The organism is Psychroflexus aestuariivivens (assembly GCF_004010055.1).
Classification (GTDB): Bacteria; Bacteroidota; Bacteroidia; order Flavobacteriales; family Flavobacteriaceae; genus Psychroflexus; species Psychroflexus aestuariivivens.
In genome coordinates, this window is the sequence record NZ_RQVT01000025.1 from 1 (window position 1) to 57671 (window position 57671).

Consider the following 57671-nt stretch of genomic DNA (forward strand, 5'->3'; position numbering starts at 1 on the left):
TATGTCCAAATTTAAAAATTATATTATACTTTTGAACAGTTCGGTTTTAGGGGAAGCTTACAAGAGCCTTCAGGTTATTTTGCTGAAAAAGTTCTAAAATCAGTTAGTGTAAATGTCTGTTTTCCTAAAAACTGAAAGTACTTTTTTCCAAATAGAATTTTGAATTTTGCTATAAAATGGAATGTTTAGGCTTTCAATTCTTTGAGTTTTTCAAATATATCAAAGTGAAGTTTTTCTGTTCTCAATTCGATTTTAAGATTATCATTAGAGTTTTCAATTTTATAAATTTCTCCAGAAAGGAAAAGCGGTTTCAATATTTTCAGCATTTGCTTTATAAATTTATTATTCTGTTCACCATTTATAATTAGATATTTGTCTGAAAAATCTAAAATTGAAAGCGATTCATCCAATTGAAGATTAAAAAAATCAATAAACGATTTTTTTCTAATCTTAAAATTCGAACCAAATCTATTAGTGGTTTTCCATTCAGCCATTGTCAGTAGATTCTGATATTTACTCGAAAGAAATAAATTTCCAGAGGTGAAAGTTGCTTTTTTATATCTTAAAATCCAGGTATTCGGTTTAGTTATTTTTCCAATTATTGAAAACGACCACGCATTAAAATTCCCTTTTACATTTCCATTTTTTTCTAGAATAAAACTTTCAAATTCTTTGCAGAATTTTTTATTTCTGACAAAATAGGGCGAATCAACTTCACTTTTAGAGCTATTGGATTTAATCTTCATTTTGCTTTCTATTTTGTATTTAGGTCAAAAAAAACTGTTTTATTAAAACTTCAATACAGTTAAATTTAGCAATTAATTTTATGACTTGAATAGTTTGTTTTTGAAAAGTGCCATTTATTTTAAAAATAGCAGAAAGCACTTTGAGCAAGAGATTATATTTTGCACAATTTGATTTGAATTATTTCTAAAATTTCAAAAAAGGAGAATTAATTTCTTTGAAATAAATCTAAGAATTTTATTAAATCTAAAAGTCGCAATAATTCAACTAAGCTAAGAAAATGATAAAAAAATGGAAATAATTTTAATCTAGTATTTATGGTTTTCTTCTAACACCTTCAATTAATTCTGAATTCATTTGAATTTCACTATTAGACCTATGTAAAACTGAAATATCTCCAGTTGATTCTAATATAACAGCTTCCACTTGATTGAAATCTAAGACATTTGCTTCTCTCAATTTTGCAATTAATTGCGCTTTTTCAATTCTGGCATGTTTCAAATTTTCGAATAAAATCTTATTTTTATCCATCAATAATAACGGCTTGTTTGAAATTAAAGAATTAACGAATGGTATTCTTCTTTGAAGAAATGAAAATATATAGGTGAGAAACAATAAACTAGCAATAGCTATTGAGCCATGAATGATGCTTGTCTTTGATGTCAGAGTCGAAGAAATTATACTACCAATAGCTATAGTAAAAGCAAAATCGAAAGCTGTGAATTTGGCGAAAGACCTTAACCCAACTATTCTAGTTAGCAATATAACAACAATAAATATCAGAATACTTCCTGCTACTGTTTCCCAAAGCGGGTCCTTTAAGTCATAAATCCATTCCATAATTTATTTTTTAAAACAATTAAGATATAAAAGTAGGCTATTCAAATTTGCAAACTTGTAAGCTAAAATTGATTTAGTTATAAATATTGATTATTAAATTATCTTTCAAAAGCTTTATACCTTTTACTGCGATCAGTTATTTTTTCTCTTTTCTTATGATAAATGTCGTTCAAATCTTTAGTAAATTTTTCTAATTCATTTGCTACTTCTTGAATATTCTCTGAGTACTCATGAATATTAATTTTGTTGAGATCTTCTTCATTAGTTATCAATGAGGTTAGACCTAAAAGGCTTGTTACTGGTCTTCGTAAAACATGCGAGATGTCAAATGCAATTTGCTCCATTGTTTTTTCATACTCTATATGACTTGTTATATCTTGAAAACTGCCGTACCAAACCACACTTCCATCTTTTAGCTTTTCAGGTGTAGCTTTAACCATATGCCATTCATCATCTTCGGAATTTAACCTGTACTCATTATACCATTCGGTAAGATTCTTATATGATTGTTTAAGACTTTCAAAAAATTGTGGAAGATCTTCTGGATGAATTAGTTGAAATCCAATTGCAGGATCTTTTTTCCATTCTGCCAAATCTACATTTGGATGAAGTTGTTTTATGCCTTCACTAAGAAAATCAAATTTCAATTCTCCGTCAAGGTTCATCCTTACCTGAAAAATCCCTCCTGGAATATTGTCAGTCAGTTTTCTAAGATTTTCTGTATTCGAATCAATTTTATTTTTTTGGTTCAGAACTATTTTACGGGTATTTAGGTAATCCATTGCCTTTTTGGATAAAATTTGCAATACCTTTTCTTGATTTTTAGAAATTGTGTGGGGTTTGTGGTCTATTACGCACAAAGTTCCCAAAACATTTCCATCAGGTGTTTCCAATGGAACTCCAGCATAAAATCTAATATTGGGCTGGTTTATGACTAATGGATTATCCTTAAAACGATCATCTTTTAGGGAATCATTTATCACAAAAACCTCCTTTGGTTTATTCAGAGTATGCTGGCAAAACGAATGTGAACGGGAAGTCTCTGGTATATCTAAGCCTATTTTGGCTTTAAACCATTGACGATCTTTATCGATAAAGGTAATCAAGGAAATCGGAGCATTACAGGTTAAGGAGGCTATTTCAGCTAATTCATTTAGTTCATCTTCTGGATTGGTGTCCAGTATTTTGTATGATTTTAAATCTTCTAATCTATTATTTTCCGATTTCATTCTTTCTTTATCTTTTTGCAGGGAGCGTGGTTGAGTTTTTATTTCGTTTTTGACTCCATTTATGTTTAAAAATTGGCACTTTTTATAAAAAAAATTAAACTCATCTTTATTTGGACCTTAGTGACAATCTGATGATAATTTCTAAAATTAGCTTCATAGTTTTTTCAATTATTTGCCAGAGTTAAAAATATTAATTATTAGTGATGATGGCTTTTTTTTATGAATAATTACTTTGAAATTTTAAGAAATTCTTGCTTAAAATATTTTATTCTAAATTATTAATTTTAAAAAAATTGATATAAAGTTTTCCGACTGTGCATGTTGAAAAAAACATTAAAAAGTAAATCATCACATACTTTTTTTGGAAGAAACTATCGGTAAATAAATCAGTTGCACTTAAAACTAACAACCCATTTCCTATAAACCAAAAAAATATAATTAATCTTATGACTTTTTTCGATGGTTTCATAAGAAATTTATTTTTGAAGTTTTCATTCATTAAAGATTATTATTCGATTTGTTAATCCGAAATTCAATACTGTGATAAAAATTTTAAATCTCCTAATAATCATGAAATCAGCAATGAATTCAATTCTTGAAGTCATCTGTATTTAGATTATGAACAATTGCTGAAAAAAGATGACCATTTGGACCATCATTTTCTATCAAAGCAGGAGCAAGTGCGCCAGGCAAGACTTCTTCTACAGCGTGATCAGCACTTGAACCTCCTAAATCAGTACGTAGCCAACCTGGATCAAGCATATTTATTCTAACATTGGTTTTCTCTAATTTTATAGCGATATCATCAGTAAGCTTATTAACCGCCCATTTTGATGCTGCATACGGAGCAAGTTCAGGTTCGTGTCTTATTCCAGAAGTAAGATTAACCACACGTCCGAAACCATTCTCTATCATTGCGGGGATAAATGCAGCACTCAATTTATACATTGCATAAACATTTACTTTGAAACTGCTCATCCAATCTTCGTAACTATGGCTCCAAAAATCGGGACGATAGGGGGACATAATTGCCGCATTGTTATATAAAATATCAACACTAATTTTTAAATCCTTTACTTGGTTTATTAAATGATCCATTTGTGACTCATCAGATAATTCTCCAAACACACAATACGTATTCACTTCAAATTTTTCTAACATATCGAGAGTTTTAGTACAACTTTCACGAGTTCTTCCATGCACAATAATATTGCATCCTAAATTTGCCAAACCTTGTGCAACCTGTTGACCAACTCCGCGACTTGACCCTGTTATTAAGGCATTTTTGCCTTTTAAATCTATCATAATATATTTTTTAATGACTATCTAAAAAACCGCCTCATTCAGTTTCTCAGTCGTAAATTTAGAAAATTATTATTGAATTTTAATTGAAACTCCAAACCTCTAAATTTATTAAGTAGTAGCGAAGGCTATTGCTAAATTCATAATGAATTGATTGCATTACTTTTAAATAGCCTAAAAAAGTAAAAAATCTTAATTTAGAATTTTGTAAAAGGATTCTTTGCAGAAAAATGAAGACATAAAAAAACGAATTGCGAGAACACAATTCGTTGATTTAATTAGCTTCTAATTTAGTAGCGGGGACTGGACTCGAACCAGTGACCTTCGGGTTATGAGCCCGACGAGCTACCTGCTGCTCTACCCCGCGATATATGTTGTAAATAATTTTATCAATATCGGACTGCAAATATAAGACTAATTTAGAATTCTGCAAAATAATTTTCAATTAATTATTGTTGAATATCTTCTGCTCTAAATTCCTGAAGTTCGTCTGCTTCAAAACGCACCGTAATCTGAATTGGATTGCAGCAAACTTCGCAATCTTCAATATAGCTTTGTTGTCTCACAGAACGGTCTAATAGCATGCTGATTTCTTCCCAACAATATGGACATTGAAAAAAATATTCTAACATTTTTAAAAATTTATGTTCAATAATTGCCCAGTGAGTTGCAATAATTGTAATTCAGCGATTTTAGCGTCATATTTAGCCAAATTTTTACTGGTTTGGGCGTTTATCAAATTGATTTGTGCTTGCCTAAATTCAATGGAGGTGATTTGACCAATGTTGAATTGCTCTCTGGATCTTTCAAAATTATTTTTATTGGTAATCACATTTTTCTCCTGAAGTTGATAAATGTACAATCGATTTTTATAATTATTGAATGCATTTGAAATATCTCGCTTGACTTGAAGCTGAATTTGTTTCTTCTGCAATTCTTGATTGGCATAATCTATTTTTGCATTCTGAATCCTAACAGCTGTTTGGCCACCGTCAAACAAATTCCATGATAAGCTTACGCCAGCAGCATATCCAGAAGTGGTTTGTGTTGATGCGGGAAAAAATGGAGACTCGGGGCTTATATTTCGATTCCAGCCATAGGATCCGAATAAGTCAACTGTTGGAAAATAACCAGATCGACCGATTTTGATGTCAAATTCGCTAATAGTTAAGTTCTTTTCAGTTTGAAGAATAGAGACATTGTTTTGCTCAGCATCATCAATATATTGTTCAATTTGAAGTTCTGGTGTAAAAGTGATTAATGTGTCAACTTTGAAATCATCTTCCATTTCAGCATTCAGGATAAGCATCAAATCGCGTTTGGTGTTGTCCAAATTCTGTCTGGCGTCAATCAAATTTATACTATCATTAGCAGCATCTACTTCTGCATTTAATGAAACTAATTTAGAATTTTGACCAAATTCAAATTGATATTTTGCGCGTTTTACCCTCTTGTTTGAAATTTCTAAAGTTTGTTCCAAAATCTCAACATTTTCATAAAGTCGAGCAACTTCATAATAGACTGTAAACATTTGAATCAATGTGTTTTCAATAGTTTCTCTGGCCTGAAGTTGGCTCAAATTATATTGTTCTTTCAAACTTCTATAATTGTAAAGGCGACCTAAACCATCAAAAATAGTATAATTCAAATTGAGATCTGCCGCATAAGCTCGAGTTTCCAAATCATTTTGATCTCGTGGTTCCTGACCTTCAACTTCCGCTAGCCGATCGTCCATACTATAATCAAAACCCAGGTTTGTGGACAAGGTTGGCAAATATCCTGAATTCAAAATGCTTTGGTTGTTATCCGCAATATTCACATTGTTTTCTGAAATCTGAATTTCAAAATTATTTTCTAAAACTAAAGCTGCTGCTTCATCTTTGAATAATATTCCATCTACTTCTTCATTTTGAGCAAAAAACTTTGCTGAAAATACAAAAGTAAAAACCAATAGAAATGTGATTTTATTCAGCCTCATCATAATCTTTTTCTTCTTGTTGTTCTTTGTAGGCACGTTCTAAGGTGGTTCTGTCTGCTATTTGTCCTTTAGGAATCCATTTCACTCCGAGTTTGATATAATTGCTAATAGACAAAAATATAGGCAACAAAATTAAAGTCAAAACCGTAGCAATCCCGATTCCATAAGCTATGGAAATTGCCATAGGCTTCAAGAATTGCGCTTGACGGCTTTTCTCAAAAATTAATGGTGCTAAACCAGCAATAGTAGTCAAAGATGTTAAGAAAATAGCTCTAAATCTAGACTTTCCAGCTTCAAATAATGCGTTATCAAAATCCAAGCCTTCCCGAATATTATTGTTGAATTTTCCAATCAGCACTAAACCGTCATTTACCATAATACCGATGAGTGCAATTATTCCTAAAGCTGACAGTACATTGATTGGGAAATCATGAAAGTAGTGTCCCCAGGCCACCCCAATAATACTGAATGGCACCAATAACATCAAAATTAAGGGTTGGCTATAACTTCTGAAAGTAAAAGCAATAGTTGCATAAATCAAAAATAAAATAATTGGCAGAACAGCATTTGCAGAGTCGGTTAGCTTTTTTGCTTCACGATTTTGCCCTTCGTAAGACACTGAAAGTGAAGTATATTTTGACAATAAATCTGGCATCACATTTTCACGAATATTATCTAGAATTTCGGTAGAACTTCCATTTGGATCTTCCATATCTGCACTGACCTGAATTTCTCTCAGGCCATTCAAATGACTTATTGATTCAGTGCCGCGGACAATTTTGTAAGTCGCAATTTCTGAAAAGGGTACGCGATTTCCCGACGGCGTGATAAGACGCATATCTTCTAGGTTTGTTATGGATGATCGATTTTCCAAATTATACCTCACCCAAACCCGAATTTCATCTTGCCCACGTTGAAAACGCTGTGCTTCAGTTCCAAAAAAACCGTTTCTAATTTGTTGCATCACATCAGATAAACCAAGACCGAGCGCATAAGCATTATCTTTCAGCGTAATATCAATTTCTTTGATGCCTTCAGGGTCGCTATCAGTGACATCTTTCAGCAACGGATTGTCTTCCATAATGGTTTTTAACTCCTCTTTGGCAGCTTCCAATTCATCAAAATTATTGCCTAATAGTGACACAGAAACTGGTAATCCGCCAAAATTCCCACCAGAACCAAAAGTCAGTTGTTCCACACCCAAGACTGGACCGGTTTCCTCACGAATGGCGTTTGTGATTTCTGGAGAGGAAAAATCACGTTCTTCACCTGGAAGTAAATTCACCTGTAAAGAGGCTTTGTTGTTTCCTGGTCCAACTCGCTTTATGATATTTTCAATTACAGGTTTATCTCCAGTTTGTCTTTTAGTAAAATCCTCATTGACTCGCCAGGCAGCAGATTCTACTAATGAAATTATTGAATCTGTGCGCTCAGGGTTTACGCCTTCTGCCATCAATAAATTTATACTGACACGATCACTGGCTATACTTGGAAATAATGTGATTCTAACTATATTTCCACCAATGGCTCCAATTGTTATAATCAATAAAGCCACAATTATAGACAGTGAAAAAAATTGATTTTTCAATGAAAATTTGAGTATCGGCGCATAAGTCCGATCTCTGAGAAAACGCATAATTTTATCACCTGTTTTATTGATAATTCGCATTTTTTTAAAAAGTCTAGAGAAAAAATTAGATTTCTTTTCATTTAAATCTTCCTCTCTTACCAAAGCTTTAGAATGGGCAATGTGAGCAGGTAAAATGATGAAAGCTTCAATAAGTGAAATCACCAAAGTAAGGATAACAACGGTTGAAACTTCACTGAAAAATTCTCCTAAACGACTATCCAAAAACAAAAAAGTTGTGAATGCCAAAACTGTGGTAATGATAGCAGAAATAACTGGTGGAACGACTTCCATCGTACCGTCGATAGCAGCACGAATAGGTTTTTTACCACGTTCGTAATGTTGATAAATATTTTCTGAAATTACAATGCCATCATCAACTAAAATCCCAATAACTATAATCATCCCAAAGAGCGATAACACGTTGATCGTAACATCGAATAAACCTGCAAATACAAACATGCCTAAAAAGGCGACCGGCAAGCCAAATGACACCCAAAATGCAAGTCTTGTATTCAAAAATAAGGATAGAAAAATAAGAACTAATGCAATTCCCATAGCTCCATTTTCCAGAAGAAGTTGGGTACGCTGCTTTAGGGTTATCGAACTATCACTAATTACATTCAGTTGAACGTTATTATTTTTAGCATTAAAGTCTTCAACATATTCATTGATTTTGTCTGCTGTAGGAATCAAATCTTCTGAATTGGTGTTGCTTATAGCGATATTTACAGATACATTTCCATTGAAAAAAGACACATTTGAAGCTTCCTCGAATTGATCTTTCACCAGTGCAATATCTGAAAGCTTTACGACATTGCCTGTGGGTTGCGCTTTTACTACAATATTGTTGAGCGCATCGGCGTAATAATTTCTTTTATTGGCACGAATTAGATAATCTTCAGCTTTGGTTTTGATGGTTCCTCCTGTGGTCAATATATTATTTGCTGCCACAACGCCAGCGACATCTTGAAAAGTTAAATCGTAAGCGAGTAATTTATCTTCACTGACAGCGATTTCTATTTCTTCATTTGGAAATCCAGTAATTTCTATTTGCGAAACACCGTCCATTCGGCGTAAATCGGATTCAATTTGATAGCTAATATCTTTTAGAGTCTTCAATGGAATACCTTCTCCAGAAATAGCAAAATCTATAGTTTGCCTAATGTTTTCTTGTTTAGCCACAACTAAAGGTTCCATGCCAGTCGGAAAAGTGGGGACGCGATCTACAGCATTTTTCACTTCTGTAAGCATGATATCGATATCCTCGTCTTGCTCAATTTCGACAGTGATGGAGCCGCCACTTTCCCTAGCTGTTGAAGTTACCCGATCTATACCTTCTAAGCCTTTCAGGTTATCTTCAATTTTGAGAATAATTCCTTCCTCAATTTCTTCAGGTGCAGAACCAGGATAGGAAATATTGATATTAATCAGCTTAGATTCTACAAGCGGGAAGAATGAGGATTTCAAACTTAGAGCACCAGCAATTCCAAAAAGCACAAAAGCCAAAATAACAATATTAACTGCCACTTGGTATTTTATAAAATAACTGATCAGATTTCTCAATGCTTTGAAATTTATGGTTTTTGTTCGCCTTCAATAGTGACTTTCATTCCCACATATGCACCAGGAACGACATTGGCTAGTAGTTTGGTTCCATCGGGAACGCCGGTGATTATTACATCTTGGTCGCTGAAATGTTTAGGCTGGACTTCTATTTGTTTGATGCGGTTATTTTCTATTATGTAAACCTTGCTCCGTCTAATCAGTAATTCTCTTGGAATCCGAATGGCATTTTCTATAGTATTAGCTTTTATAATGGCTTCCAGATACATGCCTTCTTTGGCAAGTTTATTTTCAATTCTGATAAAAACTTGTACAGTTTGGGTGTTAGGATCTATTTGGGCATTAATTCTAACAATTTTGCCTTTAAAAGTTAGATTATCGTCCAAGGTTTTCATTTCTACTGAATTACCAACTTCTATGTATTTAATGTATTCCTTTTTGATCGAAATCTCTAATTCATAAACAGAAGGATCAATAAATTCACCTAATTTTTGTCCCTGACGAACCAATGTTCCTTCATTTACAGAAGCTTCTGTAAGTACACCATCGAATGGCGCGATAAGTTTGAATTTCAGCAAACGCTCTTCAAGGTTTTTAAGATTATAGTAATCTGTAAGAATCTGCCTACCTGTAATGAAGTAACGCTCTTTATTATTTTCGAATTCAGGTAATTCGGGAGTTGGTTTATCCATTTCGAAATTGTCCAAATAGGTTTTCCATTTTGGATAAACTTCTGGGTAATCCAAACGTAAATCTGGCATGATGGAAGCAATGGAATTGTACAATTGACTTTTTACCGACTGAACATTAGCAGCGAATTCTCTTTCATTGAGATCTATAAGAATCTCACCACGCTTGTAGGCTTGTCCTGGCCTGAACGGATGACTGCTACTGCGAAAAACACCCTCAACTTCAGCAAAAATTTCAAATTTATTGACTGCTTCTACACTTCCATTTGTAGATAAATTGACGGGAATGCTGGTGTTTTGAACATTGTAAATAAATACGGGTTTCTCTATCGTTTTGGGTTCTGGTTTTTCTTTAATATTGTTGTCTATAATCCATTTTGCAATAAAAATAGAACCAACAATTAAAATTAAACCCAGTATAAAAAGTATAGCCTTTCTCATTAGAAAAAAATTGTTTGTAAATCTATCTTTATGGATTTCAAAATTGGGTTAAAGATTTCACAATTTATAGACTATCAAGTTTAATCTGAAACTGTTCCCAGTCTTTCATCAAAGTTTCTAGTTTTTGTTTTTTTGCGTTGTATTTTTCAAAAAAGTCAGGTTGTTGAACCGTTTCTTCATAATTGGTTTCTAACTTATGGTCGATCTCTGCAATGTTTTTTTCAATCTTGGAGATTTCAGCTTCAATATTGCTTAATTTATTTTGTAAAGATTTTTCTTTCTTCTGCTTTTCGTAATCGTTTTTTGTTGATTTATTGGCTTGCTTTTCTTTTTTGACTTTATCCTTTTTCTCAACTTCTCGCATTGATTCCATTTCGCGATATTTCAAATAATCATTGATGTCGCCAAGGAATTCTTTAACGTGGTTATTTCTGAATTCATAAACAGAATCTGCCAAACCTTGCAGAAAATCTCTATCGTGAGATACTAAAATCAAAGTACCTTCAAAATTATTCAAAGCCGCTTTAAGTACATTTTTGGATTGAATATCGAGGTGGTTCGTTGGCTCATCCATAATCAGTACGTTGAACGGTGATAAGGATATTTTTGCCAACGCCAAACGGTTTCTTTCGCCTCCAGAAAGAACTTTTACATATTTCCCTACATCGTCGCCACGAAATAAGAAAGATCCTAAAATATCTCTTACTTTGCTTCGGTTAGTTTCATTGGCAGCATCGATCATGGTATCTAGAACGGTTTTGTTTCCATCCAAATATTCGGCTTGATTTTGAGCAAAATAGCCGATTTCTACATTGTGTCCAAGTTTCAATTCGCCTTTATGTTCTAGTTCTCCGACAATAATTTTAGCCAAGGTAGATTTCCCTTGTCCATTTTGACCTACAAAAGCAATTTTGGAGTTTCGTTCAATTAAAAAATCAACATTTTTAAAAACCAAATCATCGCCAAATGATTTGGCTAAATTTTCAGCTTCAATGACTACTTTTCCAGGGTTTTTAGAAATATTAAAGCTCACATTCATCACCTGATTGTCTTCCTCGTCAACTTCAATGATTTCAGTTTTTTCCAGTTTTTTTATTAGTGATTGTGCCATAGAAGCTTTGTTCGCTTTAGCACGGAATTTGCTAATTAACTTTTCGGTTTGCTCAATTTCTTTATCTTGATTCTTCTTTGCCGCCAGTTGTTGTTCGCGAAGTTCTTCTCTAAGAACTTTAAATTTGGAATAGGGTTTATTGTAATCGTAAATCTGGCCTAGAGATAATTCAATAGTTCGGTTGGTGACATTGTCTAAAAACATTTTGTCGTGAGAAACTATGACAACACAACCGCTGAAGTTTGTTAAAAAACCTTCTAACCAAATTATACTTTCAATATCTAAATGGTTTGTTGGCTCATCTAAAAGCAAGATATCATTGTTTTGAAGTAAAAGTTTCGCCAATTCTATACGCATTCGCCAACCACCAGAAAATGTGTTGGTTTGCTGAGAAAAATCTTCGGTAGTAAAACCTAAACCTTTTAAAACCTTTTCGGTATCGCCCTGATAATTATAACCGCCAAGAATTTCATATTGTTGCTGAAAGTCGTTCAAATCAATCATTAATTGATTGTAAGCGTCGCTTTCGTAATCTGTACGCTCAACTAATTGCTGATTGATATGTTCTAGTTTAGCTTCAATAGTTTTAATTTGTTCGAAAGCTTGGTAAGCTTCTTCTAAAACAGTTCGACCTTCTTCAAAATCTATGTCTTGTTTAAGGAAGCCAATACTGATTTCTTTGTCTTTAGCTATTTGACCAGTGTCAATAGACATTTCTCCGGCAATAATTTTGAGCATAGTCGACTTTCCAGCGCCGTTTTTACCAATAAGACCGACGCGATTGCCTGGACTGAGTTTGAAACTGATGTCTTTAAACAAATATTCTCCTCCGAAAGACACGGACAAGTTATGGATATGTAGCATATGTTACTTAGAATTTGTGCAAATATTGGTATTTTTGACTTGCAAAGCTAAACATTAATTGAAAATGCTAAAAGGTTCGAAATTATACAGCATCCTAACGGGGACTTGCCCAGTATGTCATGAGGGCAAAATGTACAAAGAGTCCAATCCTTATAAATTAGGTAAGATTTATGATATGCACGAAAGATGTAGTGTTTGTAACACAAAATATAAAATTGAACCGTCGTTTTTTTATGGTGCTATGTACGTAAGCTATGGACTTGGCGTTGCATTCTCTGTGGCAACTTTTATAATTTCTTATTTTTTTATTGGTCTCGATGTTATCACTTCTTTTATAGCTATAATCATTGTTCTATTAGCTTTGATGCCTATTATAATGCGATTATCTAGGAATATTTGGATCAATATGTTTATAAATTATGACAAGAATGCTAAAGGTAAAACTTCAAAAAGCGACTAATATCCACATCCTTATCAAGCGTTTGATTCTTGGTAATGTGCAATAATAAATCTTTAGACAAACTTGGTGCAGAAATAATACCTCGACTACCAAAACCATTGAAAACATACATGTTTTGATATTTTGGATGCTTGCCCAAGATAGGTTTTCGATCTGAAACAGTTGGTCGTACTCCAGCAATTTGATCTACAATTTCAAAATTACAATTTAAGAGAGCAGATAAGTTTTCTTTTAATTGACTTCTAGCTTTCGGTGTTGGTATATCATTTAGATTATCTCGACTGTAAGTTGCACCAAATTTATAACAGTCATTTCCTACTGGAATTATAAAATATTTAGATTTTAAAATTGTGTGGTTAGAATTTAAATCTGGTGCGTGAAAAATGATATATTCACCTTTATTACCATAAATTGGAAGCCAGTTAAAATAAGGATTTTGGACAACACCAAATCCTTCACAAAAAACAATATATCGATAAGTATTATTTTGGTAGGTTATTTTATTATTTTGAATGTCAATCTTTTCATAATCAAAACTAGCTTTAATGAAACAAGAATTTTTCAGAAATTCACTTTCTTTACGTTCCAGGATATTTTTTAAATCTAGTAAAAAGGTATGTTTGACAATCCCAGATTTATAGTTTTTTGAAATTTCAGGATTGTTAATCACTAATTCATCATTTAAAAAACTGGATAATTGAAAATTGTCTGAAGCTAGCATCCAATCATTTTGGTCTTGTATGGAAGAAAAGATTTTATGGATAGGTACAGGTTCAAAATCAGATGTCGAAGGATAAGTTATTGATTTATAAAAGGAAATGGCTTCACGAAGAAAGGAATCTGCATTCCAGGCAAGTTTATAACGTTTTAAAGCGACTGGATTTAAAACACCGCCAGCAACTCTTGAAGATTTTTGACTACTATCTGATATAACATCAAAAGAGAGGTTGTTTTGCTGAAGTCTATTTGAAAAAGTAAGTCCAGCGATACCAAAACCAACGATAAGAAAATCTTTCATAAATAAAAACGCCTTTACAAATAATTGTAAAGGCGAATTTATTAATTTTAATATTAGGAATTTAGTAATTCCACATATCTAGTTCAAAATTTCTAATTTCTTCTTTAATTCTGTCAGATTCTAGTAATTGCATTAATGCATTATCTTGAATGTATTCATCTACTTCTCTGTCTTCATAGACATTTTCAGTTTTATAAATAACTGCATCAAAACGTCTAGAGTTTAACAGATGATCAAAACTAAATGGCATAGAACTGTTGTCTTTATTTAGGACTTTAGCTTCGTGCAATGCTTGACGAGCATCAGGAAACCAAACCCAGAAATAAGGAATAACTTGAGGTTCTCCAGTAAAACTAGGATTCTGCGTTTGAATGTCATAACCTGCAGGTGCAATACCAAGCAATCTGTATCTCATTTCACCTTGAACTTTATCAAAATACCACATTCCTTTAATATGATATTCTAAAATATTATTACCAGTAATTTCTGTAGGAATAATATAAGGCTCCATCTGATCGATTAAAGCAGAAGGATAAAGTTCAGGATAGTTTTCAAGATTACCACTGATAGAACGAGTAATAAACTGCTGAACAGCTTCTGTTCCAGTTACACCATATTGCCCTAAAATATCAAGAGCAACATCGGGTAAGAAAATAGCTTTCAATGCATCTTGAACATCTTCGAAAGAACGCTTTTTATTGAAGTAACTAGTCGCATAAACTTCAGTAACAGGCGCTTGAGATGTAGTATCTCCAGTTGCGCCAGCTTCAATAGCATCTAAAAGTACTTGAAATAAAGAACGTCTGTCTTTGCTTACAGAATTATCGTTTGTGGGATAAAGCAGTGGAAAATTAACTTTTTGGTTAAGGTCTATTTTTTCCCAAACGACTTTAGACCACAAAACGTCTCTGTCTCCTACGTAACCATACTCTAATGGTTCATCATCGTCATATTTTTCTTGGTCTTCTGTCAAAACACCAACATCCTCAGGTTTTTCTGCATTCAATATATTAGATTGAGCTGATGCAGAAAAAGCGGCTGCTAGGAAAAACAGACTTGCCAAAAAATTCAAATTAAATCGCTTCATCTTTATAAATTTTCTTTTAATTCTAGTTTGTAAGCTGTACTAATATTGCTGGCATATTTTTAACGTTTACACCAGGAACGTCAGCTTTAATATCAAATATTTGTACAATATCACCAGTTTTAGCTAAATCAAGTAAGCCTTTTGCTTTTTGATCTAAACGGTCACCGTTAACTACAACTGAAGGTTGTCCAGGAATACTAATAGTGAATCTCTTAACTTGTGGTGTAATGTCGAAATCAAAGTTTTCAAAAGTAGCACCAATCGGAGAAACAGCTAAAGCATTTCTAGGCATTTTGATCGCAGCTCCTTCTTGAATTTGTCCACGAACGGTTGGAGTTGGTCTTGGTAAACTCTTAATTCTAAAAGTAACAGGTGGGGAACTAATTCTATCACCATCAATCTCACCAGTAACATTTATTTTTAACTCTGTACCAGTGGTTGGAACAACTTCGTAGCTCGTTCCGCTAATTTGTTTAAGATTTGCTGGAGTAGCACTCGCACTAATTTTATTACTAGGCACACCAGGCATAGAAACTGTTATCGGGTTTTTAATACCTCTATAAACAACATTCATCTTATCTGCTGAAACAATAGCTTGATTAGGCTTAGGAATTACAGAATATGATTTATCGACAGGAACTTCAATTTCTTTACCTTCTTGTAAGAATGTCAAAGTACCTTTAATTTTATGATCACCTGCACTTCCAGCGTTGACATTAAGCTTTACTTGACCACCTTCAACTTTAAAATCCTGACCCTTAGTTAATTTTCTTCCGTCTAAAGTCAGCTCAACTTCGTTTGGAACAGTGTTTTCATCTGTTCGGCCTAAAACTATAGATCCATCAAAAACATTTCCTTGGTAATAAGCGCTACGATCCTGTTGTAATAATGTCGTATAATTTTCCATCGATGCCATTTGTGTCAATTGTCCAGAAAGCATAGATGATAAAATTTCATTCTCAAGAACTTTTAAATCATGTTGTAAGTTGGTGATTTTAGTAATTGATGAAATTAAAGGATAGCCAACAAAATGGTGTCTTATATAGTTGACTTTAGCACCTTTTACACCAGAATCAGGACTAACATCGTCAGCACTAAATCTTTCGTTTATAGTAGCTAAAAATCCTTCATATTTCGACTTACCACCTAGGATTTCATTCATCTTATCCTTATAAGATCTCATATTCGCTAAAAATTGTTCTCCTTCAGGCTTAAGTTTTTCACCTTTTACAAACAATTCATTAACATAAGATGATTTATCCATTGTTTCGTAATCTTTAGGATCATCTACAGAATTGTACATTCCATCCTTTATTTCTGCAAAATAGTTAAAAAGCTCTGAAGTTGCAGCTGAAACATTCTCTGCCATTACCTTTACTTCTTCAAACTGCTCTGGTGATTCTTCGGCTTTAATTTTAAGTCCTTGAAGCGCCTGGTCATTTTTGGACTCAAAGTTTTCATTAGATTCTTCTAACGATTCATTGATCGTTCCAAAGGCGGACAAAACTTCCTTTGACATATTAAGTGCTAGCATTGCTATAAACACAAGATACATCAAATTAATCATCCGTTGTCTTGGGGTTTCTTTTCCTCCTGCCATATTATATTATAGGTTTATTTTTATTCTAAGGGTTATAGGTTAATGTTACGCTTTTGGACGCATAGCAGTTAACATATTTCCATAAACACTATTTAATGAGTTCAGGTTATTTGTTAACGACTCCATTTGATCTTTCAATTTGGAAGCATTGTCAGCAACTGCCTGATTAACTTCAGCTTGTTTTGATGCAGACTCAACCTGTACTTTATAAAGACTATTCAAAGATTCCATTTGCGAAGCAGCAGTACTCAATTCCTCACTGTATTTTTTCTGAGAACTCATTGCTTGAGCAGTAGGTGCAATGCCTTTAGCAGCATCTTCAAAATTTCTCATGCTTTGGCCAAGACCTTCCATCAATTTGGAATCGATTTTAGCTTCTTTCAGCATTTCGTCTAACTTCTTAGACAACATACCTTGCTCGTCTTTTGGAGCTTCTTCTTTTTTGCCAGCTTTTTTGGCTGCTGGTTCTTCCTGAGCTAATTCAGGATAAACTTTTGACCAATCTAGGTCTGTATCAATTGGTTCAAATGCAGAAACTGTAAATACTAATGCTTCTGTAACAAGACCAATAGTTAACATAAGACCACCAGTTAATGGTCCAATTTCGATGTGTTGAATTTTAAATAATGCTCCAATAATTACAATAGCCGCTCCAAGGCCATATACCATATTCATTATTTTTTTTCCTGATTTTGACTTTGCCATAATAAAATTTAATTTTTAAATTTAAGTTATTAATTTAGGTTTGGGTTTAATTTTTATCTATCTCTATTTAAATCTAAGGCATTACCTAAGAAATCTTGTACAATTCGGAATCCTATGTAACTTCTAGCTGAATCCGCATATTCATAATCTCTTGTACTCACTTGTAAGAAATAGCTTACATCTTTCCAAGATCCACCACGAATCACTTTTCTTAAATTATCCTTATTATTTACGTTCGGGCTCATTGGCGACATATATTCGTATGATGCTGGATCATAAGAAGTATTAACCCATTCAGCCACATTTCCTGACATATTATAAAGCCCATAATCATTTGGCCTATAAGAGTCAGCCTCTGCTGTATACAACACTTCATCAGCAGCATAATCACCTCTCATTGGTTTGAAATTTGCTAAGAAACAGGCACGATCGTCTTTAGTATAAGGACCACCCCACGGATAGGTCGCGGACTCAATTCCACCTCGAGCAGCATATTCCCATTCAGCTTCAGATGGTAATCTAAACATATTTGACCTTGACTCCCCGATTTCTCTTCTGAAATCGTTCAAATGCTTGGTTCTCCAATTTGCAAAAGCTTTAGCTTGCTTCCAAGTCACACCGACAACAGGATAATTATCAAAAGCAGTATGCGCAAAGTAGTCATTATGCATTGGCTCATTATAAGAATAATTGAAATCTCTTACCCAAACTGTTGTGTCTGGATAAACTTCAACCTCTTCTTCAGTTACATTACTAGATCTGTCCTCGCTTTCTCTTGCAGCAGCTTCAGTATCCATAGTTTTGTAACTGTACTTGAATTTCGTAACATCCAACATTCTTTCACCATTGAAAGATTGATCGTTAGACAAATAAAACTCATCCATTACCATTACGTAAGATTCGTCAGGATACTCAGATGTTTCCCAAATAATATCAACATCCCAGTTTAACTGCTGATCCATTGGATCATAGTGTCTTGAGAATTCTTGATATGGCGTTAGGTTCTGATTTTGATTCCCTCCACCTTGGTTATCCGCATTTTGGAAAGCAAAGTCTTGGATGGTTCTATTTCTACCACCTCCTTGACCTCCACCGTTTCCTCCAGCAAGCTCAGCCTCTTCAGCAAGTCTCTGTCTAACAACTGAATCTCTGACTCTATGAACAAACTGTCTATACTCAGAGTTTGTAATTTCCGTTTCATCCATATAAAAAGAAGGCACAGTCACTGTTTTGGTTGGTGCATTTTCTAAACCGGCAATATCATCATCAGCTTTACCCATAATAAAAGAGCCGCCGGGCACCAACACCATTCCATATGGTTTTTCAGGAAACCACTTTTTTCCTTCAACACCAACTAATTGACCTCTATCAGAGTTACCACAGCTGGTTAGAACAATAGCTATTAAAAATAGCTGTAAATAATTTTTCATTTCCATAAAACTAAATCTTATGTTTTGGGGCGTAAACCTATTCAATTAATTACAAATAAACAATTTTTTTCTTAACAATCACTTAAAAAAAGTACACTTTTAAAGTAAATTCTTATATTTAGCATTTAACCAGCGTTCTGGAACAACTGAATTGCAAGCATCTATATAATCTTTTTTATCGCATGCTAATAACGAAGCCTTATTAAGATTATTATCAACATCTTTAGCTGAAGGAATTTCCATCCACCAACGATTAGATTTTTCACTTTTAAAGAACACTAATATCTCATCAGATATAGGAACGCTATACTTAGTAATGTTATTGTTAGCTTCTGAAATATTTTCTGTAAGTCGCAAATTAAAACCTTCAAAAAAATACCACAATGTTTGTGCTATCAAATTTACGAAATTTTCTGATTTCATTATAGACTGAATTTCATACAAACCAAAACTTGTCAATTTTTCGCTCATTCCTGCATATCTCGACAATGCACAAAACTCAAAAGTGCTGAATCCATTTGGCATAAAATGAGATGCTTCGCCAAGTTCTGAAGTTTTTATGCTTGTCACATCGATGCTAAGCAAATCTGAATCTCTCAGCACAGGCTCTGCTCTTTTCAAATCATTTTTTAAAACCCCAAGACGCAGGGCGTCAAAAAATAATTTGTCCATTAAGTCAATTTCTTCTTGAGGAGATAGGAATGTTTGATATCCCAAATTCGCATAATTGAACATATTATACGGCTCATCAACTATCATTTTACCAACATAGGATTGTCCATTCATAGGCATATCTGAATTACCTAAATCAAACTTGTGATCTACAGTTGACAAGTTGACCATATATTTTATGCCATCATATGCACGATATTGAGCAAAGGTCAAATCCTGACTTCCACCCAGAATAATTGGAACTATATTTTTTTTTAATAATTCTGAAACTAAAGATTTTAATGCATATTCTGTGTCTGAAGTTTCAGCACCAGGTTGAATATCACCTAAATCTAAAATACTTGTCTTCCAGTTTCCAATAAAAAGCTTATAAAGCGCCTTTCTAATATCATTGAAACAAAAATCAGACTTTTGCTCATATAGGCTATTTCTAGCTTCTGCCACACAAACAATTGCAATATCAAAACCTTCTATTTCATCCTCGTCAATATCGTTGTAAAAACTAACAATACCAGAAAGTGTTTGGCCTGAAAAATTCTTGATTTCAGATTTTACATTTTCATCAATTGGATTTAAAAAATCAAATCCCATTTTTATTTAGAGTTCTTTTTAGTTGAAGACTTTTTTGTAGTCGTTTTTTTGCTTGTCGTTTTCTTCTTCGTTGCTGTTTTCTTTTTTGCAGGTTTCTTTTTGGATTTAGTATTTTTCTCCAAAATCGCTTTCACTTCATCTAAAGTCAAAGCTTCTGCATCGGTAGTTTTAGGGAGCTCAACTTTTGTTTTCCCTTTAGAAACTTTAAATCTTCCCCAGCGTGCTTTTTCTACTTTAATACCTTCATCTTCCCAATGATGAATCAATTTGTCTTTTTCTTTTTGAATTTTATCTTCAATTAATTCAACAATATCCTTGTCTGACAAATTATCGAAGTCATATTTTTTATTCACATTTATAAACATGCCGTCCCATTTCAAATATGGACCGAAACGTCCTACTCCTTTCTGAACACCTTTGTCTTTATAATAGTAAATTGGTTCTTCTGCTTTTTCTTTAGCTTTGATTAGCTCTATTGCACGATCGTAAGATACATCAAGCGGATCTTCGCCTTTATCAAGGGAGACAAACTTTTTACCGAAACGAACATAAGGACCATAACGTCCTATATTTGCTTCAACTTCTTCATCCTTGTATTCGCCAAGTTTTTTAGGAAGCTTAAACAAGTCCATAGCTTCTTCATATGTCACCGAAGCTAAAGTTTGCTCTGGTTTTAAACTCGCAAACCTGGGTTTTTCGTCATCTTCTACAGAACCAATCTGAACCATCGGACCGAATTTCCCTAATCTAGCACTTACTGGTTTTCCTGTTTCGGGATCTTTTCCTAGAATTCTTTCCCCAACTTCACGTTCAGCATTTTCTGCTACATCTAAAACATTTGGATGAAAATGAATATAGAAATCCTTCATCACTTTTGTCCATTTGGCATTTCCTTCAGCAACTTCATCGAAATCTTGCTCCAATTTAGCTGTAAAATTATAATCCAAAATACCTTTAAAATGTTTTACAAGAAAATCGTTTACAACCATTCCAACATCAGTAGGCACCAATTTACCCTTGTCGCTCCCAACTTTTTCTGAAAGCGTTTTGGTTTTTATATCATCATTTTTGAAAGTGTACTGAACATATTCTCTTTCAGTTCCGTCAACATTTCCCTTTTCAATATATTTTCTATTTTGAATTGTTGAAATGGTCGGCGCATATGTTGATGGTCTTCCAATTCCTAATTCTTCTAATTTCTTTACCAAAGAGGCTTCTGTATATCTCGATGGCGGACGTGTATATCGTTCTGTCGCCTGAATATAATCGTTGGTCAAGTTTTCACCGACCGACATCGCTGGCAACAAACCACTATTTTGTTCCTCATCATCGTCATCTTTGCCTTCCAGATAAACTTTCAAAAAGCCATCAAATTTCACAACTTCACCATTTGCTGTGAATTGACGATCGTCTTTGTCTGAGGAAATTTTGACATTTGTGCGCTCTAACTCTGCATCGCTCATTTGTGAAGCAATACCGCGTTTCCAAATTAATTCATACAAACGTTGTTGATCCCGTTCTGCATCGATTTGGTGCGAGGCAAAATTTGTTGGACGAATTGCTTCGTGAGCTTCTTGTGCACCTTTTGACTTTCCTTTATAATTTCTTGCTTTATGGTATTTGTTTCCATAAGCGTTATCGATTTCATCTTTAGCACTTTCTTTAGCTTGTGATGATAAATTCACACTATCCGTTCTCATGTAAGTGATATGACCAGCTTCGTACAAACGTTGCGCCATATTCATAGTTTTACTCACAGAGAAATACAATTTTCTCGCTGCTTCCTGTTGCAAAGTAGAGGTCGTAAATGGTGGCGCAGGCGATTTTTTAGCTGGTTTTTTGGTTAAATCATCAACTGTAAACTTAGCTTGCTTTTGGGAATCTAGAAAAGATTCTACCTCTTCTTTAGATTTTAGATTTTTAGGTAACTTAGCTTTGAAAGCATCACCTTTACTCGTTTTGAATTGTGCGTCGACCCTAAAAGAAGCCTCCGGAGAAAAATCTATAATCTCGCGTTCACGCTCCACAATTAATCTTACTGAAACTGACTGAACACGCCCAGCAGACAAGCCACCTTTCACTTTTCGCCATAAAATTGGCGACAATTCGTAACCGACCAAACGGTCTAAAATTCGTCGAGCTTTTTGGGCGTCGACCAAATTATAATCTATTTCACGTGGATTTTCAATAGCACGCTGAATAGCAGTTTTTGTGATTTCAGAAAAAACAATACGTTTTGTTTTGTCTTTTTTTAAATCCAATTCATCTGCTAAATGCCAAGCAATGGCTTCTCCTTCTCGATCCTCATCACTGGCAAGCCAGACCATTTCAGAATCTTTCGCCATCTTGCTAAGTTTCCTTACTACATCTTTCTTATCTTTATTGACAATGTATTTCGGCTTAAAATCATTATCAACATCCACTCCCAATTCTTTGGATGGTAAGTCAGCGATGTGCCCAAAACTAGACGCTACTTTATAGTCTTTTCCAAGAAATTTTTCTATAGTTTTAGCTTTGGCCGGTGACTCAACTATTACAAGATTTTTTGCCATTTAATTTTAATTTTATGATTGCAAAAGTATACGAATTTTTTGATTTGAATTTTAGAATGAATTTAAAGTGAAAATTTACACCTCCGAAAACTCTTCATAATATTTCAAAAACAGCATTCAAATTGGTTTCAATTTTACATCAAAAAAATGAAATCTGCAAAATGACACTTTGTCAGTTTTTTCATTAAATGTATCTTTGTCAAAATTTTTAATACAGATGGAGAAGGTTATTGATGAAAGTGTGCAAGGCCAAACACTTGTGCAAGACAAACAAGAACAAAATCATAAAAAACTTTATATAGAAAGTTATGGTTGCCAGATGAATTTCAGCGATAGTGAAATTGTGGCTTCTATTCTTCAAAAAAACGGTTTCAACACTACCAATGAACTTATTGAAGCTGATTTGGTTTTGGTAAATACTTGCTCTATTCGTGACAAAGCAGAGCAAACAGTTAGAAAACGATTGGAAAAATACAACGCTGTCAAAAAACACAATCCTAAAATGAAAGTTGGCGTTTTGGGTTGCATGGCAGAACGATTGAAAAGCAAATTTTTGGAAGAAGAAAAAATAGTTGATTTGGTTGTTGGACCAGATGCCTACAAAGATTTACCTAACCTTATTGAAGAAGTGGAAAGTGGCAGAAATGCCATGAATGTTATCTTGTCTAAAGAAGAAACTTACGGAGATATTTCTCCAGTACGATTGCAAAGCAATGGCGTTTCAGCTTTTGTTTCTATAACAAGAGGATGCGACAATATGTGTACATTTTGTGTGGTTCCATTCACGCGAGGTCGCGAGCGCAGCAGAGATCCAAAAAGCATTATTGATGAAGTCAACGATTTATGGAGCAAAGGTTTTAAGGAAATCACCTTGCTTGGTCAAAATGTGGACAGCTATTTATGGTATGGTGGTGGTTTGAAAAAAGATTTCAAAAAAGCCTCACCAATTCAACAAGCAACAGCAGTCAATTTTGCCAACTTGCTCGAAATGGTTGCCAAAGCACAGCCTAAAATGCGAATTCGCTTTTCAACATCCAATCCGCAAGACATGACTATAGATGTTATTGAAAGCATGGCCAAATACGATAATATTTGTAACTATATTCATTTGCCAGTACAAAGTGGAAGTGATAGGGTTTTGAAAAAAATGAATCGTTTGCACACTCGTGAAGAATACTTTCAGCTTATTGAAAATATTAGAACTCGAATTCCAGATTGTGGTATTTCGCAAGACATGATTGCTGGATTCCCATCAGAAACTGAAGCCGACCACCAAGACACGATTTCTTTAATGGAACACGTAAAATACGATTTTGGTTTTATGTTTACTTATTCAGAAAGGCCAGGAACACTTGGTGCCAAAAAATTTAAAGACGATGTTCCTGAAGCCACTAAGAAAAGACGACTTCAAGAAATTATAGATTTACAGCAAAAACACTCCAGATTCAGAACGGAGCAACATCTTGGTAAAATCCAAGAAGTACTCATAGAAAAAGAATCTAAAAAATCTGATTTGCAATGGAGTGGCAGAAACGCCCAGTCTACAACGGTAGTTTTCCCGAAAGAACATTATAAAGTTGGTGATTATGTGATGGTTGAAATGAAAGATTGCACAAGTGCTACATTAATCGGCGAAGCTGTTGGCTACGGTCCAATGCAAGCCTAAAATATTTTTTATGGAATCTCCACAAGCCATCAAACAACGTTTTGAAATCATAGGAAACGACCCTAGCCTAAACCGTGCGATTGAAAAATCGATTCGCGTTGCACCAACTGATATTTCTGTCTTGGTCACAGGCGAAAGTGGTGTTGGAAAAGAAAGTTTACCTAAAATAATTCACGCTTTATCTCACAGAAAACACGCCAAATATATTGCAGTCAACTGCGGCGCTATTCCTGAAGGGACGATAGATAGTGAATTGTTCGGTCATGAAAAAGGCGCATTTACTGGCGCTAATCAAGCACGGGACGGCTATTTCAAAGAAGCCGACGGAGGTACAATTTTTTTGGATGAAGTTGGTGAATTACCATTGACCACACAAGTCCGTTTGCTAAGGGTTTTGGAAAACGGAGAATTTATGAAGGTCGGTTCTTCACAAGTTCAGAAAACTAATGTCAGAATTGTAGCGGCAACCAACGTGAATATGCTGAAAGCAATCAAAGACAATAAATTTAGAGAAGATTTATATTATAGATTGAATACAGTTGAAATCAATTTGTCGCCATTACGGGAAAGACGCTCAGACATACATTTGTTATTCAGAAAATTTGCTTCGGATTTCGCTACGAAATACAAAATGCCCACTATCCGATTGACAGACAAAGCCATTAAGGCTTTGGAAAACTGCAGTTGGCCAGGAAATATTCGCCAGTTAAGGAACGTCACAGAGCAAATTTCTGTTTTGGAAACCAGTAGAGAAGTTGACGAAGAAACTTTGTATCAATACTTGCCAAAAAACAGTTCAAACTTGCCGTCGGTAATTTCAGAACAAAAAAGCAGCAAAAATGATTTCAGTAATGAAAGAGAAATTTTGTACAAAGTGCTTTTTGATATGAAAAATGATCTGAATGATTTGAAGAAGTTAACCTTAGAGTTAATGGAAAAAGAAGACGACGAAAAATTCAAAAAAGAAAATCAAGGCCTGATTGAAAAAGTATATGGCAACGACGATGAAGACAACCGATTTACAGATGAAAGTCCGGCAGACCAGTTAGAGATTCTTCAAGTTCCTGACTATAAAAAACAACAAACCAAAGCTATAGAAACAGAAGATTCTTACGATTATGCGGAAGATATTGAGGAAGAAGAAACGCTTTCCTTGCAAGACAAAGAAGTAGAACTCATTAAAAAATCTTTGGAACGTCATCAGGGTCGAAGAAAACCTGCCTCCGATGAATTAGGCATTAGCGAGCGCACCTTGTACCGAAAAATCAAACAATACAATTTATGATGTCTAAAAAAATTATTGTTTTAATTAGTCTTTTCGCCTTAACCTCATGCAAATATTACTCATTTACAGGAGCAGACATCGGCAATGCAGAAACATTTCAGGTAAATTACTTTCAGAACAATGCTCAATTAGTTGAACCTGGAATAGACCGTGATTTTACACTTCAACTTCAAGATTTAATCCTAAGTCAAACCAGTTTGAGTTTAACCAATAGCAATGCAGATTTAATTTATGAGGGAGAAATAACGAGATATTATGTTGCGCCAATGACCGCCACAGCAGACGATCGGGCTGCGCAAAACCGTTTAACCATTGAAGTTAATGTGCGATACTATAACACTTTGGAACCTGAAAAAGATTTTGAAAAAAAATTCTCTTTTTATTTTGATTTTCCTGCCAATCAGCAACTCACTGGGGCGACTAGAGATGAAGCTGTTACAGAAGTATTCACAAGAATCACCCAAGACATATTCAATGCTTCACTAACCAATTGGTAATGCAAAAAAACGAGGTTTTACATATTATTAAGTCGCCATTTGAGTTTTCTGAAAACGATTTGAATTCAATTTCAGAACTTATTGAAAAACATCCTTATTTCCAGCCACTTTGGGCGATTAAGCTGAAATTATTAAAACATCGCTCAAGTTTTCAATACAATGATTTTTTAAAAAAAACCGCTGCGAAAACTGCAGATCGATCTCTATTATTCGACTTTATTACTTCAGAAGAATTCGACCAATTGGAAATAGCAGAAAAAATTGAAGCCATGAAATTGGTTGAAATTAATCAAGACACAGGCGTAGAAACTGAAATCAGTATCACTGAAACAGAAACACTCACTGATCCTGACTTATTTGTTGAAAAGGATGATACAGAAATTGGTCGACCTTTAGAATTTGACGCTTCAGAGCCTCGGTCTTTTGAAGAATGGCTAAAATTAACACAAATTCACCCCGTTAAAAAGGAAGAAAATGCGCCTAAAAGTAAAATTGACACAAAACAATCTCAAATTATTGATAGATTTATAAAAAATAATCCTAAAATTGTACCCGCAAAATCTTACGAGAATTCTGGTAAGATTTTAGCTAAAGAAGCCCCAACATCTAGGTTGATGACGGAAACTTTAGCCAGGGTTTATACAGAGCAAAAACGCTTTGACAAGGCTATTCAGGCTTATAAAATATTAATTTTGAATAATCCCGAAAAAAGTAGTTTCTTTGCAGACCAAATAAATGAAATTGAAAGCATAAAAGAAAATAAATTATAATGAGTACATTTTCCATATTTTTAGTATTAATAGTTATAGTAGCATTTCTACTTATAGTTGTTATTATGGTGCAGAATCCAAAAGGCGGCGGTTTATCATCTTCTTTCGGTGGTGGTGGATCACAACAAGTTGGCGGCGTAAAGCAAACCTCGGACTTTCTTGACAAAAGTACCTGGGCCTTAGCAACATTATTATTAGTTTTAATTCTATTATCTAATGTTACAGTTATTAGTAATAGAAGTAACCAAGATTCAAAGTTATTGGATGAAAATGCGACACCAGTAGAAAATACTGAAAGCAATATTCCACCAATGCCAGAATCAGGAGAGTAGAAATCAACAAAAAATATTTTTTAAAATGCCAGCTTATGACAAGCTGGCATTTTTTTTTGCTAAATGACAGGATTTTCTACTTGGCATAATTTTCGAAATGAACTCCATTACAAATTTTAAACATAAAAAATATTTATAATGGCAGTAAACATTAAACCTTTGGCAGATCGAGTGCTCGTTGAGCCTCAAGCCGCAGAAACAAAAACAGCTTCTGGAATAATTATTCCTGAAACCGCTAAAGAAAAACCTCAACGTGGTAAAGTTGTCGCTGTTGGCAATGGCAAAAAAGACCATGATATGACTGTAAAAGTCGGTGACACGGTGCTTTATGGAAAATTTGCTGGTACAGAACTCAAGCATGAGGATAAAGATTATCTCATTATGAGAGAAGACGACATTTTAGCAATTGTATAATTTTTTAATTAATATAAAACATAAATAAAATGGCAAAAGATATAATATTTGACATAGAAGCAAGAAATGGCGTAAAAAGAGGTGTTGATGCCTTAGCAAACGCTGTAAAAGTTACTTTAGGACCTAAAGGAAGAAACGTAATCATAGGAAAATCATTTGGTGCACCTCAAGTTACCAAAGATGGTGTGAGCGTTGCTAAAGAAATTGAACTAGAAGATGCGCTAGAAAACATGGGCGCACAAATGGTTAAAGAAGTTGCTTCTAAAACTAATGATTTAGCAGGTGATGGAACTACAACTGCAACAGTTTTAGCTCAAGCTATCGTTCAAGAAGGTTTGAAAAATGTAGCTTCTGGAGCAAATCCTTTAGATTTGAAAAAAGGAATTGATTTAGCCGTAGAAGCTGTAGTTGCAGAATTAACTAAACAAGCAAAATCTGTTGGCGATACTTCTGAAGAAATCAAACAAGTTGCTTCTATTTCTGCAAACAACGATGACAAAATTGGCGAATTAATTGCTGAAGCTTTTGGCAAAGTTGGTAAGCAAGGTGTCATTACTGTTGAAGAAGCCAAAGGAACTGAAACGTACGTTGATGTTGTAGAAGGCATGCAGTTTGACAGAGGCTATCTATCTCCTTATTTCGTTACAGATAGTGAAAAAATGACGACTGATCTTGAAAATCCATATATTCTTATCGTGGATAAAAAGATCAATTCTATGAAAGATTTACTTCCTGTATTGGAACCTGCAGCCCAAAGCGGAAAACCATTATTGATTATTGCAGAAGATATAGAAGGTGAAGCCTTAGCAACATTGGTCGTTAACAAACTAAGAGGTTCTTTGAAAATTGCAGCTGTAAAAGCTCCAGGTTTTGGAGATCGTAGAAAAGCAATGTTGGAAGATATCGCTATCCTAACTGGTGGAACAGTAATTTCTGAAGAGCGCGGATTTACTTTAGAGAATGCTACTTTAGATATGCTTGGAACTGCTGAAAATATCACAATCGACAAAGACAATACAACTATTGTCAATGGTTCTGGTGAAAAAGAAAATATCACCAACCGTGTGAATCAGATTAAAGCTCAGATAGAATCTACAACAAGCGATTATGATAAAGAAAAACTTCAAGAACGTTTGGCAAAACTTGCTGGAGGTGTAGGTGTACTTTATGTAGGTGCAGCTTCTGAAGTTGAAATGAAAGAGAAAAAAGATCGCGTAGACGATGCACTACATGCCACTCGCGCAGCAGTTGAAGAAGGCATTGTTGCTGGTGGTGGTGTTGCATTAATTAGAGCTATCAAGGTTTTAGAAGGTATAAAAACAGAAAACATCGATCAAAAGACTGGTGTAAATATTGTTGCTAAAGCCATTGAATCGCCAATGCGAACTATTGTTGAAAATGCAGGCGGTGAAGGTTCTGTAGTTATCAATAAAGTTTTAGAAGGCAACAAAGGTTACGATGCTAAAACTGGTGAATATGTTGACATGCTAAAAGCTGGAATCATAGATCCTAAAAAAGTGACTAGAATTGCTTTAGAAAATGCTGCTTCAGTTGCAGGAATGATTCTAACTACAGAATGCGCTCTTGTTGACATAAAGGAAGACGATAATGGTGGCGGAGGAATGCCACCAATGGGAGGCGGAATGCCAGGCATGATGTAAGACTCTAAAAATGAATAAATAAGAAAAGCTGTTGCGTATGTAACAGCTTTTTTTTATATTTAAATAAAAAATGGAAAAAATTACATTTCTCGTTGCAGTATTTTCAATTTCACTCATGAGTTTTGGACAAAACTCTATATTGGGTTTATCTCGGTCGGGGGAAAACTCCGAAATTTATTTAGCCAACATCAATGCTTCCAGTGGAGAAGTCAACGATATTTCTCCAGCTTCTACTTCTACTAATATTGAAAACTTATCTTTTACCGTAGATCCTGATCAAGATATTTACTATTATGCTTCAGATAATAAACTCATTGGCGTTGATACCAATACAGGATTAGTTGTTTCTCAACCAACAATTTCCACACCAACTTCAGAGCGTTTTGTGAAATTCAAATACAATGAGGTAACCCAAGAAATTTACGGATTAGAAACTGGTGCTAACGGGGTATATTTAGCCAAAATAAACCCGACAAATGGTAATGTCACTACCATTTCAAATGCTTCAATTGCAGATTTTATTTCATTCAATGGAGAAACCACTTTAGATTTAGCGAACCAGCTATTTTATTTTGTATCTGAAGGAAAATTAATCTCAGTTGATTTAGTTACTGGACAAATCGTAAATGACCCAATAATTGACACTACTGAAATCGCCTATTTTGACAATATAATTTACAATGTGTACGATTCCAATTTTTACGGCATCGGTAGAAACCCTTCACCTGCGGAAACCTTCTTAGGCACAATCGATCCTATGACAGGTGAAGTGACTATTATTTCTCAAGCTTCATTAGGTAACGTTTTCAATTTAAGTGGTGCTATGATAAATCCGTTTAGCAACACATACCATTATATGAAAAACGACGAATTTATGGGGGTTGATATCAATACTGGAGAAGAAGTAACTAGCCCAGATTTAAGTTTTACGAATTCGAATGGTGAATATTTTGAACATTTTTATTTAGGTATCCAAACTGAAACTTTGCTTTCCAATCAAAATATAGATGATCCCGTAAACCTTGAAATATATCCAAATCCAACTCAAGATTTTATAACAATCAATGCGCAATCGTTAACTCAAATCTCTTTATTTGATCTCACAGGAAAGCAGGTTTTCTCTAAAAAAACAGATAGTATAAATGAATTCAGATTAGATTTGATCGATAAAGTAAGTGGCGTATATTTACTGAAGATTGAAACTTTAAACGGTGAAAGTTCTGTTAGAAAAATTATAAAAAAATAAATTATTGAAAACTAAACTCAAGGAGTTATAATTTTCAATTCTGAAAAGTTATAACTCCTTGAATTTTTACAGATCAAAATTAACCATCCAATTGATTCCGAATTTGTCTTTCAATTGTCCAAAATAAGCACCCCAAAAGGTGTCTTGCAAAGGCATTATTATTTCGCCGTCTTCAGAAAGTTTAGAGAAAAAATTATCAGCTTCAGTTTTTGATTTCGCATTGATAGAAATAGCAAAATTATCGCCAAATTTCACCTCGCCCATTTCGCTCATCGTGTCACTTCCCATTAAAGTGGTTTCACCAATTTTATAAGAAATATGCATAATTCGGTTTTTGTCTTCATCAGAAACTTCAGGCATATTTTCTTGTGCTGGCATTTCTCCAAATCGACCGATATAGTCGAATTCTCCGCCAAATACTGATTTGTAAAATTCAAAAGCAGATTCGCAATTTCCGTTAAAATTTAAATAAGTGTTGATCATTTTCGTGTTTTTAGATAAAAATTAGTCATTGAACATAAAGACCCCAAGTCCGCCAGGATCTTTTAAAATAACATTATCAACAATGTTTTTGTCATTAAAATGTGTAATTTCTTCGGCAAATGAAATGTTTTTTTCTCTTATGGTTTGAATGCGATCGAAATTGCTTTTTCCATTGAAAAACGTCAAAGAAGGATTGAAAAATAAGTGTGGACAAGTCTGGATTTGCATAAAACTTATGCAAAATCCAAAGTCATTTTCTAAAGTCATCCAACTTTTATCCATACCGCCCATTTTTAATTTAAAACCAAGTGAATCCCATAAATTGAAAGCTGAAAACATATCTAAGGTTTCTAAACTAAGGCCAGCAAAATTACCCAATAATGATGTTTTAGTTAATTTCAATTCAGGCAAATCTATCTTATCTTCAGAAATTTGTATCGTAGTATTGTGTGTTCTAAAAACTTTGCAGCTTTCGAAATTCACTATTTTGGTGTGCTTTTGAAGGTTTTCAGTTAAATTTGCCAAATCATCTACGAATATTTTTAGCCCAACTCTAGCGAATTTATCGGGGTTGATTTGCAAATAAAACTGACCGTCTGAAAACAAATTATCTATAGAGGATTCACATTTAGTAAACCCAAGTGCTGTATAGAAGTCAATGCTTTTTTGCAGATCTCCTGTTGGTGTTTGAATGATGATTTTCATTAAGCTTTAGATTCAGCAAAATTTTTGAAATCTGTGAGGTATTTTTCTGTTTGTTTTCTAAACAATCCTGGCATAATCCAACCTAAAAATTTAAACGCACCTTTCATTTGGAATTCATTCTCAGAAATCATTTTTGTTGAATTTTCTGATATTTTGACAAAATAAGTGTGTTGTATATTTAAAGTAGTTCCCATTTGATAAGTTCCAGAAATTTGATCAGGCAAATCTTTATTCGTAATTGTTTCAACCATAATCATATCCCGTTTTCCCATATTGAAATGTAATTCTGATTTTGCACCAACTTGACCAGGTTCACCTTCAATAAGTTTTACTTCTTGTAAACCTTTCATCCATTTATACATATTTTCAACGCTATCGAACAATTCTACAACGCGTTGTCTCGGCAAACCGATATTAATTTCTACTTTATATTTCATACTTTGATTACTATGATTTTTTCAAAGTTAATAGATTTCAGAATATAAAAAACTTCAATAAAACATTTGAAGCTTAAAAATGAAAAAAGTTGTACTCTAACAATCTTAAAAATTGAAAGCGTTTATTATATTTATGATTTCAAACGAATATCATGAAGAATATCACATTTTTTATTTGCTTTTTTTTCTTTAGCCTAGGATTTGCTCAGGATAGAATTTTCATACCAGAAATGAGTAAAACCACAAATCATAATGTCACTATAAACGGTTCAAAAATAAATTATAGTGCTGAAGTTGGTATGCAACCTGTTTGGAATAAAGAAGGAAAAGCGATAGCAAGCTTGCATTATACATATTATAGTGTTCCAAAATCCAAAACAAATAAAAGTGAAGAAAGACCGCTTGTAATTTCATTTAATGGCGGCCCTGGTTCTGCGTCAGTATGGATGCATTTGGCATATACAGGTCCCAGAATTCTAAATATTAGTGATGAGGGTTTCCCTATTCAACCTTATGGATACAAGGAAAATCCACATAGCATTTTAGATGTAGCCGACATCGTTTATATCAACCCTGTCAACACTGGTTATTCACGACCTACATTAGGTGAAGAAGGCAATTTTGATAAATCCAAATTCTTTGGTGTTAACGCTGATGTTTCATATCTAGCTGAATGGATCAATACATTTGTAAGCAGAAAAAATAAATGGTTGGCTCCCAAATATCTGATTGGAGAAAGTTATGGAACGACTCGTGTTTCTGGCTTGGCAAATGAACTTCAAAACCAACATTGGATGTACATCAACGGTGTCATTTTAGTTTCTCCTACAGAATTAGGAATTGAGAGAGATGGTCCAGTGGAAATTGCTGATAGATTGCCTTATTTTACTGCTGCAGCGTGGTATCATGAAAAGCTTAACCAGGAAATGCAATCGCAACCCATTTTGAAATTGTTGGATGAAGTTGAAAAATTCACTATAGAAGAGTTGTTACCTGCTTTGACTAAAGGTGGGTTTCTTTCAAATGAAAAAAAAGTGGAAATGGCTCGGAAAATGTCACGTTATTCTGGCATAAGTCAAGAGATTTATTTGCAAAATAACCTAGAATTACCTTTCAACTTATTCTGGAAAACTTTAAAAATTGAAGACGGATATACGATCGGTCGATTGGACTCTAGATATTTAGGTTTAGATGAAAAAGAAGCTGGCATCCGCCCAGATTATAATGCTGAATTAACCTCTTGGTTGCAAGCCTTTACGCCAGCTATAAATCATTATTTGAAACATGAATTAGAGTTTGATACAGACGTAAAGTATAATATGTTTGGGAATGTTTATCCTTGGGATCGAAACAAGAACAATAATTCTGGAAAGCAGTTAAGGCAAGCCATGGCTCAAAATCCAAGTATGGAAGTGATGATCCAATCTGGTCTTTTTGATGGTGCTACAACGTATTTTAACGCAAAATATACCATGTGGCATATCGATGAAAGCGGAAAAATGCGAGACAGATTTCATTTTAAGACTTACGAAAGTGGTCACATGATGTATTTGCGGAAAGAAGATTTAGAAAGTGCAAATGCAGATATTAGAAAATTCATAAAAAACAATCTACCTAAGTCAAAATCTCCTATTAAATATTAATTAAGAACTTGAAATATTGATAGTTTTGCATTAAGAGGTTTGATAATATTTTAAGCTAATTTATTTTTTTGGAACATTTTAAATTTTAATATTTGGGATATGTAATATGTTATTAAATAATCTATATATTTGTAATCTAACTAATTAATTTTCACGAGAATGAAATTTATTATATCACTAACTTTACTACTGTTTGTCTTCACCAATCTGAATGCCCAAGACACCAATTGGTCTACGTCTTTTGATATAGGATTTGCTAATGCAAATGGTTCATTCACACCTAATTATTCAGCTTCAGAATTAAATAATCTTACAGGATCTTTTGGAGTAAGGTATATGTTTGATTCTAGAAGATACTACTTAAGACCTTACGGAATTGAACTGAAAGGTGGATTTACAAATCTTTCAGGTGATAGTGGCTCCGAACCTTTTGAAACCAGCGTTTACCATATTACTCTAAACGGTGTTATAGATGTGCAAGATGCTTTTAAAATTGATGACAGAGATTGGCCCTATGGTCTAAATCTTTATACCAATTTAGGAGTTGGTGCAGCACATTATACATTTAGTGGAGATGCTGTTTATTCGGATATTTCAGACGGTTACATTCTTGATGGCGACGATTTAATTACTTTAAATCTTGGCATCACACCAGAATTTCAAGTTTCTAGAGAACTTGCAATCTCTTTAAATTTCACTTATAGCATGTTTGCAAGTCCAGATTTCACTTTTGATGGTAACCAAAGTGTCCAAAATGCAGGTGTCAGCGATTTTGACCCTACAATGTTTAGAGCTACTTTCGGCATAACCTATTATATTTTTTCAGGATATAGATAAAATATCAATTGTTTAATTGAAAGCCTTAATACAAAAATTTGTTTTAAGGCTTTTTTTTTAACCAAAAGTAATTGATTTTACAAAAAATTGTAGAAATATTGAAAATTCTGTATTTTCAACTAAAATTTGAACTTATGATTAATAAAACTGTAAATAACGTTACCGAAGCTTTAGAAGGCGTCCACGACGGAATGACATTCATGCTAGGCGGGTTTGGCTTAAGCGGAATCCCAGAAAACAGCATTCAGGAACTAGTGAAACGAAATATAAAAGATGTCACTTGTATTTCTAACAATGCAGGTGTTGATGATTTCGGCCTTGGTTTGTTGTTAAAAAAACAACAAATTAAAAAAATGATTTCCTCTTATGTCGGTGAAAATGCCGAGTTTGAACGACAAATGTTGAGTGGCGAATTAGAAGTAGACCTTATTCCACAAGGTACACTAGCCGAACGTTGCAGAGCAGCGCAAAATGGTATTCCAGCATTTTATACACCTGCCGGTTACGGAACTGAAGTTGCTGAAGGGAAGGAAGTACGTGAATTTGATGGTAAACCCCATATCATGGAAACCGCTTTTAAAGCTGATTTTGCATTCATAAAAGCTTGGAAAGGTGATGAAGCTGGAAATTTAATTTTCAAAGGCACAGCAAGAAACTTTAATCCTGTAATGTGTGGCGCGGCAAAAATAACAGTGGTTGAAGTCGAAGAACTCGTTAAACCAGGTGAATTAGATCCAAATTTCGTTCACATTCCTGGTGTTTTTGTACAACGAATTTTTCAAGGTGAAAAGTATGAAAAACGCATAGAACAAAGAACAACTCGTGCTTAATTTAATTCAGAAAGGAAGATATTATGTTAGATAAAAATGGAATTGCAAAACGAATAGCAAAAGAAGTTCAAGATGGATTTTATGTCAATTTAGGGATTGGCATTCCAACTCTTGTGGCAAATTATGTCAGAAATGATATTGAGGTCGAGTTTCAAAGTGAAAACGGAATTCTTGGCATGGGACCATTTCCTAAAGAAGAAGATGTAGACGCAGACCTCATAAACGCTGGAAAACAAACCATAACAGCTTTACCAGGCGCGAGTTTTTTTGACTCGGCTCTAAGTTTTGGAATGATTAGAGGTCAGCATGTTGACTTAACGATTCTTGGCGCAATGGAAGTTGCGCAAAACGGAAACATTGCCAACTGGAAAATTCCTGGTAAGATGGTTAAAGGTATGGGCGGTGCAATGGATTTAGTTGGTTCGGCTAAGAATATAATCGTTGCCATGATGCACACAAACAAAGCTGGACAGTCTAAACTTTTGAAATCTTGTTCACTCCCACTAACTGGTGTAGAGTGCGTGACAAAAATTGTTACCAACTTAGCTGTTCTTGATATTGATAAAGGTCAGTTTAGATTGCTAGAACGCGCACCAGGCGTTAGCGTTGAAGATATTCAAAAAGCTACAGAAGGTGATTTGATTGTAGAAGGCGATATTCCTGAAATGAAAATTTGATTCATATAATATTATAAAATTAAAAAGCCAGATTTTAAAATCTGGCTTTTTAATTTTATAATTCAGTTGATTGATTTAATCAACCAAAATAATAACTTTATTATCATTCAGTTCTATAACACCTCCAGAAATATCAAAGCAATATTTTCCGTCAGATTGGTAAAACTTATCTTTCACATGCTTAGGTAAATTTACAGATTGATCCACTTTTATCGACCCTTTTTTCAATACTGAAACTACTGGCGCGTGATTATCCAGCATCTGAAATTCTCCATTGATGCCTGGTACACTAACCGAACTTACATCTTCGCTTAATAAAACTTGTTCTGGATTTACAATCTCTAAATGCATTTATCAAATATTTTGAAATTAAGCTTCAGCAAGCATTTTCTCTCCAGCTTCTATAGCTTCTTCTATTGTACCTTTCAGGTTGAATGCAGCTTCAGGAATATGGTCAAGTTCACCGTCCATAATCATGTTAAAACCTTTAATCGTGTCTTTAATATCTACCAAAACACCTTTTAAACCTGTAAACTGTTCCGCAACATGGAATGGCTGAGACAAGAAACGCTGAACACGTCTTGCTCTAGATACAGCAAGTTTATCTTCTTCAGATAGCTCTTCCATACCTAAAATTGCAATAATATCTTGTAGTTCTTTATATTTCTGAAGCAACTCTTTAACCCGTTGAGCACATCTATAATGATCTTCACCTAAAATATCTTGAGTTAGAATTCTTGAAGTTGAATCTAATGGATCAACGGCAGGATAAATACCTAATTCTGCAATTTTCCTAGACAATACAGTTGTAGCATCCAAGTGAGAGAAAGTTGTCGCTGGAGCAGGGTCAGTTAAGTCATCTGCAGGCACATAAACTGCTTGTACAGAAGTAATCGAACCTTTTTTGGTAGAAGTAATTCTTTCTTGCATAGCCCCCATTTCTGTTGCCAAAGTTGGCTGGTAACCAACGGCAGATGGCATACGACCAAGCAATGCAGATACTTCTGAACCGGCTTGGGTAAATCTAAATATATTATCTACGAAAAATAAAACATCTTTCCCTTGTGATTCACCAGCACCATCACGGAAATATTCTGCAATAGTCAAACCAGATAAAGCAACACGAGCACGTGCTCCTGGTGGTTCATTCATTTGTCCAAAAACGAAAGTTGCTTTAGACTCTTTCATTCCGGCTTTGTCAACTTTTTTCAAGTCCCAACCGCCTTCTTCCATAGAATGCATAAAATCATCTCCATATTTTATAATGCCAGATTCTAACATTTCGCGAAGCAAGTCATTTCCTTCTCTAGTTCTTTCTCCAACACCTGCAAATACAGACAAACCACCATGACCTTTTGCGATATTGTTAATCAATTCTTGGATAAGTACAGTTTTACCAACACCAGCACCACCAAATAATCCAATTTTACCACCTTTTGAGTATGGTTCAATCAAATCGATGACTTTAATTCCTGTAAAAAGGACTTCGGTTGAAACCGCCAAATCTTCAAAAGCAGGCGCATCTCTGTGAATTGACATACCATCTTTTCCAGATTTAGGAAGATTCCCTAAACCATCAATAGCATCACCTGTTACGTTGAACAAACGCCCATAAACATCTTTTCCTACAGGCATCTGAATTGGACTTCCGGTGCTGATAACTTCAGTACCTCGACTCAAACCATCTGCAGAATCCATGGCAATTGTTCTAACTGAATTTTCGCCAATGTGAGATTGAACTTCAAGAATCAAATCTGTATTATCCTTGCGTTTGACCTCTAATGAATCGTAAATTCTTGGCAAGTCCTTTGTGTTTTCGAATTCTACATCGATAACCGGACCTATAATCTGGGTGATTTTACCTGTTGTTTTAGACATTATCTAAAGAATTTAATGTAAGTTTTTATCTCTCGAAAAATCGATTTTTTGATTTTGCAAATATAGATTATTTAAATAAACTTGGACTTAATATTGAAAAATTTATTGGTATTCTAAATTTTATTCTAAAGTTATTTTTTAGAATAACTATAAAAAAACAATTGATCTTTTGAGTTTTCAGCAGAATTACTACTGATTTAAGCTATATTATTTAGGGAATTATATCTAAAGCTAAATCGAAATGTATATCGATTTCTTCATCAACAACTATCATCCCCATCATTTTCTTTGGAGCTACCAAGTCAAAATCACAGATATTGACTAATAATTCTCCAACATATCTATCATTTTCAAATTTTTCTACTTTGAAATTATATGTATTGGAAATTCCGGCTAGTTTTACTCTTGAAGTGATTTTAAATTCATTTCCTATATTCTCAATACTAAGCAATTCAATTTCAATTTCTGGGAACTGACTACTCGTAAGCAGTTCTCTAAAATCTTGATTAATCCTTCTGCCTCCACAATCGAATTCATCTGAAGCGAGCTTAATTTTAGTATTTTCAAACTTCAGTTTATTGTCACCTATGGTATATTTTACCTGCAAAACTTCGCCTCCCAAATTTCCTGTATAATGACAATCGAATGAGTTTACATTAGAAGTACCTTTAATGTAAATTTCACTTTGTGTTTTCAGCAACACATCAACCGTGTTTGCTTTTTTAGAACTTATAAATACAAGCGAAAATGCTGAAATCAATATTGAAAAAATAGTTTTCATAACTCAGAATTTAAAAAAAAGCTGCAATTCATGGATTCATGATGCAGCTTTTTCAGATTATTATAGGCTAATTCAATTTTTTTAGAAACTAATTACAGCTTCTAGCATAAGACCATCAAACTGTCCGTCTGCAAGAATACTTGTAGGATCAAAATCTGAATAGGTTTGTTTGACGTATTCAACTTTTGCCAAAATATTTTTGGTCATAAACCATCCTGCACCAAGTTGAAGTCTATCTACGCTAATATCTTGTCCAGGCGCTTGTTCACCATCTATAAAACTGTATCTACCGCCTACATAAAAGTCTTCAGTTTCACCAAAACGATACAATAAGTCTGCAGCGTAGTGATTGTAGGTTCTAGTTTCGGTATCACCAAAACCTTTACCAGAAGCATTTTCATAAAGCCCGAAGAACTCTAATCCTTTATATTTCACAAAAGGGTTAATCATAATTGAAGTTAACTCTGTAGATAATCCTGGGTTAATTCGACCAGAACGAAAATTACCGCTAGAGCTGGCTTCTACATCTTCCATAACTAAATAATATCTAGAACCTGCGCGGTCACCGTCGTACAACCATGTTTTAGAAGATTCGCTTGTTGTGTAAATAGAACCTGTCAATCTAAATCTTAAGTCATCATTAAGCTGCTTATCATAACCTAATTTACCAACAAAAGAAGCTTTTGTGTCGGTTTCTTCGACAGATTGGTTTAGTTTTCCGTTTGTAACCCCAAGCATTGCTATCCATCCATTTCTTCTGAAATAACCTTCAAAACCAACTTCAGTTGTAAAAGCATCCATTAAATGGTTTCCAATAAATGGATTGTAAATAGTTGCTGCGTTATCAGATCGTCTAAAGTGTGCATCACCATAGTTGATTTCCATGTGACCAAACTTGAACGTTAAATACTTCATCGCATCGGCCATAAAGCCCTCATTGATAAACTCAAGTTTATCAACTAATAAATAGCCACCTTTTACATAAGGTTCTGGGTGGTGACGTGAAGACAAATAAGTTCTTAAGTGCATTCTCACACCATCATAAAGCGCCACGTCTAAATCTAAGTTGGCAGTTGCTAAATTGAAATTATCACCTAATGCTATTAAAGGCACAGCTCCATTATTCTCATGATCGATAGCTTGAAATTGAAGTGTGGAAGCACCGCCAATTCTAACTTTAACACCATCAAAAGTAGATACAGTGTCTTTTGGAGCTTCAAACATGGTTACACCGCGCTGATCACGTGGTCTAAAATTGTCTAAGTCTCGGTTTTGCGCAAATATAATTTGCGTACTTGCTAGCAAAACTAGCGTCATCATAATTTTTGCGAAAGATTTCATAGTCTTAAAATTTAGTGTTTATAAGTATGTTAAGTTGAATTTAATTTTGACTTCCTCACCTGTGGTTATAGTTCCAAACAAAGCTGTTGGTGGTTCAACATCATAGTCTGTCATATTTATGCTTTTGGATGTCTTAATATTGAATTTGTTGTTATTCATAAGAATTTCCAAAGGAATCTCTACAGATTGGGTTTTACCAGCAATTGTCAATTCTCCTTTTATTACAGCTGAAAATTCATCTGAACCATTGGATTTTAGAGATTTTGTATTTGTAAATACAAAATCAATACTTGGGTGTTTTTTCAATTTCAAAGCTTCGTAAGTATTATTATCCATTTTACTTTTACCAGAATCGAAACTTTCTACCCAAACTTTAAGTGTTAAATCATTGATAGACGTTATTTTTTGACCCTTGGCGTCAAAATGAATTGTGCCTTCAAATTTATTTACATCAATGACCCAATCGTGGATATTTGAAGTGCCTTCAATAAGAATATCACTGTTTGATAAATCGATATTTTTTTTTGTTTGTGAAAAGCCAACTAAAGCTGAACACATAAAAATAATCAGTGAAAGTTTTTTGACGTTTTGAACAACTGAATTCATAATTTTTGTGTTTTTAGATTAAATTTTTTTAACCTGATTAACACTGCAAATATCAGTCGTAAGTTTTGTTAGATTTATGACAAATGTCACTTATAGTGGAATCTGAAGGAATCAAACTGAAATTTATCAATACACAAAAAAACCCTTGTTCGATTTTGAAAAACAAACAAGGGTTTATAAGATTTCTTTAGAATTTATTTTAAAACAAAGCATCCACAACATCTTCAATTTTGCTGACACGATGGACTAAAATATTGTAATTGGATTTAGGAAGTTTAGTTTGTTTTGAAATCATAATCGATGCAAAACCTAATTTTTCTGCTTCCAGCACTCGTTGTTCAGCTTTGGTTACTGGTCTAATTTCGCCTGCCAGGCCAACTTCAGCAGCAAAACAGATATCTTTAGGAATAGAAATATCTTCGTTGGAAGACAAAATCGCAGCAACTACAGCCAAATCTATAGCTGGGTCATCTACTGAAATTCCACCTGTAATATTCAAAAACACGTCCTTTGCACCTAACCTAAAACCTGCGCGTTTTTCCAAAACCGCTAAAATCATATTCAATCTTTTCAGGTTATAACCAGTTGCAGAACGTTGTGGCGTTCCATAAACTGCAGAACTTACCAAAGCCTGAATTTCTATCATCATTGGCCGCATGCCTTCTAAAGTTGCTGCGATCGCTGTTCCACTAAGATGTGATTCATTTTTAGAAATCAGCAAATCAGAAGGATTTGAAACCTCAACCAAACCACCAGCTTGCATTTCGTAAATACCGAGTTCGTGAGTAGATCCAAATCTATTTTTGTGTGCTCGCAGAATTCTGTACGCATAATTCTTATCGCCTTCGAACTGCAAAACAGTATCTACCATATGTTCTAAAACTTTTGGTCCAGCAATGCTTCCTTCTTTATTGATATGACCAATTAAAATCACAGGAACATTGGTTTGTTTGGCAAATTTAATGAGTTCCGAAGTACATTCTCTAATTTGCGAAACGCTGCCTGGAGAACTTTCTACATAATCTGTATGTAAGGTTTGAATGGAATCGATTATTAAAATTTCCGGCATTAATTTTTCAATTTGAGAAAAAATTAGCTGGGTTTTTGTTTCAGAAAGAATGTAACAATTCGCATCTGAATCATTGATTCTTGCTGCACGCATTTTGATTTGTTGCTGGCTTTCTTCGCCAGAAACATAAAGTACTTTTTGTTTGAAACTCAAAGACAGTTGAAGCAATAGCGTGCTTTTTCCAACGCCTGGCTCACCTCCTAAAAGCGTGATACTTCCGGGTACAATTCCTCCGCCAAGTACACGATTCAATTCATTATTGGCTGTTGGAATTCGGTTTTCTTTGCCGATTTTAATATCACTTATACGCTCTGGTTTGGCTATTCGTTTAGGTGAATTATCTGTAGTGCTTTGCCAAGATTTTTCAGTCTTTTTCTCTATAACTTCTTCCGCCAATGTATTCCATTCTTTGCAGGCATTGCACTGACCTTGCCATTTTGCGTATTGAGCACCACAGTTTTGACAGAAAAAACTTGTTTTAGTTTTCGCCATGGCTAGTATCCAAAAATTCTTTTGAGTTCGTCTGCTTTTTCTAATAAAGTATCGCTATTCAGGTAGCCAGCACTTTTGAGGCCGTAACCACCTTGGTAAGCTTTTATCGCTTTTTTCGGTTTGCCGATTTCTTGATAATATCGGCCTTCAAAATAAGTCGATAAAACTGTTTCTGGCGATTCTTTTTTGGCCAATCTGCTCAAATCTTTGTAGGCTTCCCAGTTTTCATTTTCTTCAATTGCATCTGCAACCATCAAAAAATCAGTAACCCTAATTGGAATTTCAATAGCGTATAATTCTGAAATCAAAAAATATTTGTCTTCTAAATAAACGACTGGGTTTTCAGATTTCAAAAGTTCATCTTGATATTCATTATCGGAAATAGGCCGATAGACTTTAAAAATAGTATTCAATGCATCTGGAATAGCATTGGCAACTAAACTAAAATGAGAAGCCTTGTCAAAAACATCAAATTGATAAGTAAAATTTGGATTTTCAACTTTTGCGAGAAGTTCATCTAACTGCTCAATTTCTTTTTTCAAAACTGGAATATCGTCTTCGCCTGTAGCTAAATAATACCAAATTTTTTGTTCAATTTTACTGACTTTGTTTTGGATTCTACTTGGCATTAAAGGCGTTAAATCAGGACTTAAACTAATATAGCCTCTAAAGAGCGGATTTTCTTTCAACAAATAAAAATTACTATAATTCGCCATTAAATCAATACCCGCAATAACGGCAAAAGGCGAAGTTCTGTAATTATCGTCCATAAATTTTAAGACTTCGTAACCAATAAATTCAAAAAAATCCGCACCAGAGGAAATAGGCAGTTCATCCTCGCTTAAAAAACCGTCTTCTTCTCGGTAACCAACTTGATTGATTCCAACAACAAAGGCTTCAGGAATAATCTCCCAATAACTAAGATAATCTACATTTCCTGCAAAAGGTTCGAACATATAATCACCATCCAGCACAACAATTACTGGGTAGCTTTTTTCTGAACTTTCATAATTTCTAGGTAGTTGAATTTTAATTTCCCGCCTTTGGTTTAAAATTTCAGAACCAACTTCAACATATTCTACTTGAGCATTTGCAAATTGTGGAATTAGAAAGTAAAGTAACAATAGAATGGAGATGCGTTTCATTTTATTTGAAATTATGATAGCTAAAATACGTAAAATCTACTTGTTATTCAAAAAAGGTAATAAAATGACTGATAAACCGCCAATTAAAATAACCAATGCAGTTTGGGTAGTCCACATGACCCAACCGAAGGCTTCTCCAGTAGCCGCAGAAACCCCAAATGCACTAAAAGCCAAGCCGATAGCGATAGGATACAAACCAATCCCACCATTGGTGATTGACATGGCAAACGCGCCAAAAACAAAAGCAACCAAAGTGGCATCGAAACTTAAACCAGCAGTTTCAGGGAAAGCATATTTAAGAACGTAAAACATTGCAACATAAAATCCCCAAATAACAAATGTATGAAAAATGAAAGGCCATTTCTTTTTCATTTTGAACACACTTTTCATTCCTCTAATCAATTCTTCAGCAAAGTTTTTTACTTTGAGTAAAAATGGATTTTTCGTGTGTTTTATAATTTGAAAACCTATAAAAAATGCCACAATTAACCCAACAAAAATCAGCAAACTTAAGAAAGGATTGATCTCTTGATTTTTAAAAAATTTGATGACTTCATCAGTTTGAATAATCAAAGCTAGACCAACAATACTCAGCAACATTACCAAATCTACAACACGCTCGGTTATAATTGTACCAAATGTATTTTCAAATTTTGAATCTTCATAAGTTGCTAATGTGGCTCCACGTAAAATCTCACCTGATCTTGGCACGCCTAAATTGGCAAGATAACCCAGCATTAGGGATAGAAAACTATTATAGAATTTAGGATAAATTTTTACTGGTTCCAACAAAAATTGCCATCTGTAAGCTCTGGACATATGTGATAAAATGCCCATCAAAAATGAAATAATCACCCAAAAGATGTTTACATTTTTAATATTGAACCACAATTCATTCAGTTCATCCTGAGTGAATCTTGACAAGGAAAACCAAATCAAAAACACACCTAAAGCTAAAGGTAAAATAATTTTTAGCCATTTTTTTAGCTTTGGATGCATTTGTTTTATTTTAAAAGATTGTCGTCATTAGGAAATACAAGTTTTGGTTTGAAAACTTTTGCTTCATCTGGAGTCACGATGGCATAAGCCATCAAAATAAGTATATCGCCTTTTGAAACTTTTCTGGCAGCGGCACCGTTTAAAGTGATTTCTCCACTGCCGCGATCACCAGGGATAGCATAAGTTTCTAAACGTTCTCCGTTGGAATTGTTGACCACCTGAATTTTTTCTCCTTCATAAATATCTGCAGCATCCATCAAGTCTTGGTCAATGGTAATACTACCAATATAATTGAGGTCTGCACCGGTTACTTTGACGCGGTGAATTTTTGATTTTACAATGTGTATTTGCATAATTTAATAATTCAAAGCCATATTATCTATTAGTCTTACTTCACCTACAAATGCAGCGATAAAGGCTCTATATTTTTGGTTTTTGTCTTTAATTTTTGTTGGCGTTAAATCGGCTTCTGAAGCGATTGAAAAATATTCTAATTCGACCTTCTTTTCATTTTCAAACATCGTTTTGATCTCCGCTATGATAGTTTCAAAATCCGAATCTTCGAACATAAGTTTCGCTTTAGTTAGCGCTTTATGGATAATTTCAGCTAGTTTTAATTCATCGTCATTCAATCTGAAATTTCTTGAACTTTGTGCAAGTCCAAATTCATTTCGACTTGTGGGACAACCGATAATTTCAACCTCTTGATTAGTGATTTCAACTAGTTTTTTGACCGCCATAAGTTGCTGAAAATCTTTTTCTCCAAAGAAAGCTTTATGGGGTTTTACAATATCAAAAAGTCTTTTCAAAACACTTCCAACACCATCAAAATGACCCGTCCTGAATTCACCTTCCATAAATTTGACAATAGAACCAAAATCGTAAGATTCTGATTGGATTTTGCCCGCATAGACTTCTTCTGCTGAAGGTGCAAAAATAACTGTTTTTGAATTGTGTGTTGTCAATAAAGCTTCATCTTTCTGAAGATTTCTCGGGTATTTATCCAAATCTGTAGGATTGTTGAATTGCGTAGGATTCACAAAAACGCTAACAACAACGAGGTCGCAGAATTCATAGGCAAAATCTATAAGTGACAAATGCCCGTCATGCAAAGCACCCATAGTTGGTACCAAACCTATAATTTTTTTTTCTTTTTTTTCGCTTTCAATAAAATCTGAAAGCGACTTTTTCGTTTCTATAACCACAAGTTGTATCTAAGGATCAGTTTGCAATATTAATATTTTAACGTGAATCCGCATAAATTTTTGTAAATTTGCCAACTTTTTGCTGTGAATCAATAATGTAAAAATTTTTATGAAAGATAAACGCATACTCTACGTTTCTTCAGAAGTCGTCCCTTATTTACCTGAAAACGATATTTCTTCAACTTCATTTGAAGCCCCAAAATCGATCAACGCGGCTGGAGGTCAAACTCGAATTTTTATGCCAAGATTTGGGAATATCAATGAGCGCAGACATCAACTACATGAAGTGATTCGCCTCTCTGGAATGAATTTAGTCATTAATGATTTAGACATGCCTTTGATTATAAAAGTTGCATCTATTCCAAAGGAAAGAATGCAAGTTTATTTCATAGATAATGAAGATTATTTTAAGCGTAAAGCAACTTATTCTGATGAAGATGGTGCTCTCTTTGAAGACAATGATGAGCGTGCCATATTTTTTGCAAAAGGTGTAATTGAAACAGTTAAAAAATTGAATTGGTCACCGGACATTATTCATGTTCATGGTTGGTTAGCTTCTTTATTGCCGATGTATTTGAGACATTATTATGGCAATGAACCTTTATTTTCTGAATCTAAAATTATAACTTCAATTTACAGCCAAGGCTTTGAAGGCAGTCTCGATACTGAAATGCATAAAAAAGTTTTATTTGACGGTATTGAAGACGATGCTGTGAAGTATTTAGAAAATCCTACACATGATAACTTGCTAAAAGTTGCCATAGATAATTCTGATGGTTTAGTTTACGGTAGTGAAGAGATTTCAGAAGATTTGAAAGCTTACACAGAAAAAATGAATGTTCCCATTTTACCATATCGTAAAAAAGAAGAATTGAGCAACGCATTCCAAACCTTTTACCTGAAAGATATTTTAAATGAAGAAGAAGATTAATTCCATGCTGAAATCAACTTTAAGACTAATTCCATTTTTTTTAATCATTGCTACAATAATTTCTTGCGAAGACGAATTCGCCGAAACTGGTAGTGATTTCGTCAACAGTATTGAAATACAACCAGCTTACGAAATGGAGAATTTAGCAGCTTATAGCGAAAAAATCAACTCCGTTCAAAGTAATGGTTACAATAATTATTTTTTAGGTAAATATAACGATCCTATTTATGGCACTTCAGAAGCTAGCATTTTGACTCAACTTATTTTGTCAGAATCCAATCCTGATTTCGGTACAGATCCGGTTATAGATTCGGTAGTGCTTACTTTACCTTTTTACAGCCGTCAGATTGCAGAAAATGAATATGTTTTAGATTCTGTATATGGTGATGGTAGCTTTAAATTAAATATTTATGAATCCAACCAATTTTTAAGAAATTTTGACCCTGGCGAAAATGGCGAATTTGAGGAAGCTCAAATTTACTACTCAGATCAACTTTCAGAATTTCAAAGTAATATTGAAAACACACCTTTGGCGACTTCTGAGGACATTACACCATCAGAAATGACTGAATCTATTGTGTTATTCAACCAGCTTTCTGAAGAAAATATTGATACTGTAAGTGTTTCACCAAGAATCAGAGTAAATCTACCTGTAGAATATTTCAATGAGAAGATTTTTGACGAAAGCAATCAAGAATTTTTAGTCAGTAACAATAGTTTTATAAATTATTTGCGCGGGTTTTATCTTGAAGCAGAACAAGAATCAGCAAATTCTGAAGATGTCATGGCAATGTTCAACATGAATGCCGAAGACGCTGATATCACAATCTATTACAGAACCATGCGTCCTGAACCTTCTACTGAAATTGTAGTAGAACCCGAATTAGAAGAGCGTTTTGAAACTTATGAGTTGAGTTTCATTGGAAATAAAGTCAATTTGTATGAAAACAATTTCAGTGTCGATTTGAGTGATCAAAATCAAGTTGATGGCGAAGAAAATATTTACTTGAGAGGTGGTGAAGGTTCGGTTGGAGTCATTGAATTGTTTAATGGCCCAGATAGTGACGATGATGGCGTATCTGACGAATTAGAAGAATTGCGTAACAATAACTGGCTTGTAAACGAAGCCAATTTAGATTTTTATGTCAATGAAAGCATTGCAAGTTCCAACACAAACCTAATTGACCGAATTTTAATTTACGACTTGGATAACGAAACAGTTTTAGTAGATTATCAAAGAGATCAAACAACATCGGAAAATCCACTGACCTCAAGAACTATTCACTTAGGAAGATTACGTGAAAAAGATAATGGGGATAAATTCTACAGAATAAGACTGACCAATCACATCAATAATATTATAAATAATAATGAAGATAATGTAAGACTGGGACTTGTTGTGGTTGATAATGTAAATGCTCCACAACTTGTGGATGTAAGAGATTCAAATTTAGATATTTTGAATTCAACAATTTCTAAAAGTTTTACGATGCCAAAAGGCACAGTATTATACGGTAATCAAGCAGAAGATGAAAGCAAACGCTTGAAACTTAGAATAATTTATACAGAAACCGAAACTAACTAAAATCTTATAATATGTGTGGAATTGTAGGTTATATAGGAACACAACAGGCTTATCCTATTATCTTAAAAGGTTTGAAACGCCTAGAATATCGCGGTTATGACAGTGCTGGAATTGCCATATATAATGGCAATGACTTAGGTATTTGCAAAACCAAAGGTAAAGTAGCAGATTTGCAGAAAAAATGCGAAGCTAATATCGAATTGGAAGGCAGTATTGGCATTGGTCACACGCGATGGGCAACCCATGGAGAGCCAAATGACGTCAATTCTCACCCGCACTATTCTAATTCTGGCAACTTAGCCATTATCCATAACGGAATTATTGAAAACTATGATTCACTTAAAAAAGAATTAAGCAACAGAGGTTATACTTTTCAATCTGACACCGACACAGAAGTTTTAGTTAACTTGATAGAGGATATCAAAACTAAGGAAAATGTCAAACTCGGAAAAGCTGTTCAAATTGCTCTAAATCAAACCGTTGGAGCTTATGCGATTGCTGTTTTTGATAAAACAAAACCAAACGAAATTGTAGTTGCCAGACTCGGCAGTCCTTTAGCAATTGGTGTTGGCGATAATGAATACTACATAGCTTCTGATGCTTCTCCTTTTATAGAATATACCAAAAACGCAATTTATCTTGAAGATGGTGAAATGGCCGTTGTAAGATTAGGAAAAGAAATAAAAGTAAGGAAAATACATGACGATAGTCTTGTGGATCCTTATGTTCAAGAATTACAATTGAACTTAGACCAAATTGAAAAAGCAGGTTTCGATCATTTCATGTTAAAGGAAATTTATGAGCAGCCAAGCGCAATTAAAGACACCTATCGTGGTAGAATGTTGCCAGACCAAGGTCTTATTAGAATGGCTGGAATTGACGATAACTTAGAGCGTTTCCTAAACGCTAAGCGAATTGTTGTTGTTGCCTGTGGAACTTCTTGGCACGCTGGTTTAGTTTCAGAATATATTTTTGAAGATTTAGCAAGAATCCCAGTAGAAGTAGAATATGCTTCAGAATTTAGATATAGAAATCCTGTCATCAATAAAGATGATATCGTAATTGCAATTTCTCAAAGTGGAGAAACTGCAGATACAATGGCTGCCATAAAACTTGCCAAAGAAAACGGTGCTTTTGTTTTTGGTGTTTGTAATGTGGTTGGTTCCTCAATTTCTAGAGAAACAGATGCAGGTGCATACACGCATGCAGGTCCCGAAATTGGTGTAGCTTCCACCAAAGCATTTACAACACAAATTACAGTGTTGAGTTTAATTGCTTTGAAATTAGGTAAAGCTAAAGGCACAATTTCAAATTCAGATTTCCATATGTATTTGAATGAACTTGAGCTTATTCCTTATAAAATTGAAAAAGCTTTAGAATCCAACGAACATATTATAAAAGTTGCAGAAGTCTACAAAGACGCCAAAAACTGCTTATACCTTGGTCGTGGTTTCAATTTTCCTGTCGCTTTAGAAGGCGCTTTGAAATTGAAAGAAATCTCTTACATCCATGCTGAAGGATATCCTGCTGCAGAAATGAAGCACGGGCCAATTGCCCTTATTGACGAGCAAATGCCAGTGGTTGTTATTGCAACAAAAAAAGGTCACTATGAAAAAGTAGTGAGCAACATTCAAGAAATAAAATCTAGAAAAGGTAAAATAATTGCTATTGTTACAGAAGGCGATACTGCTGTAAGAGAAATGGCAGACCACATGATCGAAGTTCCTGATACCATTGAAGCTTTTACGCCACTACTTACCACAATTCCACTTCAATTATTATCTTATCACATTGCTGTTATGTTAGACAAAAATGTAGATCAACCAAGAAACTTGGCGAAATCTGTAACGGTAGAATAAAGGAAAATAATTTTGAATTTATAAAAAAAGCTAGCAGGATGACTTCTTGCTAGCTTTTTTAATTCTGAAAATTGACAAACTAATTCAATTTATATTTGACATTAATTTTATTTAATTCATCAATAAGTTGATTACAAATTTTCACTTTTTTCTTTTTACTCGCCATGTGAATTTTAATTTTCTGATTCATTTCAAAAACAACAAAATTTAAAATATGATCGCCAGAATACGTTGAAAATATGGTTTGCAATTGGTTGATTTGATTTTCATCTAAATCTGAAACATTCATCTGAATGGTCAACTTTTTGGCAAAATCACTCAGTACGTCTTGAAGCTGTTTGAAAGACAAAAACTTCATGCGTGTTCTGCCAGGTTCACCAGTTTCACGGTTAATGAATTGTGTCGCTTTAATCTTAAGGTGAACAAAATTATCCTGAATCAGAAAGTGTCTGAACTTGAGATATTCTTCTCCAAAAATCCAAAATTCATGACTTTCATGATAATCTTCAACTACAAACGTTGCAAAGCCTTTTCCATTTTTACTCACACGATGATTCACATCTGTAATCACGCCAGCAAGCGTTAAATCTTTATTTAAATTATCTTCAATCTGACTTACCTCTTTCAATTTTGAATTGCAGAAATATTTGATTTCAATTTTAAAATCATCTAAAGGATGTCCTGACAAGAATAGGCCAACAACTTCTTTTTCAGCTTTCAAAGTGCGCATAGTATGCCAAGGCTCACATGGTGGGATTTCAGGTTCAGGAATCTGAACATCGCTAGCTTCACCAAATAAACTGACTTGAGCTGAATTTTTATTCTCTTGATATTTAGCTGCGAATTTGATGACTTTTTCTAAAAAAGTTAATTCTCCATCAGTGATTTGAAAATACTGAGCACGATGTGTATCTGGAAATCCGTCAAATGCTCCAGCGTGAGCTAGACTTTCAAAAGCTTTTTTGTTGGCGGCTCTCAAATCTATACGCTTAGCCAAATCGAAAATTGAACGATACGGCCCGTCTTTTTTTCTATGTTCGACTATTGTATTCACAGCTCCTCCACCGACACCTTTTACAGCGCCCATTCCAAAACGAACAGCGTTATCTTTGTTGACAGAAAATTTATAATAAGATTCATTCACATCTGGGCCTAAAACTGGCAATTCCATACGTTTGCATTCTTCCATGAAAAAAGTTACTTTCTTGATGTCATTCATATTGTTTGAAAGTACTGCAGCCATGTATTCCGCAGGATAATGTGCTTTTAAATAAGCCGTTTGGTAAGCTACGAATGCGTAGCAAGTGGAATGTGATTTGTTGAATGCATAACTCGCAAAAGCTTCCCAGTCTTTCCAAATTTTTTCTAATTTTTCTTCACTATGTCCGTTTTCCTTAGCTTGATTGATAAATTTTGGCTTTAATTTTGCCAAAACATCTTTCAGTTTTTTACCCATAGCCTTTCGCAAAACATCAGCTTCACCTTTAGTGAAATTTGCTAATTTCTGCGAAAGCAACATCACTTGCTCCTGATATACTGTAATTCCATAAGTTTCTTCCAGATATTCTTGCATTTCTGGCAAATCATAACTAATCTCTTCATCGCCGTGTTTACGCTTAATGAAACTAGGAATATATTCCATAGGTCCAGGTCTGTACAAAGCATTCATCGCAATTAGATCTTCAAACACTGTTGGTTTAAGATCTTTCATGTGTTTCTGCATGCCTGGCGACTCGTATTGAAAAATCCCTACAGTTTCGCCACGCTGGAACAATTCATAAGTTTTTTCGTCGTCCAACGGAAAAGCTTCTGGATCTAAATCTATATTATGTCTGGCTTTGACAATATCAACTGTATCTTTGATCAACGTGAGTGTTTTCAAACCCAAGAAGTCCATTTTCAATAACCCAGCATCTTCAACGACCGAGTTGTCGAATTGCGTAACGTAAAGATCGGAATCTTTGGCTACGGAGACGGGAACAAATTTGGTAATATCATCTGGTGTAATAATCACGCCACAGGCATGAATTCCAGTATTCCTAACAGAACCTTCTAGAATTCTGGCTTGATTGACGGTTTCTGCTTCTGGAGAATTTTGTTCTGAAATGCTGATTAATTCTAAAACTTTATCCACTTCTTCAGCACGAAATTTTGAGCGAATGCCTTTTTCGTCCATGGCAAAAATCTTTGACAATTTGGACATGTCTGGAATTAGCTTTGCAATCCTATCGGCTTCATAAAGCGGCAAATCTAAAGCTCGTGCAGTATCACGAATAGCTGATTTTGCGGCCATTGTTCCATAGGTAATAATTTGCGCCACTTGATTTTCGCCATATTTATCGATGACATAATCCATAACTTTGCTTCTGCCTTCGTCATCAAAATCAATATCGATATCGGGCATACTTACACGTTCTGGATTCAAAAAACGCTCAAAAAGTAAATCGTATTTTATAGGATCGATATTGGTGATTTTCAAACAGTATGCGACAGCACTTCCTGCTGCAGAACCTCGTCCAGGACCAACAGAAACGCCCATTTTTCTTGCTTCTCGAATAAAATCTTCAACAATTAAAAAATAGCCTGGATAACCCGTGTTTGCAATGACAGAAAGTTCAAAGTTCAGGCGTTCTTCAATATCAGTGGTAATTTCATCATAACGCTCCTTGGCACCTTCAAAAGTTAAATGTTTTAAATAAGCATTTTCTCCACGTTTGCCGTTATCGTCTCTATCTTTTTCATCTAGAAATTGTTCTGGAATGGAAAAAGCTGGCAGCAAAACATCTCTTGCCAATTCAAAAGCTTCTACTTTTTCAGCAATTTTCTCTGTGTTTGAAATCGCTTCAGGAAGATCCTTGAACAAGGATTTCATTTCATCGGCAGATTTAAAATAATACTGATCGTTGGGCAATCCGTAACGATAACCTCGACCACGACCAATAGGTGTAGCCTGTTTTTCACCATCTTTGACACATAATAAGATATCATGCGCATTGGCGTCTTTTTGTTCTGCGTAATAGGTGTTGTTTGTAGCAACAAGATTGACACCATGTTTTATAGCTAAACGTATCAAAGCTTCGTTGGCACGGTCTTCATCTTCTTGACCATGACGCATAATTTCTATATAAAAATCATCTTGAAAAGTATCTTTCCACCACAACAAAGCTTCTTCAGCTTGATTTTCACCAAGATTTAAAATTTTACTGGCAATTTCACCATATAAATTTCCTGACAAAACAATGATGTCTTCTTTATATTCTTCAATGATTTTTTTATCTATTCTAGGCAAGTAATAAAAACCTTTGGTGAAACCTATGGAAGACATTTTTGCTAAATTGTGATAACCATTTTTGTTTTTGGCCAACAACACCATCTGATAGCCGTTATCTTTATGACTTTTGTCCAAGTGGTTTTCACAAACGAAAAATTCACAACCGATAATCGGTTTCATGGGTTGAGCATCACTATCTTCTGAATTTGCAATGCTGGCATTGTGTTTTTTGACTGCATTGACGAAATGAAATGCGCCCATCATATTCGCATGGTCGGTTAATGCAACAGCTGGCATATTGTGTTTTGCAGCTACAGCGATCAAATCTGGTACTGAAGTCGTTGATTGTAAGACAGAAAACTGACTATGATTGTGCAAATGCACAAAATTATTCTGTTGTAATTTTTCTAAATTTTCATTGATTTCAGCTTTGGTTGGTGCCTGAGATTCTTCATCTTCGGCAAGCTGAGATTTTATTTTGGCAGAAGCTTTTTGAAGATTTACGTGATTCAATCCAACACTTTCTATCGGTTCAGGATTCTTCTCTTGAAAGGTTTGAAGATAACCCAGTTCTGCCTGTAATTTTTTCTCAGAATAGTTTCCACGACGAATCAATTCTAAGAAACATCTTGTCGTGGCTTCTACATCGGCAGTCGCATTGTGTGCTTCAGCAAAAGGTTCTCTGAATAAATATTCATGTAATTCTGTAAGAGTTGGCAATTTGAATTTTCCACCACGTCCACCAGGAATTTGACATAAAGCCGCTGTTTTTTCAGTACAAGTGTCAAGTACTGGCATTTCTGGCATTGGTGTTTCTAGTTGGGCACGGTAGAATTCTGCACCCATCACATTGACATCGAAACCTACATTTTGACCAACAACGAATTTCGACTTTAGTAATGCTTCATTAAATTCTGAAAGCACAAATGCCAAATCAGCTCCATCTCGTTTGGCCAATTCAGTAGAAATACCGTGAATTCTTTCAGCATCATAAGGAATATCGAAGCCTTCTGGTTTAATTAAATAATCTTTGGCTTCAACCAAATTTCCCCATTCGTCGTGGACTTGCCAAGCGATCTGAATTGCTCTTGGCCAATTGTCTGTGTCGCTCATCGGCGCATTCCAACGCTTGGGTAAACCTGTGGTTTCGGTATCGAATATGATATACATGCTGCTGAATTTTGAGAGGATAAAATTAATAAAAATGACCGCTAAACTTTCTTAAAAATTCAGTTTTCTAAGCTCAGGAAATGACTAATTTTTCATTGAAAATGTATTCAACAAAAAAATCCCAAATACAATGTATTTGGGATTTTTTAGAAAGAATTTTTATTTGTTTTTAGCTTACTGCTTTCAATTGTCGTATTCCAGATTTATCTAAAGCTTTTTCAGCATAAGATTTTGTGACTTTAAATTTTGTTTCATCACTTTCTGGCAAATCGAACATCGCGTCGGTTAAAATGGCTTCACAAAGTGAGCGAAGTCCTCTTGCTCCGAGTTTGTATTCTATTGCTTTTTCCACGATGAAATCCAACGCACCATCGGTGATTTCAAATTTAATATTGTCCATTTCAAACAACTTTTCGTATTGTTTGATGATAGCGTTTTTCGGCTCGGTTAGAATTCTTCTCAAAGTCGCTTTATCTAGCGGATCCATGTGGGTTAACACTGGCAAACGACCAATAATTTCAGGAATCAAACCATAATCTTTTAGATCTTTTGGAATGATGTATTTCAGAATATTTTCTTTATCCACACCTTCACCTTCTTTGGACGCGCCATAACCTACAGCTTGCATGTTTAGGCGTTTTGAAATGTTTCTTTCAATACCATCAAATGCACCACCAGCGATAAATAAAATATTTTCTGTATTGACTTCAATAAATTTTTGGTCTGGATGCTTTCTGCCGCCTTTTGGTGGTACGTTGACGCTTGTACCTTCCAGAAGTTTCAATAAAGCTTGCTGAACGCCTTCGCCACTAACATCTCTGGTAATGGATGGATTGTCGCTTTTTCTAGCAATTTTATCGATTTCATCTATAAAAACAATTCCGTGTTCAGCTTTTTCAACGTTATAATCTGCTGCAGCCAAAAGTTTGGTCAAAATAGTTTCAACATCTTCGCCAACATAGCCAGCTTCAGTTAGAACAGTTGCGTCTACAATTGCAAGCGGCACATTCAGCATTCTGGCTATGGTTTTGGCAACCAAAGTTTTACCTGTACCAGTTTGTCCAGCCATAACGATATTACTTTTTTGAATTTCAATATCGTCCTTGGATTTTGGTTGCAATAATCTTTTGTAATGATTGTAAACCGCCACAGACATCACACGTTTGGTTTGGTCTTGACCAATCACGTATTCATCCAAAAAGCTCTTTATGGCTTTTGGTTTTCTGAGTTTCAATTCTGTGGTTAACTCGTGCTTGCTGTCTTGTTTAGATTCTTCTAAAACAATGCCGTGCGCTTGCTCAATACATTTATCACAAATGTGAGCATCAAGACCGGCAATAAGCAAGTTGGTTTCTGCTTTTTTTCGGCCACAAAATGAACATTCTAAAACTTCTTTGGCCATAATTTAATCTCTTTTCAAAATTTCATCAATCATTCCGTAATCTTTGGCTTCTTCTGCTTTCATCCAAAAATCTCTATCGCCATCTTCAAAAACGGTGTCGTATTCTTTTCCTGTGTGTTTAGCTAAAATCTGATACAATTCTTCTTTTAGCATCACAATTTGTTTGGCTGTAATTTGAATGTCATCCGCTTGACCTTGTGCGCCGCCCATCGGTTGGTGAATCATCACGCGAGAATGTGGCAAACCGCTTCTTTTTCCATCGGTTCCAGCACAAAGTAAAACTGCACCCATAGAAGCTGCAATTCCTGTATTTATGGTTGCTACATCAGGTTTTATAAATTGCATTGTATCGTAAATTCCGAGTCCAGCATAAACGCTTCCACCTGGAGAATTGATATAAATCTGAATATCTTTAGAAGAATCGGTACTTTCTAAAAAAAGAAGTTGTGCTTGAATAATATTCGCCACTTGATCATTGATCGGTGTGCCTAAAAATATAATTCTGTCCATCATCAATCTAGAGAAAACGTCCATAGCAACGGCGTTCATTTGGCGTTCTTCTATGATATTAGGCGTCATCCCAACTGGCATCATACTGGTGATGATTTTATCGTAATAATTACTGTTGACACCTTGATCTTTGGTGGCAAATTTTTCGAATTCTTTATCCATGTTCATAATATCGTCTGAATTTTGTAGCGAATATAGTTGGAAAGTAAGACTTAAAATACTGCTTTTGCTAAATGTTAACTCGACATTAAGCAAAAGCAGTTGAATATTTATTTATAGACTTTGTCTACAAATTCTTTATAAGTGATTTCTTCTTCGTTGACGTTCAGCTTTTCCTTGTAAAGTTCTAGTAACTTTTGCACCATTACTTCTTCAGAAAATTGTTTGACTTGCTCTTGATTAGAGAGTACATTCTGGATAATGCCTTCCATTTGCTCTTCTGGCAAATCCATTTGTCCAAACTGCATCATTTGTGCTTTGATTTTATCTTTAGCCACAGACTTGATGTCTTCAACCTCAACTTTGATGTCGTGGTCTTTTGCAATCTTAGACTCGATCAATTGATATTTGATGCCTTTCTCGCTCTTTTCGTATTCCTCTTTAGCTTCTTCTTCTGTGAGTTCTGTTTCACCTTGTGTTTGAAGCCATTTTTGTAAAAACTCTGCTGGCAATTCCATGTCAGCATTTTCTATAAGGTATTCAGTAACATCATTGAAAAACTTCTGATCACCTTGTTGTTGAAATGTGTCTTTAGATTGCTCTTCAATTTTAGTTTTGGCTTCTTCTTCTGAAGTAACTTCGCCTTCACCAAAAGCTTTATCGAACAATTCTTGGTTCAGCTCTGCTAAAACCTGCTCGTTGATTTCTTTAACAGTAAAAGTAACTTCAACTTTTAAATCTTCGACTTGGTCTTTTTCTAGACCTAAATGAGAAGCTAAAGTTTCGTCGTTTTCAAAAAGTTTGTTGGTTTTCAAAGTGACTTGGTCGCCGACTTTAGCACCTAAAAGTTCTTTTTGGTTGGTTTTTCCTTCAATATCATCTACTTTGAAAGTAGCTTCGTTATCGATGTTTTCTTCTTCATTATGGAATGTTCCTACTACAGTAAATCCTTCTTTGACTTCTTCTTGAGAAACTATTTTGCCGTATTGACGCTGAATAGTTTTCAACTGATTGTCCACCATTTCTTCATCAGCTTTGACTTTGTAGTATGTAATTGGCTCTTTATTTTCCAAATTAACTTCAAAATCTGGTGCTAAACCTAATTCGAATTCAAAACTGAAATCGTCTGCATTCCAATTCAAATCGTCTTGAGGTTTAGGTAGCGGATTACCGAGAATTTCTAGTTTTTCTTCTGTAATATAATTATTGAGTGATTCCTGCAAAAGCTTATTCACCTCATCAGCTAAAACTGCCTGACCGTATTGTTTTTTGATCAATC

General features: G+C 34.4%; 49 protein-coding genes and 1 tRNA gene (1 of these 50 running past the window's edge). 16 read left to right on the forward strand and 34 right to left on the reverse strand.

Translation table 11 applies throughout. The features are described 5' to 3' along the window. Positions 1–185: 185 nt before the first annotated feature. From EIG86_RS05585 to EIG86_RS05635, 10 genes are all read right to left on the reverse strand, one after another. Positions 186–746, reverse strand: coding sequence for a hypothetical protein (locus EIG86_RS05585; RefSeq protein ID WP_127845180.1), 561 nt, complete (start codon positions 744–746; stop codon positions 186–188). Between the two features lie 313 nt (positions 747–1059). Continuing rightward, a complete protein-coding gene (locus tag EIG86_RS05590) occupies positions 1060–1584 on the reverse strand; it encodes a DUF421 domain-containing protein (protein ID WP_127845181.1) in 525 nt (174 codons plus the stop codon). Between the two features lie 98 nt (positions 1585–1682). Then, entirely contained in the window at positions 1683–2813 is a 1131-nt protein-coding gene (locus EIG86_RS05595; protein ID WP_127845182.1) for a GAF domain-containing protein, read from the reverse strand. A gap of 588 nt (positions 2814–3401) precedes the next feature. Continuing rightward, positions 3402–4118, reverse strand: coding sequence for an SDR family NAD(P)-dependent oxidoreductase (locus EIG86_RS05605; RefSeq protein ID WP_205030461.1), 717 nt, complete (start codon positions 4116–4118; stop codon positions 3402–3404). A gap of 291 nt (positions 4119–4409) precedes the next feature. After that, positions 4410–4482: transfer RNA gene (locus EIG86_RS05610), tRNA-Met, on the reverse strand. 82 nt (positions 4483–4564) lie between these two features. Next, positions 4565–4747: a CPXCG motif-containing cysteine-rich protein gene (locus EIG86_RS05615; RefSeq protein ID WP_127845185.1), complete on the reverse strand. Its 183-nt coding sequence runs from the start codon at positions 4745–4747 to the stop codon at positions 4565–4567. 2 nt (positions 4748–4749) lie between these two features. Then, positions 4750–6093 (reverse strand): TolC family protein, encoded by a 1344-nt coding sequence (locus tag EIG86_RS05620; protein WP_127845186.1) that lies wholly within the window; start codon positions 6091–6093, stop codon positions 4750–4752. Next, positions 6080–9286, reverse strand: coding sequence for an efflux RND transporter permease subunit (locus tag EIG86_RS05625; RefSeq protein ID WP_127845187.1), 3207 nt, complete (start codon positions 9284–9286; stop codon positions 6080–6082). The genes EIG86_RS05620 and EIG86_RS05625 overlap by 14 nt, the downstream gene beginning before the upstream one ends. An 11-nt stretch (positions 9287–9297) precedes the next feature. Continuing rightward, positions 9298–10416, reverse strand: a complete 1119-nt coding sequence (locus EIG86_RS05630; RefSeq protein ID WP_127845188.1) for an efflux RND transporter periplasmic adaptor subunit — start codon at positions 10414–10416, stop codon at positions 9298–9300. A 64-nt stretch (positions 10417–10480) separates the two neighbouring features. Continuing rightward, positions 10481–12391 carry an ABC-F family ATP-binding cassette domain-containing protein gene (locus EIG86_RS05635; RefSeq protein ID WP_127845189.1) on the reverse strand — a complete coding sequence of 637 codons (1911 nt, stop codon included), beginning with the start codon at positions 12389–12391 and terminating at the stop codon, positions 10481–10483. A gap of 64 nt (positions 12392–12455) precedes the next feature. Here EIG86_RS05635 and EIG86_RS05640 point away from each other — a divergent pair, with 64 nt between their 5' ends. Next, positions 12456–12851: a DUF983 domain-containing protein gene (locus EIG86_RS05640; protein WP_127845190.1), complete on the forward strand. Its 396-nt coding sequence runs from the start codon at positions 12456–12458 to the stop codon at positions 12849–12851. Here the strand turns inward: EIG86_RS05640 and EIG86_RS05645 are convergent. The 7 genes from EIG86_RS05645 to topA all read right to left on the reverse strand — a co-directional run bounded on the left by EIG86_RS05645 (position 12823) and on the right by topA (position 22506). Beyond that, complete coding sequence (locus EIG86_RS05645) at positions 12823–13869, reverse strand: NAD(P)/FAD-dependent oxidoreductase (protein ID WP_127845191.1); 1047 nt, start codon at positions 13867–13869, stop codon at positions 12823–12825. The two genes, EIG86_RS05640 and EIG86_RS05645, sit on opposite strands and share 29 nt — an antisense overlap. A 61-nt stretch (positions 13870–13930) precedes the next feature. After that, a complete protein-coding gene (porN, locus tag EIG86_RS05650; RefSeq protein WP_127845192.1) occupies positions 13931–14956 on the reverse strand; it encodes a type IX secretion system ring subunit PorN/GldN in 1026 nt (341 codons plus the stop codon). Between the two features lie 22 nt (positions 14957–14978). Next, the gene (porM, locus tag EIG86_RS05655; RefSeq protein WP_127845193.1) at positions 14979–16556 is read right to left on the reverse strand and encodes a type IX secretion system motor protein PorM/GldM; all 1578 of its coding nucleotides are present in this window, start codon (positions 16554–16556) and stop codon (positions 14979–14981) included. Between the two features lie 45 nt (positions 16557–16601). Continuing rightward, positions 16602–17261, reverse strand: coding sequence for a type IX secretion system motor protein PorL/GldL (gene porL / locus EIG86_RS05660; protein ID WP_127845194.1), 660 nt, complete (start codon positions 17259–17261; stop codon positions 16602–16604). A gap of 53 nt (positions 17262–17314) precedes the next feature. After that, positions 17315–18691: a T9SS ring complex lipoprotein PorK/GldK gene (gene porK, locus EIG86_RS05665; protein ID WP_127845254.1), complete on the reverse strand. Its 1377-nt coding sequence runs from the start codon at positions 18689–18691 to the stop codon at positions 17315–17317. A gap of 99 nt (positions 18692–18790) precedes the next feature. Further along, positions 18791–19954 carry a formimidoylglutamase gene (locus tag EIG86_RS05670; RefSeq protein WP_127845195.1) on the reverse strand — a complete coding sequence of 388 codons (1164 nt, stop codon included), beginning with the start codon at positions 19952–19954 and terminating at the stop codon, positions 18791–18793. Positions 19955–19956: 2 nt separating this feature from the next. Continuing rightward, positions 19957–22506 (reverse strand): type I DNA topoisomerase, encoded by a 2550-nt coding sequence (gene topA / locus EIG86_RS05675; protein ID WP_127845196.1) that lies wholly within the window; start codon positions 22504–22506, stop codon positions 19957–19959. A gap of 217 nt (positions 22507–22723) precedes the next feature. On the opposite strand from topA, the gene miaB reads away from it, so the two are divergent. The 8 genes from miaB (at position 22724) to EIG86_RS05715 (ending at position 30377) form a co-directional block, all read left to right on the forward strand. Then, the gene (miaB, locus tag EIG86_RS05680; protein WP_127845197.1) at positions 22724–24172 is read left to right on the forward strand and encodes a tRNA (N6-isopentenyl adenosine(37)-C2)-methylthiotransferase MiaB; all 1449 of its coding nucleotides are present in this window, start codon (positions 22724–22726) and stop codon (positions 24170–24172) included. Positions 24173–24182: 10 nt separating this feature from the next. Next, a complete protein-coding gene (locus tag EIG86_RS05685; RefSeq protein WP_127845198.1) occupies positions 24183–25457 on the forward strand; it encodes a sigma-54 interaction domain-containing protein in 1275 nt (424 codons plus the stop codon). Further along, positions 25457–25954 carry an LptE family protein gene (locus EIG86_RS05690; protein ID WP_192901711.1) on the forward strand — a complete coding sequence of 166 codons (498 nt, stop codon included), beginning with the start codon at positions 25457–25459 and terminating at the stop codon, positions 25952–25954. Before EIG86_RS05685 ends, EIG86_RS05690 begins: the two co-directional genes overlap by 1 nt. Continuing rightward, a complete protein-coding gene (locus EIG86_RS05695; protein ID WP_127845200.1) occupies positions 25954–26724 on the forward strand; it encodes a hypothetical protein in 771 nt (256 codons plus the stop codon). The genes EIG86_RS05690 and EIG86_RS05695 overlap by 1 nt, the downstream gene beginning before the upstream one ends. Then, positions 26724–27056 carry a preprotein translocase subunit SecG gene (gene secG, locus EIG86_RS05700; RefSeq protein WP_127845201.1) on the forward strand — a complete coding sequence of 111 codons (333 nt, stop codon included), beginning with the start codon at positions 26724–26726 and terminating at the stop codon, positions 27054–27056. The genes EIG86_RS05695 and secG overlap by 1 nt, the downstream gene beginning before the upstream one ends. A 138-nt stretch (positions 27057–27194) precedes the next feature. Continuing rightward, complete coding sequence (locus tag EIG86_RS05705; RefSeq protein WP_127845202.1) at positions 27195–27470, forward strand: co-chaperone GroES; 276 nt, start codon at positions 27195–27197, stop codon at positions 27468–27470. Positions 27471–27499: 29 nt separating this feature from the next. After that, complete coding sequence (groL, locus tag EIG86_RS05710) at positions 27500–29131, forward strand: chaperonin GroEL (RefSeq protein WP_127845203.1); 1632 nt, start codon at positions 27500–27502, stop codon at positions 29129–29131. Positions 29132–29201: 70 nt separating this feature from the next. Beyond that, positions 29202–30377 (forward strand): T9SS type A sorting domain-containing protein, encoded by a 1176-nt coding sequence (locus tag EIG86_RS05715; protein WP_127845204.1) that lies wholly within the window; start codon positions 29202–29204, stop codon positions 30375–30377. Positions 30378–30443: 66 nt separating this feature from the next. Here EIG86_RS05715 and EIG86_RS05720 read toward each other — a convergent pair whose 3' ends face one another. Genes EIG86_RS05720 through EIG86_RS05730 form a run of 3 tightly spaced genes read right to left on the reverse strand, consistent with a single transcriptional unit; the run spans position 30444 to position 32002 of the window. Continuing rightward, entirely contained in the window at positions 30444–30860 is a 417-nt protein-coding gene (locus tag EIG86_RS05720; protein ID WP_127845205.1) for a VOC family protein, read from the reverse strand. 21 nt (positions 30861–30881) lie between these two features. Then, positions 30882–31565 (reverse strand): hypothetical protein, encoded by a 684-nt coding sequence (locus EIG86_RS05725; protein WP_127845206.1) that lies wholly within the window; start codon positions 31563–31565, stop codon positions 30882–30884. Beyond that, complete coding sequence (locus tag EIG86_RS05730) at positions 31565–32002, reverse strand: SRPBCC family protein (RefSeq protein WP_127845207.1); 438 nt, start codon at positions 32000–32002, stop codon at positions 31565–31567. The genes EIG86_RS05725 and EIG86_RS05730 overlap by 1 nt, the downstream gene beginning before the upstream one ends. A gap of 152 nt (positions 32003–32154) precedes the next feature. Between EIG86_RS05730 and EIG86_RS05735 the strand changes: the two genes are divergently transcribed. From EIG86_RS05735 to EIG86_RS05750, 4 genes are all read left to right on the forward strand, one after another. Beyond that, positions 32155–33645 (forward strand): S10 family peptidase, encoded by a 1491-nt coding sequence (locus EIG86_RS05735; protein ID WP_127845208.1) that lies wholly within the window; start codon positions 32155–32157, stop codon positions 33643–33645. A gap of 159 nt (positions 33646–33804) precedes the next feature. Further along, entirely contained in the window at positions 33805–34482 is a 678-nt protein-coding gene (locus tag EIG86_RS05740) for a hypothetical protein (RefSeq protein WP_127845209.1), read from the forward strand. A 134-nt stretch (positions 34483–34616) separates the two neighbouring features. Next, positions 34617–35312, forward strand: a complete 696-nt coding sequence (locus EIG86_RS05745; RefSeq protein ID WP_127845210.1) for a CoA transferase subunit A — start codon at positions 34617–34619, stop codon at positions 35310–35312. Positions 35313–35335: 23 nt separating this feature from the next. Beyond that, positions 35336–35989 (forward strand): 3-oxoacid CoA-transferase subunit B, encoded by a 654-nt coding sequence (locus EIG86_RS05750; protein WP_127845211.1) that lies wholly within the window; start codon positions 35336–35338, stop codon positions 35987–35989. A 75-nt stretch (positions 35990–36064) separates the two neighbouring features. Here EIG86_RS05750 and EIG86_RS05755 read toward each other — a convergent pair whose 3' ends face one another. The 10 genes from EIG86_RS05755 to panC form a co-directional block, all read right to left on the reverse strand. After that, positions 36065–36340 (reverse strand): F0F1 ATP synthase subunit epsilon, encoded by a 276-nt coding sequence (locus EIG86_RS05755; RefSeq protein WP_127845212.1) that lies wholly within the window; start codon positions 36338–36340, stop codon positions 36065–36067. Positions 36341–36358: 18 nt separating this feature from the next. After that, entirely contained in the window at positions 36359–37867 is a 1509-nt protein-coding gene (gene atpD, locus EIG86_RS05760; RefSeq protein ID WP_127845213.1) for a F0F1 ATP synthase subunit beta, read from the reverse strand. A 211-nt stretch (positions 37868–38078) separates the two neighbouring features. Next, on the reverse strand, positions 38079–38648 hold the full coding sequence (locus tag EIG86_RS05765; protein WP_127845214.1) for a YceI family protein: 570 nt from the start codon (positions 38646–38648) through the stop codon (positions 38079–38081). 81 nt (positions 38649–38729) lie between these two features. Beyond that, positions 38730–39989: a porin family protein gene (locus tag EIG86_RS05770; RefSeq protein ID WP_192901710.1), complete on the reverse strand. Its 1260-nt coding sequence runs from the start codon at positions 39987–39989 to the stop codon at positions 38730–38732. 18 nt (positions 39990–40007) lie between these two features. Further along, positions 40008–40595 (reverse strand): YceI family protein, encoded by a 588-nt coding sequence (locus tag EIG86_RS05775; protein WP_127845215.1) that lies wholly within the window; start codon positions 40593–40595, stop codon positions 40008–40010. Between the two features lie 199 nt (positions 40596–40794). Beyond that, complete coding sequence (gene radA / locus EIG86_RS05780; protein ID WP_127845216.1) at positions 40795–42156, reverse strand: DNA repair protein RadA; 1362 nt, start codon at positions 42154–42156, stop codon at positions 40795–40797. A gap of 2 nt (positions 42157–42158) precedes the next feature. After that, complete coding sequence (locus EIG86_RS05785) at positions 42159–43301, reverse strand: alpha/beta hydrolase (RefSeq protein WP_127845217.1); 1143 nt, start codon at positions 43299–43301, stop codon at positions 42159–42161. 36 nt (positions 43302–43337) lie between these two features. Beyond that, on the reverse strand, positions 43338–44300 hold the full coding sequence (locus EIG86_RS05790; protein WP_127845218.1) for a lysylphosphatidylglycerol synthase transmembrane domain-containing protein: 963 nt from the start codon (positions 44298–44300) through the stop codon (positions 43338–43340). 5 nt (positions 44301–44305) lie between these two features. Continuing rightward, positions 44306–44653 (reverse strand): aspartate 1-decarboxylase, encoded by a 348-nt coding sequence (gene panD, locus EIG86_RS05795; protein ID WP_127845219.1) that lies wholly within the window; start codon positions 44651–44653, stop codon positions 44306–44308. Positions 44654–44656: 3 nt separating this feature from the next. Then, positions 44657–45505 (reverse strand): pantoate--beta-alanine ligase, encoded by an 849-nt coding sequence (gene panC, locus EIG86_RS05800; RefSeq protein ID WP_127845220.1) that lies wholly within the window; start codon positions 45503–45505, stop codon positions 44657–44659. A gap of 109 nt (positions 45506–45614) precedes the next feature. Here panC and EIG86_RS05805 point away from each other — a divergent pair, with 109 nt between their 5' ends. The 3 genes from EIG86_RS05805 to glmS are packed head-to-tail and all read left to right on the forward strand — an operon-like array spanning position 45615 to position 49880. Continuing rightward, positions 45615–46436: a glycogen/starch synthase gene (locus tag EIG86_RS05805; RefSeq protein ID WP_127845221.1), complete on the forward strand. Its 822-nt coding sequence runs from the start codon at positions 45615–45617 to the stop codon at positions 46434–46436. After that, positions 46420–48021 carry a DUF4270 domain-containing protein gene (locus EIG86_RS05810; protein WP_127845222.1) on the forward strand — a complete coding sequence of 534 codons (1602 nt, stop codon included), beginning with the start codon at positions 46420–46422 and terminating at the stop codon, positions 48019–48021. Before EIG86_RS05805 ends, EIG86_RS05810 begins: the two co-directional genes overlap by 17 nt. A gap of 11 nt (positions 48022–48032) precedes the next feature. Continuing rightward, a complete protein-coding gene (gene glmS / locus EIG86_RS05815; protein WP_127845223.1) occupies positions 48033–49880 on the forward strand; it encodes a glutamine--fructose-6-phosphate transaminase (isomerizing) in 1848 nt (615 codons plus the stop codon). 79 nt (positions 49881–49959) lie between these two features. Here the strand turns inward: glmS and dnaE are convergent, their stop codons facing one another. From dnaE to tig, 4 genes are all read right to left on the reverse strand, one after another. After that, entirely contained in the window at positions 49960–54321 is a 4362-nt protein-coding gene (gene dnaE, locus EIG86_RS05820; RefSeq protein ID WP_127845224.1) for a DNA polymerase III subunit alpha, read from the reverse strand. Positions 54322–54490: 169 nt separating this feature from the next. Further along, positions 54491–55723: an ATP-dependent Clp protease ATP-binding subunit ClpX gene (gene clpX / locus EIG86_RS05825; RefSeq protein ID WP_127845225.1), complete on the reverse strand. Its 1233-nt coding sequence runs from the start codon at positions 55721–55723 to the stop codon at positions 54491–54493. Positions 55724–55726: 3 nt separating this feature from the next. Then, positions 55727–56401, reverse strand: a complete 675-nt coding sequence (locus EIG86_RS05830; protein WP_127845226.1) for a ClpP family protease — start codon at positions 56399–56401, stop codon at positions 55727–55729. Positions 56402–56502: 101 nt separating this feature from the next. Further along, positions 56503–57671: the 3' portion of a trigger factor gene (gene tig, locus EIG86_RS05835; protein ID WP_127845227.1), read on the reverse strand. It continues 154 nt past the right edge of the window; only the last 1169 of its 1323 coding nucleotides appear in the window; the start codon falls outside the window, past its right edge; the stop codon is at positions 56503–56505.

Excerpts from the sequence above, each read along its gene's own strand:
- EIG86_RS05805 (WP_127845221.1), top strand. The coding sequence starts at position 45,615 with ATGAAAGATAAACGCATACTCTACGTTTCTTCAGAAGTCGTCCCTTAT.
- radA (WP_127845216.1), bottom strand. The coding sequence starts at position 42,156 with ATGGCGAAAACTAAAACAAGTTTTTTCTGTCAAAACTGTGGTGCTCAA.
- EIG86_RS05615 (WP_127845185.1), bottom strand. The coding sequence starts at position 4,747 with ATGTTAGAATATTTTTTTCAATGTCCATATTGTTGGGAAGAAATCAGC.
- EIG86_RS05670 (WP_127845195.1), bottom strand. The coding sequence starts at position 19,954 with ATGGGATTTGATTTTTTAAATCCAATTGATGAAAATGTAAAATCTGAA.
- EIG86_RS05790 (WP_127845218.1), bottom strand. The coding sequence starts at position 44,300 with ATGCATCCAAAGCTAAAAAAATGGCTAAAAATTATTTTACCTTTAGCT.
- atpD (WP_127845213.1), bottom strand. The coding sequence starts at position 37,867 with ATGTCTAAAACAACAGGTAAAATCACCCAGATTATAGGTCCGGTTATC.
- dnaE (WP_127845224.1), bottom strand. The coding sequence starts at position 54,321 with ATGTATATCATATTCGATACCGAAACCACAGGTTTACCCAAGCGTTGG.
- EIG86_RS05785 (WP_127845217.1), bottom strand. The coding sequence starts at position 43,301 with ATGAAACGCATCTCCATTCTATTGTTACTTTACTTTCTAATTCCACAA.
- EIG86_RS05725 (WP_127845206.1), bottom strand. The coding sequence starts at position 31,565 with ATGAAAATCATCATTCAAACACCAACAGGAGATCTGCAAAAAAGCATT.
- topA (WP_127845196.1), bottom strand. The coding sequence starts at position 22,506 with ATGGCAAAAAATCTTGTAATAGTTGAGTCACCGGCCAAAGCTAAAACT.
- EIG86_RS05735 (WP_127845208.1), top strand. The coding sequence starts at position 32,155 with ATGAAGAATATCACATTTTTTATTTGCTTTTTTTTCTTTAGCCTAGGA.
- glmS (WP_127845223.1), top strand. The coding sequence starts at position 48,033 with ATGTGTGGAATTGTAGGTTATATAGGAACACAACAGGCTTATCCTATT.
- EIG86_RS05730 (WP_127845207.1), bottom strand. The coding sequence starts at position 32,002 with ATGAAATATAAAGTAGAAATTAATATCGGTTTGCCGAGACAACGCGTT.
- EIG86_RS05635 (WP_127845189.1), bottom strand. The coding sequence starts at position 12,391 with ATGCTACATATCCATAACTTGTCCGTGTCTTTCGGAGGAGAATATTTG.
- EIG86_RS05740 (WP_127845209.1), top strand. The coding sequence starts at position 33,805 with ATGAAATTTATTATATCACTAACTTTACTACTGTTTGTCTTCACCAAT.
- clpX (WP_127845225.1), bottom strand. The coding sequence starts at position 55,723 with ATGGCCAAAGAAGTTTTAGAATGTTCATTTTGTGGCCGAAAAAAAGCA.
- EIG86_RS05645 (WP_127845191.1), bottom strand. The coding sequence starts at position 13,869 with ATGAAAGATTTTCTTATCGTTGGTTTTGGTATCGCTGGACTTACTTTT.
- porN (WP_127845192.1), bottom strand. The coding sequence starts at position 14,956 with ATGAAGCGATTTAATTTGAATTTTTTGGCAAGTCTGTTTTTCCTAGCA.
- EIG86_RS05620 (WP_127845186.1), bottom strand. The coding sequence starts at position 6,093 with ATGAGGCTGAATAAAATCACATTTCTATTGGTTTTTACTTTTGTATTT.
- panD (WP_127845219.1), bottom strand. The coding sequence starts at position 44,653 with ATGCAAATACACATTGTAAAATCAAAAATTCACCGCGTCAAAGTAACC.
- EIG86_RS05755 (WP_127845212.1), bottom strand. The coding sequence starts at position 36,340 with ATGCATTTAGAGATTGTAAATCCAGAACAAGTTTTATTAAGCGAAGAT.
- EIG86_RS05690 (WP_192901711.1), top strand. The coding sequence starts at position 25,457 with ATGTCTAAAAAAATTATTGTTTTAATTAGTCTTTTCGCCTTAACCTCA.
- EIG86_RS05585 (WP_127845180.1), bottom strand. The coding sequence starts at position 746 with ATGAAGATTAAATCCAATAGCTCTAAAAGTGAAGTTGATTCGCCCTAT.
- EIG86_RS05715 (WP_127845204.1), top strand. The coding sequence starts at position 29,202 with ATGGAAAAAATTACATTTCTCGTTGCAGTATTTTCAATTTCACTCATG.
- EIG86_RS05810 (WP_127845222.1), top strand. The coding sequence starts at position 46,420 with ATGAAGAAGAAGATTAATTCCATGCTGAAATCAACTTTAAGACTAATT.
- EIG86_RS05685 (WP_127845198.1), top strand. The coding sequence starts at position 24,183 with ATGGAATCTCCACAAGCCATCAAACAACGTTTTGAAATCATAGGAAAC.
- EIG86_RS05775 (WP_127845215.1), bottom strand. The coding sequence starts at position 40,595 with ATGAATTCAGTTGTTCAAAACGTCAAAAAACTTTCACTGATTATTTTT.
- EIG86_RS05750 (WP_127845211.1), top strand. The coding sequence starts at position 35,336 with ATGTTAGATAAAAATGGAATTGCAAAACGAATAGCAAAAGAAGTTCAA.
- EIG86_RS05605 (WP_205030461.1), bottom strand. The coding sequence starts at position 4,118 with ATGATAGATTTAAAAGGCAAAAATGCCTTAATAACAGGGTCAAGTCGC.
- EIG86_RS05765 (WP_127845214.1), bottom strand. The coding sequence starts at position 38,648 with ATGAAAACTATTTTTTCAATATTGATTTCAGCATTTTCGCTTGTATTT.
- EIG86_RS05595 (WP_127845182.1), bottom strand. The coding sequence starts at position 2,813 with ATGAAATCGGAAAATAATAGATTAGAAGATTTAAAATCATACAAAATA.
- EIG86_RS05590 (WP_127845181.1), bottom strand. The coding sequence starts at position 1,584 with ATGGAATGGATTTATGACTTAAAGGACCCGCTTTGGGAAACAGTAGCA.
- groL (WP_127845203.1), top strand. The coding sequence starts at position 27,500 with ATGGCAAAAGATATAATATTTGACATAGAAGCAAGAAATGGCGTAAAA.
- porK (WP_127845254.1), bottom strand. The coding sequence starts at position 18,691 with ATGAAAAATTATTTACAGCTATTTTTAATAGCTATTGTTCTAACCAGC.
- secG (WP_127845201.1), top strand. The coding sequence starts at position 26,724 with ATGAGTACATTTTCCATATTTTTAGTATTAATAGTTATAGTAGCATTT.
- EIG86_RS05630 (WP_127845188.1), bottom strand. The coding sequence starts at position 10,416 with ATGAGAAAGGCTATACTTTTTATACTGGGTTTAATTTTAATTGTTGGT.
- EIG86_RS05640 (WP_127845190.1), top strand. The coding sequence starts at position 12,456 with ATGCTAAAAGGTTCGAAATTATACAGCATCCTAACGGGGACTTGCCCA.
- EIG86_RS05720 (WP_127845205.1), bottom strand. The coding sequence starts at position 30,860 with ATGATCAACACTTATTTAAATTTTAACGGAAATTGCGAATCTGCTTTT.
- EIG86_RS05695 (WP_127845200.1), top strand. The coding sequence starts at position 25,954 with ATGCAAAAAAACGAGGTTTTACATATTATTAAGTCGCCATTTGAGTTT.
- EIG86_RS05770 (WP_192901710.1), bottom strand. The coding sequence starts at position 39,989 with ATGAAATCTTTCGCAAAAATTATGATGACGCTAGTTTTGCTAGCAAGT.
- EIG86_RS05830 (WP_127845226.1), bottom strand. The coding sequence starts at position 56,401 with ATGAACATGGATAAAGAATTCGAAAAATTTGCCACCAAAGATCAAGGT.
- miaB (WP_127845197.1), top strand. The coding sequence starts at position 22,724 with ATGGAGAAGGTTATTGATGAAAGTGTGCAAGGCCAAACACTTGTGCAA.
- porM (WP_127845193.1), bottom strand. The coding sequence starts at position 16,556 with ATGGCAGGAGGAAAAGAAACCCCAAGACAACGGATGATTAATTTGATG.
- EIG86_RS05705 (WP_127845202.1), top strand. The coding sequence starts at position 27,195 with ATGGCAGTAAACATTAAACCTTTGGCAGATCGAGTGCTCGTTGAGCCT.
- EIG86_RS05745 (WP_127845210.1), top strand. The coding sequence starts at position 34,617 with ATGATTAATAAAACTGTAAATAACGTTACCGAAGCTTTAGAAGGCGTC.
- porL (WP_127845194.1), bottom strand. The coding sequence starts at position 17,261 with ATGGCAAAGTCAAAATCAGGAAAAAAAATAATGAATATGGTATATGGC.